Source organism: Idiomarina aquatica (genome assembly GCF_004362895.1).
Lineage (GTDB): Bacteria > Pseudomonadota > Gammaproteobacteria > Enterobacterales > Alteromonadaceae > Idiomarina.
The window spans coordinates 1-57671 of the sequence record NZ_SNXI01000015.1 but is presented as its reverse complement, the minus strand read 5'-3'; the positions used below and the strand labels follow the sequence as shown (position 1 = coordinate 57671).

Here is a 57671-nt window from a genome sequence, read left to right as displayed (position 1 = left end):
ATTTTGATTTTTTTGAAGCACTTCAAACAGCACCTGATGATTGGGAGCGTAATGTCGAATTCCTTACGGGTTTAGACGGCGGGCATTTTCGAAAATCGTCGCTCCTCAAGCGTTATCTGGACTCCCTCGGTATCAATTGTGACCCTTCTACCCTAAAAGCAGCCATGGACTTGCGGACTATCCATAAGAACATCAGTACAGTGTTAACACTATGCCCATTAGGTCACCAGTTTATAATCACTGAGTTTTTTAATGAGCGCATAGCGGGGTATAAGAAGCACCGCATCAAACTGCAAACCATAAGAGTCGAATCGTCTTCGATAAAGCGGCTTTATGAGCACTGGGCTCAATCCAATGACCTAAACACTGCAATCCGGCAGCTCGCCGCTGAAACACCCGGGACCAGATGCAGCCTGACTAAATATATCAATTTTGCCACACCAACGATTCAACTCACTTGGCCGTCTGTTGAAGCCAGCACAGAGTATCGACTGGCTTATTTAACTAATAAATACCGATATGGCGGGTTAACTAACGCCGAGCTGCAAGACTATGTGAAGTGCTTTTTGTTTCATTTTTATGGGGTCTCTGTCACTACTGGGGCGTTTTCAATAGCGAGTTCAAACAGTGACATAACAGCACTCTTCAACCATCAAAAGCTCTGGATTGCTAAACCTTAAACAGAGAAAGTATTTTACTCATTTTCGACTAATAGCGACTCCGGCTTTCCCGGCGAGTGACATGAGGCCTAACATTTTGCATGGAGTACTTTCGTTAGCAGTAATTGCGGCAATCTGATACGCCAATAAAATTTCACACACTCTCTCTGCAGAAGAGCTGCGCTATCTGTATGCTCGCATTCTACTTAGGTTTGCTTTTTCGTTGATTGAAAAATAAACTGCATGAAAGCCTGACCATTCTGGCGAATTACTATGTTGAGTGCAGACCCTTCTGGAAAGTTAATGGAAACGCAAAAGTAAAAATAGAAAAGGAATTTCTATGAGTATTATCGTGGCTCTTGAGTCAGGAAAACACACGATAACCTCAATTGAGGATGTACCCAGCGGACTTGCTTGTAATTGCATTTGCCCGTCTTGTCATGCGGTCCTGGTTGCTAAAAAAGGCTCCGAAAAACGGCACCACTTTGCACATCATGAAGCCGATGAATATACCCACTGCCGGGAAACAGCTCTTCATCTGGCTGCTAAACAGTTTTTCCTTAACAATGATTCTACATATCTCCCGCCTGTTGAGTGTCAGTCCACTTCGTTGAAAACGATATTAAATGAGCCCTACACGTATGAGTATTCATTTTTTAACGATATGAGAGATATTCAGATCGTCGAAGAAGAGGTTTGGCTAAATGAATATGTTTACCGCCCAGACATACGATGTGAAGTCGATATTTATGGCTTATGGGAGCCTTTGCTTATAGAAATTGCGGTGACTCATAAGGTTGACGATGACAAGATGGAGAAAATAAAGTCAAGTGACTATTCTGCCATAGAAATTGATTTAGCCAGTCTGCTAAAGCAACCGAAAGTGAGTGTTGATGAACTTAAACAAGCTTTATATCAACCCGAACGCATCAAGTGGTTAAACAAGAGCTCACGCCTATTGGACTATCTAAACTCAATTGTCTGCAGTAAAAACTCTGCCTTGGTCGACGAACGTAACGATATAATACGGAACTGGCATAAGCAGATTTCGAATCAACTCTTATCCAGCGGTAAAGTGAACCTACCCCGGTACAAGTTCCCTCAGCATATTTTGGCTACAACCATTAAATTAAAAGATGGTAACGATTACCCAATAGATAAGCCACAAGCGCCGATTATCGGTGGCGAGTTCGACTTGCATGGAGTCAGTGAAATAGCGGATAGTCGATTCGACCTGGTGCTCGGCTACAATGGGAAGACTTATAGACTTCCAGTCGCGTTGCAGATTGGCGAGGGACCTGTAAAAGATTTAGGAAAGTCATACCTCGCTCTTAATGATGTGTCATTACCTGATCCTCGTGTATTCGTCGCAAGATTGCGCTGGGGTCGTTCTGAACGAGCGGAACAACACATAAAAGAGGTAAAGAACGCGCAAGAACTTGTACGTTTCACAAAAGGCGCGCAAATCAAACGTGATATAACGAATAAGCTGAAGCGGTTTGAGCAATTGCAGATAAACCCGGACATGGCAAGATCCCCAAACTTGGCTACCATTGAAAAATACTATGATCAATTCGTTGAGGAGTTAGGTTGGCTAAATATTGATGCGCTTCGATACACCTGCGAAATAAATGGTGGTTGGATCTTTGGTTGTCCACAACGGTACTGGCAAGTTATCGCCTTACGAAGCATTTGTTATTTGAGTGGTAAAGGTATTGCCGTGCCAATTTTGAGTCAACAGTTAAAGCGCAGCTTCGGTATTGATGTCATTGAACCAGTGAGAAGCCTTCAATTTATGGATACAGGTAAAGCGGTGCCAAACGGCTGGGGGGTTCTCAATTCGTATTTAAAGTTCCTAGATCGATGCAACGTACTGAGACGCGGATATAAAGAATTCGAAAAGATCATTATTCATGGCTCAGATTACCAAGACAAAGTATTTGAGCTGAAAAACGAAAGCTGAAATCAAGCCTCAGGTCAGCAAGCGCTATTGACTCCAATACCAATGATAAGGTTCACCCTTTTCTGCTGACACAGCAAGCACTAGCGTTACTTTTGATGAATAGTCTGCGAACACTGCTCAACCTACTGAATATTCCCATTTGACCATCCTAAAAATCATTTCAGAATCGGGAACACAGCGAAGATGACGATACTAGCATCCGCAACTCAGAATACCTTTTCTCCTGTCTGCACAATGCAGCTCTCTTTTATCTCATGATATGTCCCCCTCACCAAGTTTCAAACTTAATCCTAATTTTCTACATATTTGTTTTGCTACAGTGACGGACTCAGCTCCATGAGACACCGTGCTGAACAGGAAAGGGGCGTTAATGTTTCGCCATACTCCTTTCTTGTCAATTAGGGCTTTTTCGATTAAAGGCAGTTTTTCTAATAGTTCTTGGTCTGAGCTAAAACTTAATATTCCTGTTCTGAACCGGTTGTTCTTAAATCGCTCTAACGCAACGAAATAAAACACCATGCCCTTAGCTCTTAAACGCAAAACCACATACTTCCGTTTTGGGCACTTATGTGGCTCGTCGTGTCTATCAGCCAACCGTTTGTTTAAGCACCAGTTATTTACACCCTGAAAGTGATGAAATGACAAGTCTAGGAGGTCGTGTTGGGTCCAACCAAGAGAATCATTTAACGTGTGAACTTGCGCATTGACGCTTTGTTCTCGCTGGATCATAGCTAACGCTTTAGAAATCAGGTTTATTGCGTACAGCGCCTCGCGGCTTTCCTCTTCTGATAATTGCTTGTTTGGGTTGTCTTGCTGTTTATCGCGGTCAACATCAACTTTTCCGGCGTTAGATTTAGCGGAGTTCATATCACTAGGAGATACAGTGTTTAGTTCTTTTGGCTCAGTTTTTCCAGAGCCTTTATCATTTTCAGTTTTCTTTGGCCGTGGTTTCTCTATATCTGGTTCGCCCCACATTTCAGCACTACCGGAGAAAAGCTTTGTCGAGCGAGAACGTGAATTTGACTTTCCTTTGCCGGAGGTTTTCGGTTTCTTATCGGTATTGTATAAGGGCAGATTTACTGTTCCAGAGCCGCTTTCTGGCTCCTGGGCTTGCGCGTTTCGATTTTCTCTCACTAAGTAAAAACTTGGAAGTTGAGGGTATTTAAATTTGTTAATTCGTAACGCCAAAAAGCGCTTTCCAGGCTCTAGCCATAGGCCTGTAACGTGCCATTGGTGATTTCCTTCGAACCAAGGCCGGATTGATAGGTATCTATCACCGCCTTCGGCTTTCCTGGTAAGCTGACTAGATAAGTAATTTACTGACTTTTGAAGCGATTCGAATTCCTTCAAGCCGAACACTAACGGAACGTCAGCATCAAGGACTTTTGTTTTTACACCAATTTGATACTGCTCAGCCCGCGGCGGATTCTCGAATTCATTGATGTCGTAATCTTTAAACTCAAGCAGTTTTAATGCCTTGTCGCTATAGTAGTTAAACAATGTCTTCCGCATGAACTGTCCGTGACCGTATAGCGCGTCAAATACTGTAAGACAGTTTACTATCAACTCAACCCCTTGATTTGTGCGCACAGGAAAGTATTTTGTTCTTTTTAGTTGCGAGGGGATTGGGTACTGTTTGGGAGAAATTGCATATAATGGATCGTCGTGAATTGCGCCAGAACTTCTATTCAATGCTCGTTTAAGCTCAATATCTTTGCTATGCGCAGTAATGTAGTGAATGTCTTTTAGTTGATGAAGATCGAAATCCAGAGTCATATCAACCAGGTCATCCCGTTCGCCTACTAAAAGACCATTTTTCCAAACACTGCCGCGCAAAAGATAAGCTGTATAGGACTTAGCTATTTGCCTAATAGCTACCTTGTCCGAACCAAGTTCACGAAATGCTATATCCACTAAGGGTTCGTCTTGAGCATCGTTATTCCAACGAACAGCTCCGTGTTCAATTACAACCCAATGGTTACCGTCGTCCGGTAGTTCACTAAAACGTATTTCGTCTAAAGCGTTAGTCATTTTTAATCATCTAATTATCTGGCATAAGAATACCGGGCAGTGCTTTTTTGGCAGCCACTGATTGAGTTGCGCACGGAGCTAGGACTAACTCACACAGACAACAATGGGAGACTGGATCCGCCCAATTCTTTCTAGACAATTTTACGAAAGAAGTTCAATCAATTTATGCACACCTGAACACGCGTCCCGGAATGTCTGACTTATAAAGTTGAGAAGAGGCTCTGTTTTAGAGCCTCACATTTGAGTACTAAGTCAAATCGATAATCGGAGCAACAGGACCATTCGCTTTAACCGATGCGATCCCTTTGTCTCTGGCTTGGACTGTCGTGTACATTTGACTCATGCCTATAATTTCCCAGTTACCACTTTTGAGAACAAAATAGTACTTGTCATTTGATGAGATCCGTTTCTCATAACGATTGTCATGCGGGCTATTGGCTCTGACCGAACTTATACCGTTCTCAGCTCCTTGCTTGGCAACATAACCTTCGCTACGAAGAATGGTTTCGCCGTTTGCGGCGATGAGTCGAAAATAAAACTGTTCATCAATGCCTTCAAATAATTCATACCGTGCTGCCATGTTATTTCTCCTTTCTCACGCCTTTAAAAGGCGTTCCATCAGACTTAACATCCATGAAGCGACCGGTAACGGCATCTCGCTTAACCCAATGACCGCTTGGGGTTTCTGTTTGAGAACGTTGGCGCACTGCGCCGCGACGTTGGTTATCACCAACAGGGGGATTGGTAGCCATAGTAGGCCTCCTCAACTAGTTCAAATGTAAAAAAATTTGACACTAACCAGGAGTTAATAGAAACTTATGTCGCCAAACAGTAGTTCCATTAGCTCTGGTTAATGAACTCAGAAAAGAAGCTGCCGCTCAAACATAGTGGTGGCTTTTTTTCTGCAATTACGATAATACTAGTCAATCTGATGACGTCAAGCATTTTGATCTGTTTTTTAGATCTTTTTTGATCGCACTGATCGACTATATAGATTGGAGCACTTATGGCTACTAAGATTACCGGATATCAAACAGAATTATTAGCTCACATTGAGTTTATCGGTCGATTCTATGGAGTCGTATCTCGAGCTGATCTAATGCAGAGGTTCGATATAAGTGAGGCAAGCGCCACTCGCACATTCCAGCGTTACAATTCGATAGCTCCTGATAATTTGATTTACAAACCGAATATCAGACGCTATGAGTGGCAGGACAATGCATCGCCTGTTATCGAAGTATCTATCAATAAATGTCTGAGCACACTAACAGATGGTTTCGGCGACAGTTTTGCACGCACAACAGATAAACCATTTGCGGTCAAAAACAGTTTATTTCATGTAAATCTGGATATTTTAGCCGGCATTACACGAGCTATAAAACGAAAATACCCAATAGCCATTAACTATCTATCCAAGTCATCCCCACAAGGCGCTAAAAGACAAATTGTTCCTCATTCGATTGCAGATAGCGGACTCCGTTGGCACGTGAGAGGCTTCGATCGTAAACACAACGAATTTCGTGATTTCGTCATTAACCGAGTGAACTCATTGGATCCTTGCAAGGGTGATGGAATTTTTCCTCATGAGCAACGAGCAGCTGATGATGCATGGAACACCATAGTCGAACTTGAGATACAACCGCACCCTCGGTTGAGCAATATTGCCCCTATGATTGAGTTCGAGTACCAAATGAACTCTGGTATCCTTAAGAAACAAGTGAGAGCAGCTTTAGCCGGATATTTATTAGATAGCTGGAATATTGATGCCTCGACGGATGCGTCACTTTTAGGTGACCATATAATGCTGCACCTAAAGAATACCGAAAACGTTCAGTTTCCAGGTAAACGGTTGGCGCCCGGTATATGTGACGATAGTATTTAATTGGCAGTTCCCTAACAGTGAGGAGTCCAGTGAGTTCATTGCCATCTAATCCCAACGACTCCATCGATGGATGAAATACTTAGGCAGCTACGAATTTAGTAAGCATCAGTAAACCGCAAAAACTTTGCTTACTCCTCACCTTTGCCAGTATTGCCTTATAAAGCCACTGACTTCGTCACTAAGGTTATACCAGTTTGCGTTGTTATTAGTAGTATCAATCACTATCAGTTGGTCATTCCTATCCATCTTTCCCCATACCAAGTCGGCCGCCTGAGCTGCCGAATAATTGGAGTTCACATACCATAACGATTTATGGACCTTTGCCCAATTTCCCAAGCTTTGAATTCTGCTAATCACCGCATCGTAATCTTGTCCTGGGCTATTTAAGTCATACGAAATCATCAAGTTATTTGCCATAACCAATTTTCCTTCTTAACAGTTAATAATCTTCATCAATAAGTGATAGCTTTTCGACTTCGGGGCTCGCAACGCCAAAGCTTAAACTTAATGGAAAGGTCCTTAATTTGTCAGTTCGGTACAAACCATGTGCACCTTGTTCATCATGTGCATTGGATTTGTGTAATTCGATATTATGCTTAGTGACCGTCTTTAAGACTTGCCTTGCACCGCGTTCGCGGACCGGGAGCAATTAGCCGGTCGAGAGTAAATGATTGGATAAAAACACTTAGCCGTCTGAAGTACTAACACCTAGGTCGTTGGCTAACGGGACTAGCAACTGCCTATCCAGTGGCCAGTTGTTAAGTAGCGTTCGTCTCTTACGCTTAAGCATCCAATAAATAAATAGGACCGTACTTTGTTTATAAACTGCACTTTCTGTGTATTTTGATTGAATAATTTCAGGAACGATAGGGTTACTCTTAACAAAGTACTCAATTTTTTCTATGAGTTCATCATCAACTAACTCTTGGAACTCATCCAGAATCGTCAAAATTGACTTTTGGGTTTCCGCCTTTATGCCGGTAAAACTGTAGTACAACGCGTCAAGTTTAGAAATAATATCTAATTTATCTATTGGACCTTGGTTTAGCTGTTGAGTTACTTCACTGAAAAAATCATCAGTAGTTTCAATAAGAGCCATGCTCTTAGCGACTGTACGATGCACCCTAGGCTCTATCGCAGTTTTTGCCTTGTAAATTGCATCATGAGTTAGTTCAGCGTGAGCATGCTGGAGAAGCGTTCTAATTTGAACTTCGCACGGAACATCTTTTGGTATAACAATTTCATCATATGTGAATCGCTTTTGGGGACGTAAAACAAAGTGAACTGACTGATAAGTGAACAACAACGGGGACCTTTCCTTGTCCTCATGAAAGTGTTTGCACGCATCAAACGTCCATAGCGGTGATGACTTTATTATGTCGCAGATAAGCTCAATGTCTTCAATGACAAGAACTACGAATCGGGCACCTACTTTATCTTCAATATCGTTGTAGGGATCTTTATAATCTTTACCAGCTCGGTAAAATGCCTTATCAATTAGCGACTTCCGATCTTTCAAACGGTGCTTAGCTGGCAGCTTTAGGAAAGTGCTTAAATTTTTCCTGTTTTCCTCAATACTTTTGCAGATCTCCTGAACAACAAAGCGTCCCCAAGCATCATAAACAGGCTTATCTTCCACCCACTTTGCTTCGAACTCTGCTTCCGTCATTCCTGCGTCACTATTTTATCTTTGATAATTACTTTGGTCCATTCCGTTGCCATCCCCGACTCATCTGAGTCTCCCTCGATTGTTGAAATATTTATGAGCTCTTTAAAAGAGTCTGAAGGCGCGGAAATTTTGACATTTTTGCTGAAGCGTACCTTTCTAAATTTCAGGTTGCTCGAGATGTGCTCAATGTCCTTAGTAAATGACGTCGTCGGTATACCGGCACTTTCCATATGTTCAGAAAACGCATCCTGAATTTCAGTTTCAAAATACTTCTCAGCAAAGTCATCGGTACTAATGGACGACGAGGTATCAACCTTCAGATATGTTGTAAGAGCATTGATGTAATCACTTTTTTTTGACTCTGGAGCATCAAGGCCAGAAATAAAGTCTTTAGCAGACTCATAGAACTGCTTAGTGGTTCTAGCACTTGTTTGTGGGTACCCACAACCAAGGAAGTCAGCATAAAAATACCTAGCAGCAGCTTTACCGCCTGCTTTGTTAATCTGTGAGTCTGACACCATCACAGTCCATTTTTCATTTAAATCGCTACATGGCGAACTATATGAGGCTTTCTCAAAAAAGCCCGCAGTTTTATAAAGCTTTGAGCTAGGTGTTAACAGGACCTCTTCAACGTACTTCAGCGAGATTTCACCTGTAGAGTCATCAATTTCTTTTTCGTACGCACTATGAGTTTCAGCTTTGATTATACCTAAGAATTTTTTCGCCGGATGACCTTGAGTTCCAGTAAATACCACAACAATTCCACCAGGTATCGACTTCATCTGCTGGGCGTCAGTAAGCAATGTCGCAAAGTCGTAGGATGAAACTGCGAAAGTGTCATCGCTCTCGTCTATAACTCTATCCACAATCTGAGGTAGATTAGCAGGTTCTTGGTGCACAATTTCCATTTGCACGGCACGTGAACCTTCACCTAATGCTTCAATCACTCGTTGCTTAAATGTTTCCATTGCATCGCTTGAGAACCTGGTAAACTCATGGCTACGCATTGCAGCTTTTTTCTGTCCTTCAGTGTCTCTTTGATAAACCTGATGGATGATTATTCGGTCAATATTGAGGTTTAATAGCTGCATTACGCCACCTTATTAAAGTTTTCCCTGTAAATTAAGAAGAAAGCATTTGATAATGTCTTCAAAATCCGTACCGAGTGTAGTGGTCAACTTGTTTTTTTTAGTGAACTTAGTGTAAATAACTATTATGAAATGTCCATGCTTTGGCGGCTGTCGACAAGGTCAGTGATCGTAGTTGAGCCATTCCCACATTATGGCGACACTCCTTTACTGCTTCCATCTCTTGGAACGGTGCTCTGTGACATCCAAGCAATAGTTACCAACTCAGATAATACTAAAACGACTTAGCCGCTAAGCGCTTGAGAGGCTAATCAAGCAAGCCTAACAATTGTTCTGCAAAGTTGTATCGTGAATAGACTTCTGGTGAATCGTCGGTAAACACAACATAGTGCTCGTCAGTGCCTCGAATATTTTTAACTTCGTACAAATATTCTTTCTCGGGTCTCGGCTTTATGAAAACAAACTTTTCACTTGGCTCGGCATAATGCAAAACTATCCAAACATTTTCTTCGGGATGATGCTGACAATATGATAACTTGTCTGGGCGTACCCAGTAGTCACTGCCTCGCATCACTTTTGTTCCAGAAACCTCTACCAACATTATCACGTTGCTATTAAACGTAACTTCTAGATCTGGCTTTCCTTGCTCTTCGGGGTGCTCCCGAATTAATTCATTACTATCCGCTCCAAATCCTGTCACTGTAACTTTAATCTCAGGCGAAATATCGTGTAGTAAATCTGTGACAGCCTTTAAGCGAACCTTTTCTTCTTCCCAAGAATTCTGATACTGATTCTTAAAGTGAAAGCTTTCCATTTCTTTCAGTTTGTCGCAACTAATTTCCATTCCTTCCCTCAAGTTCATTCCTTTGAAGGTTCTCTCCCGAATAGAAACACAAAACTCTCCATCAACGTACACCCAATACTTCTCTCTATCTTGCTTGTGCAATATTTTCGAAATTTGTGCCATGAGTAGCTATCTTCCTTTTAATTACTCTTTTTGCATTAACATCGAGGGAGCCATACTCATTTCCCCAACCGTCAAAACCTTCCCTTATTTGTCTTGCAAATACATCTAGTTTATCACCAGAGAATAACTGATTTACTTTCTGATAAAAAGAGTCAGGCTTGGCTGAATGAATAGTCGGCGACTCAGTAAAACACGTTTTCATTTTACCAAGACTACTTTTTTCAAACTCTGCCTTTCCTCGGTAGCCAAAAAGAACATGTTCCGTAGTTATTTGGTATGGTCCAAAAGGACAAGGTCCTGTCTTTTTATCCCACGTCACCATGGTGTAAAAAGTGAACCCCCAAGATTCCATGAGATCGAAGGCCATTTTTAAAATCGGCTCTTTAGTCTTCCGATCTTTGCTGTTGGTCGCCCAAAGCCACAGAAAACTCTGATCTTCAGCCCAATCCGATATAGGTAGTTGCATCAATTCATCCTTAGACATCGTCGCGTAGTCTAGCTTCGTTTGTTGATTCGGACGAACCGCACGTTTACCCGTTTTGCCTTGATTCCAAGGTGGATCAACCACCAATACTTTGTATTTCTTACTCGGGTGTTCCATCTTCTACTCCACTAATCGCTACAATTTAATATTAGAGGCTACTGCCGAACCGTTCAGACCCGACTTTTCCCCTTACTTTATTAGGTCTACAGCCAACTTTCTCTATTACAGACGTATAATCCAAGCCATGTTCCGCCATTTCTCCAATTAAGGCAGCAACAATTGCCCAGTGATCAGGCACAACCCCACCTTTCGCGTAATTTGATAGCGAGTTGGGATGCAGCTTCACGAGTTGGGAGAACTCTCGACCCGTTATTCCAGCTTTGCCTAGTTGGCGTTTGAATTCGCGGTAAATCATTAAACTATAATAACACATAAATTTATGTGTTAACATCATTAATTTATGTGTTATAAATTGAATTATGGAGTCTGTATACCCTAGGGGAAAAGGCCGACGGTCCCAAATTATTTAGGCTGGACAGAAACGATTACCAACGCAAAAACTGAAATGATAGGGGGCTTTTTGAATCTTTGGTTTGAGCTAAAACGCTTCTTTGAAGATGATTTGCAATTGCTAATCGAGTGGCTGGAAACGCCAATCCCCGTGCTTGACGGTGAGGCACCGGTAACGTTCATCAATACGTTTATTGGACGTAACAAAATCAGGGAAATCGCGCTAGAAATGCAATACGGTGAATTTTGTTAGCTTGCTGTTTAAGTGACACTGTACGTTACACTTTGATTCAGATGTTCCCTTCAATAATCTTAGGGTTAGCTGATTCATAAGAGCAACCATTCGTATTATGACTAAACGTATACAGCGCTTTACTGTCTAAAGCTGTGCTTTATACCCTTTAGTTTTTATGCCGTGAGGGCATTTATTCAGCCAGATCGTTCATGCGTTAGGTGCTGAACACTCTTTAACGAAATGGATAATTGTCATAGCAACCGGAGCCCTTCGGAATTGTTGTTTCCGCAGGCCTGGCTAGGCAACCAGTGTAGCCGGAGCCTTTCAGCTATGCAGCATCATGCCTCGTTCGGAATGAATAATTCCATGAGTCATAGACAGTGTTGATAAAAGCTTGTGAAACAAGAAGTGAAACCCGATAACAAGTGCAAACTGTTCATTTTTCTGATAATGCTCCCGCATACACGATACTGCAGACAAATAATCAACTTTCTCTGAGTGCGGCAACCGATTGAATTGTTCCAGTGACGTTTGCTGTTTTTGGAAAACAGATTTTGCGAACTCAATTGCTTGCTCAACTTCTACCCGCTCAGCATCATCAAGAGCATGTATTTTACTAGTGATTTCGTCTATCGATAGCGTCTCTGCGTATACCTCGTCACTCAAATCCTTGAGCATACAACCTCCTTTTATTTAGCGTCCTTTCCACCATAACCATTAGGCCTGAGTATTCCGGCAATAGGTGTCAGCTTGTTAATACTCAGTTTGCATTAGTTTTTGTGTGCCATTGCAAAAGGGTGGCGAAGCCACCCTCATGAAACTCAGCAATTTGGTAAGTTATCCAAGTTATTACCGCTGTTGCTATCCGCTTCAGTGGTTAAATACTTTTTCCCGCCACGAGATTTTACTTTAACCGCGACTTCCTGGGTGCCGACTTCTTTCACATAATATTCATGAATGCCACGTTCTATGTCATTAATGGCATCAACTTTTTTCGAGGAGACCATGTTTGCCACTCATTACATAGTGCCGTGATATCACCGTCATCGTCTTTCCTTGTCGCCTTAACTTATCGTTTTGCCATTTTCTTCTCCTTATTGAGTTGGTCAAAACTTAAGCTAGTATTTAATTGGACTTAATCAACCAGGCAACAAGTTTTTTGGAAATAACGTTGTTTTTAACACGTATCGGCGCTACTTGACGTCAATTAATGTGTTCATCACTCCGCAATAATATCAGGATGTGACTAAGCCTGACTTTTCTCCGTAAAGTGGAATTCCTCAAGAATAATGTTAACCTAAAAATAACATAATTTGATTATTTACATTATACCTATGTCAGCTCCAATAATAAAAACCAGTACAGAGCTTAACCAAGCTAAAACGCTTCTAGGCAAAAGTGTTCCAATGCACCGAAAAGCATATAGTGACCGAACCGCATGGTTAATGGCCTGTTTTGCCGAATTGGCGTACATGAAGTTTAACCCACCCATTATAAATCCCCGCCTGGGAAACTCGATCGAAAGAATGCTGGACAAGAGCATTCAGGATACGCGGAAGCTGAAAACGGTAGTTCAGTTAGCTATTGATAACTTTGCGTATGACCATGAAGAGGAAAAACGGCTGCTCGAGGAGCAATTAGCGATGCTCGAAGCTGAGCTCATAAAGACATTTAATGCCGGTGAAAGCCAGGCAGTACTTATCAAAACCAATCAATTTCTGGTTCTATCCTTCAGAGGTACAGAGCCGACCCAGCTAAAAGACATAAAAACCGATGCTCGAGCAAACTTAACCAAATGCGTTACCGAGGGAAAGGCCCACTCCGGCTTTCACGATGCCTTTAATTTAATCGAGCTGGACATCAATCAATCACTTAGCGAGTTCCCTGAGCTGCCTTTGTTCATTACCGGTCACTCTCTTGGCGGTGCGTTGGCAACAATCGCAGCAAAAAGAATAACCCATACCGGCGGTAATGCAGCCTGTTACACCTACGGTGCACCCCGAGTGTCCGACGACCACTGGTTAATGACGATGAAGACGCCCATATACCGTGTTGTAAACTCTTCTGATGGAGTAACCATGGTTCCACCGCCAGGCTTTACTATCACTGCAATATCCTGGCTAGTTGGATTTATTCCAGCTGTGGGTGATAAGTGGAAATCCTTTTTACGCGAAAAGTTCGGCGGTTACCTGCATGGCGGTGACATGCGATTTTTAACAGACGTTAAAAGCGGCGAGTACTCAAAGGCAAGATTACTGACTCACGTTGATATTTTTTATCGTTTAAAAGGTTGGTTCAGAAAACAATTTACGTTTAAGAAATTTGGCTCTGACCACAGCATGTCAGTTTATCGGGCTAAGCTGGCTTTTATTGCACTTCGACGGAATTAATTTTTAGATCTCTATCCCGTTTATGCTAAGTTGAGAATAGTGTTATTAAGCGTTTCTAAAATCCTTGGTAAGGACGTCGCATGAAAAAACGAAATAGTGAACACGTTATTAATTACAACCTCGGAATCACTGGAACGTCGACTGTGGTTGCATTGTTTAAGTCCCTAACTCAGTCAAAAGCTCTAGTTACAATGTTCGCTCTAGGCTTGATCGCCGTAATTAGCTTCCTATCTTTTCTTATGAACAGTTAGAAAAGGGGCTTCCCAAGGTCTTCGTTTACTTTCGCGCGATTGGCTTTTTACTGCCTCAGCCTATGGAAAGTCACTGTCAGATGCGGGCGATAAGCAGAGTGTTTATTATTTTGAATTTTTGTATGCTAGTCATTCACGGTAGACTCCAAATTAATAGGTAAAGTAAGGGCTGGACTTCGCTGAAGCTAGGTCTGCACCGGATTTAAAATACTATGTACTTCCACATTGACGAATCTGGCAACACTGGAAACAATCTTTTCGACGCTAATCAGCCTGTGCTGAGCTATGGAGTGCTTTCATGCCGGACAAATGTGGACGCGTTGTGTTACGCACTTCACAAACAGATTTTGGAACTGATCGATGACGATCAGATCCATGCGAATGTCCTGGGGGTAGGTGGGCTCGTGCGTATTGCCCCACTGCTAATGCAAATCCAAAGTAAGATGAAGTTTGATTTTGACTACTATTTCATTCATAAGCCTACGTTTGCGCTCGTAACATTCTTCGACGCGGTATTCGATGCCGGTTTAAATGAAGCTGTTAAGTGGGAATGGTATTGGACTCCGCTTCGGTATCTTCTGATCCGGAACTTGACTCAACTAATTGATGCGAAGTTACTCATGGAGTCGTGGCGACTCTGTACAGTTAAAAAAGTCGAGAAGCACGACCAAGATATCGTGGCCTTGTTTGTGGCAATCAGAGAGACCGCGACACAGGTAGCGATAGACGAACGAGCGAAAGAAGTTATCATTGATGCCCTAGATTACGGTATCGAAAACCCACTAAAACTTGACTTCGGGTGTCCTGACGAGAAAATGCTTTCACCAAATGCTATTGCATTTCAATTCGTCGCATCTTCAATTGCAAGAAGAGTGCGTAAGAAAAAACGAAAGCGTGCTTCTTCGATTCTCGTCGACAGACAGTCCCAGTTCAATAAGGCGCAAGCTGAAACTCACAAGATTCAGGGCTTGATAACCGAAGGTATCCGCAAAGCTCCTCAAAGAGAGAGAGAGCGATATCTAAGACAGCCACTGTTTGCGACCTTTGACCACGACCAAATTGTTCAAAGAGGATTGGTTGACAACGAACTCACTATCTCGAGTAGTGCTGAGTCTATCGGGCTGCAAATCGTTGATGTTTATCTGTGGATGACGAACAAGGTTTTGAACGGTGAGGAATTGCCAGATGAGTTAAAGGCACTATCTTCGATGTTTCTGGGAAGAACCTCAATCGACGGAATATTTATGGAAGGCATGTGGAAACGGTTGCGTCAATTTGAAAGCTTATTACCCGAGTTTGGCGAACTAACCGAAGAGCAGCACAGAATGAATAGAGAGCAAGTCGATGCGCATCGTGAAAAAGTTCGCAAACTCAAACAGAACCCGGCGCATAAAAAGTCATTATAACGGAAATGTACTCCATTACCCGCTTTTTGTTACTTCAAAATTAGGGGGAACGTCACTGTGAGCGAGCAGCGGACCGTTCTCATTTTCAGCCTACTTCAACTCCTGACTCGCCCTTCCGTTATTCGTAAGAGTAAATAATGATAGCGGTGCGCAGCTGATTCTTATCTGCATCAATGCGCGTTTTATTGTTGTATTGTGTATTTGACTTGCATAACCTCAGTAAGGTTACAAAAATCAAACATTAGATTTTGAATATTAGATACGTTATAAAGATTATGCTCTAACTATGCGAACAAATTCCGAGTCTTCCAACCTCGAAATGTTCTATAAATCAGCAACCTAAGAATTTAGGACTATCAATTGAACGAATTTTGAAGAGCGCATGCTCAGTACACAATTGTTATAACTTCATGAGGCTCTAGAAATGAAAATTAGTAATGCAATCATTTTTTTATCATCTGTAATAACTATCATTGTTACAACCACCATGTTTCAGATATTTGTGCCAATGATAAATGATGGTGGTGAGTGCGGCCCATCCGAATATTACCCTTACATGGAGGTTTGCGATAGTCTTATAGGCTTCCATATACCGACTTGGTGGAGTATAACTTCTGAAACCCATATGCCAGTATCTATTTTTTTTGGGCTCTTGTGTGGTTCGATTGTAGCTGTCTATTTGCTTTTAAAGTCTCAGAAACCTAGTCAACTTAACAAAGATAATAGTTAAACTACTGACGGTCCCCAAGAAAAAGATCCACAAGGGCGATGAATTTGGGCATGATAAAGATCTTGAGAGGGTCATGCCATGAAATCAAAACGTTTTTCTGTTGAGCAGATTGTATCTGCTATAAAAAAACACGAAGCTGGATTATCTATTGCTGAAATCGCTCACAAAATGGGGATTGCCGAGGGTACCTTCTACGCTTGGAAAAAGAAATACTCAGGGCTTGAGTCTGGCCAGGTCCGTGAGCTCAAGCAGCTACGAGAAGAGAACGAGAAGCTCTAACGGATTGTTGCCAATCTAACCCTCGATAAGGTTATGTTGCAGGACCTTAATACCCGAAAGTGGTAAGCGTACCGCAGCGTCGTAAGGCGGTGCGCCATTTAATAACTCTATACAGTATTAGCGAGCGAAGAGCATGTGCATTAACAGGTCTAAGCCGCACGGCCTGTCGTTACAAGCCACGCTCGGAGCCCCAGGAAGCGTTTCGGCAGAAGATCGTAGCGATAGCCAGAACCCGCGTGCGATACGGTTATATGCGCATTCATGTAATGCTAAAACGTGAAGGCATTCACGTGAATAAGAAGCGTGTCCATCGTTTGTACTGTTTGGAAAGACTCCAACTGCGTCCTAAACGTCCGCGGCGCAATGTCAGTGGAGCACACCGAAAACGCGACTACATTCGAAGTACAAGGCCGAATGAGGCTTGGGCGATGGACTTTGTAGCCGACCAGCTTTCTAGCGGGAACAAGTTTCGTATTTTGACGGTTGTTGATACCTTCACACGCGAGTGTTTAGCAGCGGATATTGGCATTCTGATATCCTTCTTCGATATTGCTAAGAATGCCATTTACACAGATATTTTTACACTCTCTGGATTGGAGGTAGCGCTTTCAGCGCCACCTCTTATTCATATTCAGTCGTTTCACTCTGTCATTTCCAGCCTCGTCCGCAGCCCCTGTTGTTAAAGGATTAAAACCACACGATATGGCTGAACGCTTGCCATTGAAAATTCTAATCTATTGTGGGGATTTGACATTTGGGGCGTCATTCTTTGCTAATGGTCAAAGTCAGTTCACAATCGAGAGAAAACTTGCGCTCAATCATTATATCTTCACCGCTCCACGGCTGACTAATACGGACATTGCCACAACTAGGTGAACTCCATACACCCCAAACGCGATCCTCTTGCGTAATGTAGAGCGCGAAACTGAGGTTGTTTGCAGTACCGGCCGAAGACATACTAAATTTGATAGGCACCTTCTTGCCGTCAATAGTAGCGCTGGCTTTCTTCCGTCTCGCTTCGCCAGGCACCCAATCGGCTTGACTCGCCTCTACAGTTCCGCTTTTTGACGTTACTAAATACTTAATGTTGTATCGGTTTATATCTGAGGCTGAAGCCCCAAGAGACGCGATTAGAGCAACACTAACGATGGATAGTGATTTCATTACTTTCATATTAAAGTCCTTTTTAAAGTTATCTCTTCGAAAACCTATTATTTGGCATCACAACGTCATTATAGAGAACAAATCTTGTTTTATCTTCTCCCGCTGAGAAGCGGCCCCAAAAAGGGTTTAAAGCAAGAATCATTAAATCAATTATTCCCTTTAAAAAATTCTCATCTATTGTGGGAATTTCTCATTAATTATGGGAATTGACAGAGCCTCCTCCCACAAGCGCAGCTGCAGAACACGAATGATGAGGGGCACGAAATTCACGTACCCGCCAATCTTCGACGCTACCCGCTCGTTGCGCAATAGAGCGAATTGATGCGAGTTCGAGCGCCTGCTGTTCTGTTAAGCCGGGCATTAGGCTCATCAACCGTTGTGCCAACATTGTTTTGCCTGTACCGGGCGGCCCCACAAAAAGAATATGATGACGGCCCGCGGCGGCCAGCAACAGTGCGCGTTTAGCCTGCTCCTGCCCCATAACTTCAGCTATGTCACCATAGTGCGTTGTCTCCGTTTTTTGCCAATCAACGGGACACGCTTTTCGTAGTTCATTATGTTGGTGCAGGTGCTCAAAAATACTGACTAAATCAGGAACTAAGAACGAGGTTTGGTTTTTTATTAGCGACGCATCAGGTTCATTTTTTAACGGTATCACAGCGGTTCGCTTAGCAGTGCGGCAAGCCAATAACGACGGTACCAGACCCGCTACGGGCAGAAGCTCGGCATTTAACGCCAACTCACCATAAAACTCGGTGTCTCGAATGGCGCTATCGGGGATTTGGCCTGACGCAACTAAAATACCAATTGCGATAGCGAGTTCATAGCGAGCTCCCTGTTTCGGAATATCCGCCGGTGATAAGTTGACCGTGATTTTTGTTGCCGCCGGGAACTCCAGACCTGCGTTCAACAAGGCGGCTTTTACCCTATCTTTAGCCTCCCGAATAGTAGCGGTTGGCAAACCCACAATTGCAAACCCGGGTAACCCACGCGCTAAATCGACTTCCACCCTTATTTCCGGTGCATCAATGCCGAGGCTTGCCCGGGTAAACACCGTTGCTAAGGCCATAATCATCTCCCAAAACAGCGGAGTATAGTCATCATCCTTATTTAGCCCAGAGTAAAACCACTGATCCTGATGTAATCAGGTATAGACCACAAAGGTTGCAACCATTAACAAATAACTGTAAAAATAAACAGTATTATGCCACCGACGAGGAATAACCATGCCTGTAGTAACTCAGTACGTTGTTGTGCGAGACGGAGAAGAGAAAATGACCTTTAATAGTAAAGCGGAAGCAGATGCCCACGACAAAATGCTGGATATGGTGGACGAGTTGGTACCCTTACTAAAACGCAGCGACACCATTGACGATGAGCAAAAGCTAGAAGATTTGGCATTTTTTCTGGCGCGTGAGCGTGAACAGGTTGTTATCGCTCTGGGGGCCAAAAGACCGGCTAAGAAAAAATCTCCTAAGCCGGCCAGTAAAAAAGCTGACGAGGATCCATCCACTGCTTAATTGACGCTTTTACCAGTAGTTTTCTGAGGTCACATTACCTGGTTTACGGCGCGTATTCTTTTGCAAGCCTTTATCGGCGAGAACCTGTCGACACTCGCTGATCATGTCAGGGTTACCACACAACATAACCTGACTATTAATCGATAATTGCGTTGCTAATGCCGCTTCCAGCGCCCCGCTTTCCAATAGCTGTGGTATGCGTTCGGTTAGAGCACCGGGGATAGTTTCCCGGGTAACCACCGGCTGATAACGTAATTGTTCAGGATATTGACGCTGCCATTGCTGAATTTGGTCTTGATAGACTAAGTCTTCCGCTACTCTTACACCATGAACCAAGTTAATCTGCTTAAATCGCTGCCATGGCTTTTCAGTATGCAGCATCGACAAAAACGGCCCGATACCTGTGCCGGTAGACAATAACCATAAATCATCCCCATCAGGGACTTCATCTAGAGTAAAAAAGCCACTTGCAGGCTGGGTAATATTAATCGAGTCACCCGGCTTTAATGCGTTTAGTTGAGGGCTCACCATGCCGCCATCAACGTGTGCTATGACAAAGTCAGTAACGGTCGCGCCCGGCGCACTAGCGAGTGAATAGGCTCGCAGTGACTTTAAGTCAGCGCCCGGCAGACCGATACGCACGAACTGACCCGCTTTAAAGTCAAAAGGCTCAGCGATCACGCGTAAACTGAACACACTCTCGCTCCAGCGGTAGTTCTCCACCACTTTTGCACTAATAAACTGCACCACGCAAACTAGTCCTTATGGTTCGATGAATTTTGCTCTGCTAGCTGTGCTTCTAGCTGCTCGACCCGCTCCCGCAGGCGTAAAAGCATCTGCTGTTGCACGTCCATCTCTTCGCGCGTGACTAAATCGAGCTTAGATAATTGTTGCTGCAGCGTTTGTTTTACGCGCTGCTCAACATTACCCGCCATTTCTTTTACGCCTGCCGGCATACTCTCACTAATTTGCTTTGCAATGTTTTCGATGGTTTTATTGTCCATTGTCTTTTCCTTTCGGTAAAATCCGTTGCTTCATTAGTCTACCACTCCTTTAAGGGTCTGTTTAATGTTAAACGAGCGCCAGCAACAAGCAGTTCACTATATCCAGGGGCCTTTATTGGTTCTGGCTGGTGCCGGCAGTGGTAAAACACGCGTCATTACCGAAAAAATCGCCTACTTAATACGCAATAATATCTATAAAGCTCGTCACATTGCCGCCGTTACCTTTACCAATAAAGCGGCTCGAGAAATGAAAGAGCGTGTTGCACAGACCATGGGCAAACAAAACACTCGCGGTCTGACCGTTTCAACATTTCACACCCTTGGCCTTAATATCATTCGTCGAGAGCTATCCGCGCTTGGATTAAAACCCGGCTTTTCACTGTTCGATGATCAAGATAGCTTTGCGTTGATAAAAGCGCTTACTGAAGATAGCTGGGATGGCGACAAGCAACTTATTCAACAGTGTGTTCACCAAATCAGCAACTGGAAGAATGATATGCTGACGCCGGAACTTGCCGCTCAGCGCGCAGTGTCTGAGTCAGAGCGCGAGTTCGCCACGGTATACACCGATTACCAACGCAACCTTACCGCCTGTAACGCGGTTGATTTTGATGACCTTATTCGTTTACCAACAATGTTATTGGCGACTAACGAAGCGAGCCTTAAGCGCTGGCAAACTAAGTTCCAATATTTACTGGTAGACGAATACCAGGACACCAATACCAGTCAATACCAACTGGTAAAATTACTTGTCGGTGAACGTTCACGATTTACCGTCGTCGGCGACGATGATCAATCGATTTATTCATGGCGCGGCGCCCAGCCGCAAAACCTGGCTTTGCTTCAAAAAGACTTTCCGCAACTCAAGGTCGTTAAGCTGGAGCAAAACTATCGTTCTCACGGGAGGATCTTAAAAGCGGCGAATATATTAATAGAGAATAACCCGCACGTGTTCGATAAAAAGCTGTTTTCTGACATGGAATACGGTTTACCCATGCGGGTGATTTACGGCCGCAACGAAGAGCATGAAGCTGAACGTGTGGTGGCTGAAATTGTAAAGCAGCGCTTCTTAAAAAAGACACACTATCACGAGTTCGCCATTTTATACCGCGGTAACCACCAAGCGCGCTTATTCGAAAAGGCGCTGATGAATAACCGCATCCCATACAAAATAACAGGTGGTCAGTCATTTTTTGCACGTGCTGAGGTCAAAGACATCATGGCCTACCTGCGATTGCTGGTAAATCCAACTGACGATACTGCATTTTTACGCATTATCAACGTGCCACGACGTGGTATTGGTCCGCAAACCACAGAACGGATTGGCCAACTGTCTAAAGAGCTAGGATGTAGTTTATTTGAAGCCGCGCAATCCCCTCATGTTAAAACGCTACTGGGCACCAGTGTGTTTAATGCCCTGGATACCTTTGTCAGCATGATGTCGACCCTGGCGCGCCAGGCTGACCATCAGGCCGACGCAAAACATGCGGTACGCCAGTTATTAAGCGATATTGGCTATGAAGATTGGTTATTTGAACAAAGCCCAAGCGCCAAAGCCGCTGAGATGCGAATAAAAAATATCTATGAGCTACATCGTTGGGTAAGCGAGATGATCGAAGGCAACGACGAGAATGAGCCCATGTCGTTAGATCAGGTCGTTAGCCGGCTATGTTTGCGTGACATGATGTCACGTAATGAAGAAGACGAAAGCTTTGACCAGGTTCAGTTAATGACACTGCATGCTTCTAAGGGGCTGGAATTTCCGCAAGTGTTTTTAGTCGGTATGGAAGAGGGATTATTACCTCATCAAAGTAGTATCGATCTCGATGACGTCGAGGAAGAACGCCGTCTTGCCTATGTCGGGATTACCCGCGCTCAGCATCAGTTAATTTTTACTATGGCCCGTGAGCGCCGTCAGTTTGGCGAGGTAACACAACCGCAAGCAAGTCGCTTCCTGCATGAGTTACCACAAGATGATCTGGAGTGGGAGCACCAGAAAAAACAAAGGTCGGAGGCCGAACACGAAGAACAACGTAGTCGGGGTCTGGAAATGCTTAAGAATGCGTTAAAAAAGTAAATTTTTAACTTGCTGATTGTTGGCTAACACGCGTATCGCTATGCTCATCTAAATACCGACCTTGCGCAAAATCAACGCCAAGGCGGGTAATATGGGCATATTCTTCTTCAGTGTTAATACCCGCCGCAAACAGCGCGATATTAAGTTCGTCACAGAGCGTTACAACGTGTTTAAGCATTGCCCTGGCACGTTCGTTACTTTTTAACCGTGCAACATAATTATGATCGAGTTTTAAAATCGAAAACGGATAATTATATAGGTACTGCAACGGACCTGCACCACGGCCAAAGTGATCAATGACTAAGGTAAAGCCAAGTTCAGACAGCCGACGTAAACTGGCTAACGAACGCCGGTCATTCTGTGTTAACGCGGTCTCGGAGAATTCCAGCGCGATAGCAGAGGGGTCTACATTATAGCGTTCGACAAGCTCAATCAGCTGATTAATGTAACCCGCTTTAAGTAAGTGTCTGGCCGACAAGTTAACATGCTGCCTGGGCATGGACTTTCCGCGAGATTCTTTAATCCGCTCGCAACAGCGCTTAAGCACATAACGGTCTAGTTTTATGATTAAACCTGTCTTTTCGGCTAACGGCAAAAACTCATCTGCGGACAAAGTTTGTCGTGGATCATTCCAACGAATCTGCAACTCGACACCAATAACGCAATTCGACGCCAACTCGACAATATCCTGATACTCTACATCAAAGTCTTCTTCGATTTTTGCATGTCGCAAGGCAGTTTCACGTTTTACTGAATCAACCAGCGACTGATGCATCTGTTCGTCAAACAGCACATAACGGCCACGACCCTGACTTTTCGCCTGATACATAGCCGCATCCGCATCACGCAATAGGCGTTCAACCGAGTCACTGTCTTCTCTGCATAGCGCGATACCGACACTGGCACCCGAGTAATGCTCCTGTCCGTTCAGCATAAACGGTTCGCTCAGGCTACGAATCATCCGTTTTGCAACGTCTTTAGCATCCTCTATAGACGTCATCGTATCGAGCAACACGACAAATTCATCGCCGCCTAAGCGCGCGACCATGTCGTTATCTCTAACGCAGTCGCTAATACGCATAGAGACATCGAGTAAGAACTCATCACCGGCTGAATGGCCTAACGTATCATTGATATTTTTGAAGCGATCAAGGTCTAAAAACAACACCGCAAAATGATGCTCCGGGTGGCGGCGCTTATGCGCTACTGCCTGTTGCAGCCTTTCCGTGAAAAGAGCCCGGTTTGGCAGCCCCGTCAGGCTGTCATGATGAGCGTCATGAAATAGTCGTGCTTCGATTTTTTTACGGCGCTCTATCTCCGACACAAGTTCTTCGGTGCGTTCGGTGACCTTTTTCTCCAGGAACGAGTTTACCCGTTGAATCTCTTCTGCCGAACGTTTCCGGTCGATAGCTACAGCGACGTGTTGCGAAACAAAGTTAAGTAGTTCAAGGTCATCATTGCGATACAAAAACTCACTATCGTAAGTTTGCACCGCGATCACACCAAAAACCTCACCTTTAAGCATCAACGGCGAACCAAGCCATTGTTTGGCTAACTTGCCGCCACCAGTGCCTGGCGTAACTTCGCCATCTTCGATCAGTTGTTGTCGATGGCGGCCATTAATAAATACCGGCCGCTGCTGCCTTATCACATACTCCGTTAAACCTCGGCTTACGCGACGACGTTCTGCAGCCGTACCGGTTTCGTCCACATGATACGGAAAATGCAAAAACTTTTTATCGGGCGAGAGCAATGCGACGTAAAAGTTATCCGCATGAATAAGCGTTCCGATCTCGTTATGTAGGCTTTTATAAAAGGTTGCCATATTATCCGAGGTGTTGGTCAACTCAGATATCGCAAACAACACGGCGGTTTGTTGTTCAGCTTTTTCGCGCTCGGTAATTTCGCGCATCAAGCTCTCGTTTGCATGGCGCAGTTCCGCCGTCTGATGCTCAATTTCATTCTGCATCAATTCTCGTTGCTTCAGACGTTCGAGTGCGTTAACCACATGCTGAGATACGAAGGTTAGCAGATCCTCGTCCTTTTCGTCATAGCGAAAAGACTCATCATAACTCTGCACCACCATTACACCGATCACCGAGTCCTGGCTTTTTAAAGGAACACCTAACCAGTCGACATGAGTCGCGCCCATTTCTTTTACTTCGCCCTCTTCAATAAGCCTTTGATAGACTTCAGGCGGACACAGAAGTGGTTTTCCGGTTCGCAATATATAGCCGGTTAAACCAGAGCTAAGTTTTTCGACCGGCAATTGCTCAAAAAGGGTGTCTTGATCGACTTCGTCCACAAAATAGACAAACTTGACGACTTCCTGCTGCGCGTCATAAAGGCAGATGTAGAAGTTTTTGGCAAACATGAGTTTGCCAATAATCTCGTGTACTGAACAATAAAAATTGTCCATATCACGCACTTGAGCGGCTAACTCGGAAATTTGGAAAAGTGCATTCTGAATAACTTCAGCGGAGCGATATTTATGCGTTAATTGCTTGAGCCGGGACACGACTTTCCTGAGCTTGAGGTTTTCGACCTCAAGCTTTGCGGATTCGTTATTAATATCAGACCCTTGCACTCGCTTACACTTCCCTAAAGCTTATCTAATATAGGCATCATAGATACTTTTATCTTTATGTTATGATTTGTAACAAACGTAAAGTATAAACACCTGTTTAAAAGAAGCAAGATCTGTGATGAAGATTTATTCAAGTCGCTTATTATGACGTCAATAAAACTAAAAAAGCCACCCGTAGGTGGCTTCTCTAAGTAATCGTAATGCTGCTTGAATTAGATGTCTGCAATCATGTAATCAATCGCAGCCTGAATCTCATCATCCGAGCAATCTGAACAGGTACCTTTTGGCGGCATCGCGTTGTAACCTTCAATAGCATGCTTCAATACGGTATCCATACCTTGAGCTAAGCGAGGCTCCCAATCTTCCGCATTGTTTATTTTCGGTGCGCCCATCACGCCCGAGGTATGACACGCAGCACAGAAGGTATTGTAAACTTGCTCACCCGAACGCGCACCGCCGCCTGATGATGCTTGTTGATCGCTTTGCTCTCCAGCCACATAATGTTGTGCAGCAGGCTCGATACGCTTTTCGATCGCTTCTTTCGACATTTTGTCCTGTACCGACGCGGCACCGGCAGCTACTGCAAATACTGCAGCGATTGAGGCAATAAGGCCTTTAGATGCTAGAGATTTAATACGTTTCACTGGTTTCTCCTAAAGTGGCTGGTGATCATCTTACCCAGTTTGTGGTCTGATTATAACCACAAATGTGCACAGGATAAACACTTGGCTGAGGTAACCCGAAAAATAGCACTACTTGATTTAGATGCGTTCTTTGCTTCTGTCGAAGTGTTACGTGATCCCAGTCTCAGGCACAAGCCTTTTGCGGTGGGCGGAGGCGGCGATCGCGGGGTCGTTGCGACCGCGAACTACCTGGCCCGGCGCTATGGTGTTAGCAGCGCCATGCCCGGCAGCCAGGCGCGCCGTCTATGCCCGCAACTGATTTTTGTAAAGCCCGATCATGCCCGCTATCGCGACGTATCACGGCAAGTTTTACAGTTGCTTACTGAAGTCACAGATATTATTGAGCCCGCTTCTATTGATGAGTTTTATCTGGACTTAACCGAAAATACCTTGTTTAAAGGCAGCGCCTCGCTAACCATGCAAGCCTTGCGACAAAAAATTAGTCAGTTAGGTATTACCGGCTCGGCGGGTATATCAAATCAAAAAATGGTCGCCAAAATTGCCAGTGACGAACGCAAACCTGACGGTCAGTTTTTGGTCACGCCGGAGCAGATATACGAGTACATTTCTCAACTTGATCTGAAACGAATTCCCGGCGTTGGCCCCAAAAGCCAAAAGCTGTTAGCCCAGCATGGCTTAATTAAGGGTTTGGATATACAAGCAGTGACCGTAGCGCGGCTACAAGAAATTATCGGCGAAAAAGCGGGTTATTTATTACATCAACGCTGTCAGGGTATCGATAAACGCGAGGTCGTCACCGAACGAGTGCGGAAAAGTGTGGGGGTTGAGCAGACGCTCTCGGCTGACATGACGCACCTGGTGACTGCACAGGATTACTGCCAGCAACAATTGCTGCCCAAGCTGAAAAAGCGTCTACAGATTACGCACTGGCGTGAACAGCCCATTCGCTCACAAACCGTAAAATTAAAGTTTTCGGACTTTACCCAAACGACAGTCTCTAGAGCGACTCAACGCGTCTCGCCAAGCGCCTTTTATCAATTATTGGAACAAGCCTGGAGTCGTGGTAATAACAAAGGGGTTCGTTTGGTTGGTGTAAGTGTTGCGCTGCCCGATCCCGAGCAGCAGCAACAGCTAGAACTTGATTTAGATTAGTCTTCTTTTACCGTAATGGTAATCTTTTTAGACATCACTACAGGTTCATGTGGCACGTGATTTTTATCACCCAAAATAAGCTGTAGGGTATGCTCGCCGGGTTCCAGTGTAACGGTTGTTTCGGTCTGACCGCCGCCGAAATGAATTACATCTGAACCCATAGGCTGTCCTAGTGCGGGCATCTCGTCCTTATCAATTAACAGATGGTGGTGTCCGGTGTGTTTCATATCAACGCCAGCAGGCGCGACACCCATTCCCGTCAGGCCAAACTTAACCTTAAATGTCTTGCTAACCACTTCGCCGTCCTGCGGCGAAATAATGTATGCCTGCGCACCTTCAGCTGACGCTGAACGTGACATTTCCTGCGCTTCGGCGGTCGCTAATACCGGACCACCCAGCATGGCTAATGCGCCAACTAGTAATGCACCCTTCATATCAATCTCCTACATCAATTATTGTAATTTAAACTTACTGACTAAGGATTCTAAACGATCAAATTCTTTTTGTAACTGCTCGCACGCGTCGTTACTGCGGCGCAAGTTTTGCTGTGTTTTTTCGTTAAGTTGACTGATATCAGAGACGTCCTGATCTAACGACTTAATAACCGAGTTCTGCTGTTCAGTTGCTGACGCGACCGTGTGGTTTACGTCGTCGATCTGACCAATAATATGGTCGATTTCTGCCATATGGGTCGACGATTGCTCAGCTGACGTAACACAAGCATCGCTGGTCGCCTCGCTTTCTTTAATTACACCGACAACCGTTTGTGTGCCTTTGCGAACACGCTCAATCATCGCCTCAATTTCGCCGGCCGAGTCTGCCGTACGCTGCGCTAAGCTTCTTACCTCATCAGCAACTACAGCAAAGCCTCGGCCGGCCTCTCCTGCACGTGCAGCCTCTATCGCCGCATTCAGTGCCAAAAGGTTAGTTTGCTCGGTAATGCCTTTAATGACTTCCAGTATCTGGCCAATATTTTGCGTATTTTCATCCAGTTCATGGATTGCTTCAGCAGATTCCTGCATCCGTTGTGACAGGGTTTCAATTTGTTGGCGATTTTCGGTCAAAGCCTGCCGCGCCTCTGTCGATTTATGATTCGCTTCTGAGGCACGTTCCGAAGCTGTAGCCGCACTACCAGAAATATCATTAGCGCTGGCTCCCAATTGATTAATTGCGGTTGCAATGGTTTGTGTACGGCTGGCTTGCTCATCGCCTAAATTAACCGAGTCACGATTAGCTGCAGCCATTGCCGTTACGTTCTTCTCTAATTGCGAGGACGCCTGTTGAACATCGCTGATAGCACCGTGAATTTTGGCAATAAACTCATTCATGCGCTGTGACAAACGTCCAAATTCATCGTTAGATTCAACCGGCAGGCGTTGTGTCAGATCGCCCTCTCCCCGCGCCATATCGGTTACCGCGTGACGCAAACGCTGCAGCGGTTTTAGTAACAAATTCAATAGCCAGCTCAGCAACAACACCACCGCAATGATGCCGATAACCATATAAACCAGCGCCGTCCAGGCAAACGAGGAGACCCCCGCATACGCTTTCTCTTCGTCAATCGCAACCGCCAGGTACCAGTTAACTCCGTCAATACCGTCTATTTTCCTAAACGAAACCAAACGTGATATGCCGTCGACATCGTAGTTAACAAATTCGTTTTTTATCGCTGCATCATTACCCAGGTAATCCGTTAACGAGGAATCCACTCTGTCAGTATCTGGATGGCTGAGAATACTTCCTTGCTGGTCGACTAGAAAAGCAAATCCAAGCCCCATAAAGTCGACATCATTAACGATAGCAGAGATGGTATCCAGCATCATATCTCCGCCGGCGACGCCTAACAGACGCCCGTTTTCCTTCATCGGAACCACAGCCGAGATGGTTAGTTCATTGGTGGTGACGTCGATATAAGGCTTTGTATAGGTCGGCTGATCCTGCTCCAGTGCCAACTGATACCAGGGTCTGGAGCGAGCATCGTAATCGTCAGGCAGATTGATACTGGTGTCATCAAGGATAAATGTGCCATCAGTCAAGCCATAATAGACGTTTTTGAAGTCGCCAGCCGCCTTGCTTTGCTGTACTTTGCCCAAGGCATCGGCAAATGTGTCATCCGCTGAATACGCGCTGGCTGTCGCCCGCACAATGCGCATACGGTCGTTTAGCCACTGCGAAATGTTACTGGAAACGGAGCCGGACAGCGCCCGCATCTGCGCTTGTAAATCAGTACGTATCTGGCTCGACATTTGATAAAAGTTAGTCAAAGTAAAAATGCCAAGTACCAACACCAGTATCAACGATGCGGCCAGAATAACTTTTTGATTAAACCTTAGAGACTTCAACATAGTTATTGTTACTCATTATTATAATTTTAACGCGTTATCCCACCTGAATATCGGTATCGGGGTAGCGCACATGCCGCTTTTTCGGCGTCGCGACAAAATAACCAAGCGTCAACGGGCCAAGACGCCCGGCGAACATAAGAAAAATCAAAATCAGCTGACTGGTGCTGGTTATGTCGGCAGTGATACCCCGCGATAAACCCACCGTCGCCGATGCTGACAAAACTTCAAAGGCTATATCTATAAACGGCAGCGAATTCAAAATCATTAGCGCAAATATACCGACAAAGATTAACCCCAGGTAGACCACGGTGACCGCTAAGGCTTTCATCACAAGGTTTTGTGGTATCGTACGGTCAAACAAAGTGACTGCCTCTCGCCGGCGCAAAAAAGCGTAGGTGCCCAGAATCAAAATAATAAAGGTACCTAACTTTATTCCCCCCGCGGTACTCATTGAACCGCCGCCTATAAACATTAGCAATAAGGTAAATACCGCACTCGCCTCGGTCATAGCTCCGGTATCGACAGTGTTAAAGCCTGCCGAGCGTGGTGTGGTTGCCTGAAACCACGCATTAACCGCCTGATCGTACCACGGTAGGCTACCCAGGGTTGCCGGGTTATTACTCTCCAATAACCAAATGATTGCCATCGCCGCCGCGTTGATCAGTAACGTGGCAATTAAAATTGCTTTGGTATACACCGAAAACTTGTACCAGCGTCGCTGCTCATAGATATTATTAATGACAGAAAAGCCCAACCCGCCAATAACAAATAACACTGAAATGAGCAGCGTTACCGTGCGCTCTGCCTGGTAATCAACTAAACCATTTGGAGTTAACACAAACCCTGCACTGTTAAATGCTGAAATTGCGTAAAAAGTTGATTCTGCCAGCGCCGTAGCGAATCCTTTGTCTTGCAACCAATACAGCGTCATGATGACGACCGCGACCGCTTCCGCCAACAACGCCAGGGTGACAACCGCAATGGCCGTCTTCTTAATACTTGCCAGACTAGTCTGTTGCATGGCTTCTTTTGCCAGCATTTGTTGACGTAGGCCTACCTGACCACCCAATGAAATAGCCGCGAGCACCGCAAAGGTCATAAAGCCCAAGCCGCCGGCCTGGATCAATAATGCTATAACGGTAAGACCAAAGCCCGAGAAGGTAGCTCCGGTATCGACGACAACGAGCCCGGTAACTGTGACTGCCGACGTGGCAGTGAACAGGCTTTCCAACCAGCTAATATCATCAACGGTAGCTATCGGTAACTTTAATAACAACGTGCCGAACACAATTAACCCTAAAAAACCGCCGGCCAGAATCGCCGGTGGGCTTAAACTTATTGCACGTCGATTAGTTCGCGGCCGCTTACGGTATAAGAAGCTGAACGAAGGTAGCCATTGTTTCATTTAAATTCGTGAATCATTGTAGTTTTGGGGCCATCGATTTAAGGGCTTTAAGACTGCCGGCGATCACTAAGGTTTCATTGCCCTCTAGCTTTACCGATGTTGAAGGGTTTGCTGTTACCTCATCGCGGCGCTTTAACAACAACAAATGAAAGTGCTCTAAGTCATCCGGTAAAATGTCTTCTATGGATTTGCCATTGAGATCCTCATTTACATCAATCTCAACACAGTACCAATTGTGCCCTAACGACATATATTCATTGACCATAGGGTAATTTAACGCCTGCGCTACCCTAATTCCCATCTCTTCTTCGGGATGAATAATTCGTTTCACACCGAGCTTAGATAAAATTTGGTGATGCTCCTTTGATGTCGCTTTAGCCCAAATTTCCTTCACCCCAATACTTTTCAGGTGCAATACGCACAACAAACTGGCCTGTAAATCTTCACCGATAGCAACCAGAACCACGTCACATTCTTCTAAACTAAGTTCCTTTAAGGCCTTTTCATCAGTAACATCAGCTATCGCTGCGTGGGTAAGATATTCGGCCAATGCATCGACGCTTTTCTCATCCGAATCAACACCAATAACTTCATGGCCAAGATCCAACAGTTCTAATGAGGTACGCGCACCAAAGCGACCTAATCCAATAACTCCAAACTGCGCCATAATTGCCTCTTAGTCACTAACGACTTTGTTTCGTCCGGCTGCTTTAGCCTGATATAAACGCTGATCGGCACGTTCCAGCCAATCAGTCCAGTGTTCGTCATTTTTCAATTGTGCCACCCCGGCTGATAACGTCATCCGCGTTTCCGCACCCTTCAATTTAAAGTCCTGAGCCGCAAACTGGTGACGGAGCTTTTCCGCCGCAACAGCGGCTCCGGCGCGGTCAGTGTCTGACATCAACACCAGGAACTCTTCACCACCTACACGGTAAACTGTGTCAGTGTTTCGCACCGAATCTTGAATCAATTGCGCAGCCTGAACCAATAGCCGGTCGCCTTGCAAATGACCGAATTTATCATTTAACGGCTTAAACCAGTCAATATCACAGATAACCAAAGATACCGGCTGCTGGTTACGTCGATAACGTGCCAACGCAGAATCAAGCTCACTGGTTAGCCGTTTTCGGTTGTATAAACCTGTTAGCGTGTCTGTCGTAGCGAGCTGAGTAAAGCTCGTCTGCATGCGCTCCAGTAAAACCAGTAAAGTAAGCGTCAGTACCAGTACAGCGCCGAGTGATAAACTACCCCGCCACACTAAATCCAATGGCATCGCGATAACCGCCACGCCAGTTATTAGCGCATAAAAACAAAAAGCGGTAATAATAGCCAGCCTGCGGCGCAACAAAAACACGATCGACGCCATCACAGGAAACGACCAGACAAAACCATTGATACCGTTAATAAAGGTTGAATAGCACGCGGCTATTGCAAGTAAGGTGACAAATGCAAGCAACTGTATTTGTCTGAGGTTTCGATGTCTGGAAATTAAAGCAAGCGATAACGAATAACAGCAAAACGCCGTTAACCAGGCAGTCATGAGCCAGTTTTCCGCGTAGCCCTGCACGATGGCTAACGGAAGTACAACAGCAAACGCTCCCCATTGCGTGCGGTTTGCTACTTTGCGGGTAAACAAAGAGACGACATCCTCTGTCGTACTCTGTGCATTGATCGGCTGCTGTTTTTGCTTTTGCGTAGCGTCCATCTACGTTCCTGTCAGCATACTAACGGGTGGTAGCCGGCGCCAAAAACAGCGCGTTCATCAGGGCCGTATTTAACCCGTCCATATAAGCCCTATAGGTCGGTTCCTGGGTGAAGCTAATTACCATACCGTCACCGTTAGGCTGCCAAATAAGCAATGGCTTATAAGGCAGTTGCTCGGCAGTTTCACCCCACAAAAAGCCACTGGCGAGTAGTTCGTCTTTATTGCTAAACCAAGCAATATTGCGACCTTTATCAATATCTATCGGTGCTAGAATTGTATTGCCGTTAAACAGGCTAACCAACTTGTCTTTTAAGCCGGCAGCTAACCAATGATCCTGATCAACGTCGGCGTGGACTAAAGCACCAGAGACCCAGTCTGGATCGACACCATGAGCCTGAATTTCAGTCATGAACTGGTCGCGTGATACGATCGCCTGACCATCAATCTTTGTCTCCTCGGCAGGTTCCTCGACACCCTCTTTGGGAATTGCCCGTTCCACTTTGGTTGCCAATAAACCCGCTTCCACGGCCCAACCTGAGGCATTACCCAGAGTGACAAGCACACCACCGTCGTTAATCCAGTCTTTGAATTCAGCTACCGTCTGCTCACTGAATACGCGGTCATAGCCATAACTTGCCGGCAAAATAAAGACATCAAAACCGTCCAGATCACCAGCTCTCAGTTCGCCCGTACGGATAGCGGTAACGGGGTAGTTCATTTGACGTTCAATCACAAAGCGAGTGTGGCCGGCATTGTATTGACTCACCGGTTCATCCCAGGCCATAGCGATTTTCGGTGCAAACAACCCGTGCACATTCTCGGAGCCAAAGTTAGGTCCGTCAGTAATCCAGCTCGTATCAACTCCGTGAATGGTTGCTCCCGTCTGTTTTGCCAGCCGTACCAGGGTATTTGCAAGCTCTTTCTCCGCGTTGTCTGCGTGCGTGACAATCAGTGAACCACTTGGGAAACGGCCTGCTGTTTCGTGAGTAAATGCTAACTCACTTTGCTTAATAGTAAGCCCCTCACGCAACGCTGCCGTTAAAAATCGACCGCTGTTCATGTTGCCCCAGCGCACCAAATAACCAACCTTGGCAGCAGGATTAATGAGTTCGCCCGCTGCGATTCGTCCCTCATTGACTGCAATAGTGTCCACTCGTGGCAAATCGTCACAGCCATCGACATCAACATTAAACATCAGCGGTAAAGACCAGCCGGTTACGTCATAGATTTGATCAGGTAAATTATTACCGCGACGTTGCTCTTGTTCTTGCAAAAATTCAGGCGCCATATCGACCTGTTTATCCATCAGCGTTCGAATCATCCGATATGCTGGTTGCGCCTTATCGATAATAAAGCTCCCGGCAGCATAGTCATTACCACAAACACGAAATGACTGCTGCGCCTGCTGCACTTCAGCGCCTTGCTCTACCAATAACGACGCCAGTTTTCGTGCTCCAGCGGGATCATCTTTACCTGGAATAATCAGCGCACGCTGCTCGTCATCTTCGCCGGCTTCTATCGCCGATTTCCTATAACTCCAGAATTTTTCCAATAATGCCTCGCGGCGTTCCGATACGGTCTGAATGGTAGAGATTGATGCAACAAAATGCTGTTGTACACCGTCAGCATAGGTTAGAACGTCGCCATCGGTGCGCTCAAACTTATGTCCTCGCGCAGACGCCATCTCGTAGGTCATGGCTACCGCACCATGGTATAGCGGCCAGCTGGCTCCGTAACCAGGATAAAACGCATCAAAAATTTCACGGGTAAAGTAATCAAAGCCCTTGTCGTCAAACCACGAAGCATTGTTCTTCCCTATCCAGTTTAGCGTTTCGCGCTGTGAGTCAGTAATCAACGGGTTGTAGGGCCGCGCTTCAGGGGTAAAATAATAAGTAGAATCTCCGCCCATCTCGTGTAGGTCGACAAACACTAGCGGGTAGTATTTTAGTAGCGCGTCAACCTGACCTTTGATTTCAGGTTGTGTCAGCGCAATCCAATCACGGTTCATATCAAACATATAGTGATTAGTGCGGCCACTAGGCCAGGGCTCGTTATGCTCTGCACTGCGACGGTCAGCGGAGTGTTCCAGTCCTGCTGTCATGTAATAGCGCTGCACAAATCTTGCACGGCCGTCAGGATTCTGTAACGGATCGATAAAAATCACCGTATTCTCGAGCCATTGCTCGGTTTGTTCACGGTTATCGTTAAGCAAATGATACGCCGTCATCATTGCCGCTTCGGGAGATGATATTTCATTGCCATGCACGCCGTAAGAAAGCCAAATACTCGCCGGTGTTTCATTGATTAATCGCTCGGCATCGTCCTCATCCGTACTGCGCGGATCGGCAAGCTGCTGCATGTTCTGCACAAACTGATCAAAATTTTGTAGATTTTCAGGACTTGAGATAACCGCATAGTAAAGCGTACGACCTTCCCAACTTTTACCGTAATCCAAAAGTTTTACTTGATCGGGGAATGCTTCAGCCAATGCCTCGAAATACAAGCTCATCGCCTCAGGAGAGGTTATTTTCGTACCTATCGGGTAGCCGAGAACGTCCTCGACAGACGCTTTTTGGTTGCTATAGTTGGCTTCGGGTAGCAGGGACGCAGCCCCACTTAATGAATCCGCCATAGTCGCAGTCGAGGCTGTGGCAATACTCAGGCTTATTAAAAGTTTTTTTAGTGTGCGCATAAACGGCCTATTATTTTTTTAACAATATGCCTAATGTACGAGCAGTTTAACCCGATGTGAAGTCGTTAACGTCAAATAGACAAGGAATTGTCAATGAACTCAGATCCCTTATACCAAAGCAATCCGCTTGAAGATACCGCTACTTACACCATGCTAATGCATTTATCTCAGTTCGCAGCCTATGTAGTGCCGTTCATTGGTTGGTGTGCACCAATCATTATGTGGGCCATAAAACGTGAGCAAGCGATAGTCGATCAGCATGGGAAAATTATATTTAACTGGATGCTCAGTGCCATCATTTATAGCGTTGGCTTGCTGGTACTGACTATGCTAGTACCATTTTTAACCATCCCGTTACTCGTGCTGCTCGCGTTGGCATCGATCGTTTTTATCATACTCGCGGCCGTCAATGCTAAAAATGGGCAGGCCAATCAATACCCACTGGCCATTCCATTTTTTAAATAGAACAAAAGGCTACTTAACACGGTAGCCTTTTTCTTTCGATACCCTTTGTTATTACCAGGTAGTTATTGACAGGACCCGCAGCAAAAGTCTTTTCCGTGAGTTGGCACAGGCTGTTGCTCAACAAACAAAACGGTATTTTCTAATTCGATATGATCGTTTAAATCCTGGATGAGCTCAGCTAAGCCCCGGTAGAGCGCTTGCCAGCTGCCACAGGCGTCCTCTGGCAAAGTTAAGTCATTGGTTAGCATACGAATCTTTTGAATATCCTGATCGTGTTGCTCATGCTCCTCTTCCATGACCGAAATTGGTCCGCTGGGATAAATATCGCGAGCCAACATGGGGAATAATATTTGTTCCTCTTTCATCATGTGACTTTCTAATTCGTGCAACATGTTATCGAGGTGTTCACCCAGACCCTGCGGTGCTTGTGGATGGTCTCCGTGCACGTCTTCGATTTTTAATGCCAGTTGTTTCAGCTCTGGTAATTGTTGCCGGTGAACTTGATGAAACCGCTCAACAATAAACTCCACTAATTCAAGATTTGGTTTGTCTTGCCATTGCTCAATAATTGTATTGGTCATAACTGCCTCAAGCTTTTAATGAATAAACGTTGCTATCCATCTTCATTTGCACGATTTAAGCCAACTCCTACCCCCTTATGGATATTGAGCTTGCGAAGCGTAACGGTAAAATCAACCTATCGTTAGCGGGTATAAAAAACCCTAAAATCCGAACTGAGTGTAAAAATAACCATGCTTCAGCAGAGCTTATTAGCCGATCTGGTCACCGATGTGCCGGCACCGGTCAGGTTACAAAATCTGGTAAAAACATTACGCCAACACTTTCATTGTGGGGCTGTTGTATTGCTAAAACGCGACAGTGACGCGCTCCGCCCCATTGCCATGCATGGCTTAGTTGATGAGGCCTTAGGCCGGCGTTTTGTTGTCGCTGAACACCCGCGGCTGGCTACCTTGCTTGCTTCACGCAACCCGGTGTTGTTTGAACCCAGCTCGAGTTTACCCGACCCATACGATGGCTTGCTGTCGGATCAACCCGGGGACGCATTGCCGGTTCATGATTGTATGGGGATTAGCCTTTATATTGAGGGGCAGTGCTGGGGCGTGCTGACGTTGGATGCATTGCAACCGGGTACATTCAATGACCAGTCTACCATTGAACTGCAACGCTTTAGCCTTATCGTTGAAGCGGCAATTCGCGTTGGTTCGCTGGAGCAACAGGTTCGGGCTTTAAGGCAAAATCAACCGACTTCAGGTAGCGGCAATCCCTCGCCCAATAACCTGGACAATGAGATCATCGGCAAAAGCTCAGCATTGAGGCAGGTTATTTCTGAGCTCCATACTGTTGCCAAAGCTGAACTGCCGGTTCTGCTATTAGGCGAAACCGGTGTTGGTAAAGAGTTATTCGCACGCGAGCTACATCGTTATTCGAAACGTGCTGCTAAGCCGATGATATACGTTAACTGCGCCGCACTGCCGGAATCGCTGGCGGAGTCGGAACTGTTTGGTCATAGTAAGGGGGCATTCTCGGGGGCCACTAGCGAACGCGGCGGGCGTTTTGAAGCCGCCCACGGTGGTACCTTGTTTTTAGACGAAGTGGGTGAATTGCCTCTGTCGATTCAGGCGAAGCTCTTGCGTGTGCTGCAAAACGGTGAGGTACAACGCCTGGGTTCCGACAGGCACCGTAAAGTTGACGTGCGCATTGTTGCCGCAACCAACCGCAACCTGCAACAACAAGTTCGCGACGAACAGTTCCGTGCCGATCTTTATCATCGCCTTTCAGTTTATCCGCTCCCCATTCCGCCACTGCGGGATAGAGAAGACGATATCCTGTTGCTGGCAGGCCATTTTTTAGAATTAAACCGCAGCCGGCTGGGCCTTCGAGCAATACGCTTATCGGCGACAGCAGAAATTGCGTTAAAACAGTATCGTTGGCCTGGCAATATTCGGGAATTGGAACACGTGATCAGCCGGGCTGCGATTAAGTTACTGAGTGCCGGAGTTGAACACAGCAGCATCGCCACCATTACCGAACAGGAACTCGACCTAAACCTGCCAAGTCATGCCAGCGCCGAGCGACAGGTGCTTGAACAAACAGCCATACCGGCAAGTGAAGCAATAAGCTTACGCGATGCTGTCGACTTTACTCAAAAGCAAATGATACAGCGAGCATTGGCGTTAGAAGACGGTAAATGGAGTCGAGCCGCCAAGCGTTTGGGTGTAGACTCGAGTAACTTACATAAATTAGCGGGTCGATTAGGTATCAAGTAGTCATGGAGTTAATGACCACCATGTTTTGGCGCTGCTTAGCGCTTGTATTTGTCGCCGTAGGATTTGTCGGCTTATTACTGCCGGTTATGCCGACGGTACCATTTTTAATCGCCGCGTTGTGGGCGGCCAGTAAGGGCTGGCCATCATTGGAAGAAAAGTTATTAAACCACCCCAAATACGGCCCTGATATTCGTGCCTGGCGCGAAACACGCAGTATTCGACGCAACGCCAAGTGGGCCGCTAGCCTGATGATGCTCGGCGGCTATATTATTCTGTGGTTTATTCCCACCCCGCCGGTATGGGCTAAGTTAACCGTTGGCGCTGTTTTACTCATTGTCGGCGTATTTATCTGGACCCGCCCTGAACTCTTTAACGAAACAAGTCTGAATAATGAAAACTCTGACTCGTGAACAACTCATTCGCTACAATCGCCATATCGTGCTCCCCGCTATCGATTTAGAGGGCCAGGAGCAATTACTCGACAGCCACGTATTGGTTATTGGTGCAGGTGGCCTCGGCTGCGCCGCTCTGCCTTACCTGGTCAGTTCCGGTGTGGGCAAAATCACGGTTATAGATGCTGATATTATCGAAGCCAGTAATTTACAGCGCCAGCCCCTGTTTACTGAGCAAGACATAGGTAACAACAAGGCGGAAGTTGCCGTCAAACGTCTTAAACAATTGAACAGTGAATGTCAGTTAACGGCCCTCAACCAATGGGCTGATGAAGCCGTGTTAGCTAAACACGTCGATGCTTGTAATTTAGTCGTCGACTGTTGTGATAACCTCGCTACCCGCAATTTAATCAACCAGCAATGCCTTGCTGCGGTAACGCCTTTGGTATCAGGATCCGCCATCCGTTTTGAGGGACAAGTGGCCGCCTTTAAAATGGATGGCAAATCGCCGTGTTATCAGTGTTTAAGTAGTTTGTTTGGCGAGCAAACGTTAAGTTGTGCTGAGTCCGGCGTAGCTGCTCCCTTAGTCGGTACTATAGGGAGTATGCAGGCATTAGAGGTGATTAAAATTCTCAGCGGTGCCGGTGCACCGCTGTATGGTCAACTATTAATGTTTGACGGGCTCAGTGCGGACTGGCAGCGCTTTAAAATTGCCCGGCATCCACACTGTCCTGCATGTTCGGCAATCCATCCTTAACCAGGGTTGCCGTCTGCTCGCGGTGTTAAAAATACTTTCAAATAAATCGCAATAAAGATAACCAGCGCAAACGTCCAGGCTAATGTGCTAATAAGAATCCAGTCTGTAATCCATTGCGGAAATAAACTAACGCCGACGACCCGCATTAATGCAGAAATAAACATTAATGCAAACGCCACTGACATTATTGGTTTTGGCTTTAGCGGTCGGCCGCTATGGCCTAGCGAAACCCGCGCCATCATTGCCAGGATCATGTTACCCATTGCGCCAGCGGTTAACGCATGCATTGCCGTGCTGCGCGTGATTTCGACACCCCAATAATGTGCCGCGAGCAGTGCCAAACCAAGAGGAATGAACCAATAAGCCAAGTGAATAGACCAGAGCAGAGGAACTTTAAAAGTAATCCATGTCTTCCAGCGCAACACTCTTAGGGTGTGAGCAAGCGCCGTTAACGCAAATAGAGCGCCAAGCCAAACATCGGCTATATACAGCGTCAGGTTAAAAAAGTGAACCGCAAACAGAACCCAAAGTAGCCCCAGGGCGGTCTTTTCCAGCCAGGCAATAGGCATGACTTTTTTAGTCATCGTGCCATTGGCTGTAAACATCGGCATTACACGCCCACCAATGATCGCCATCAATAAGGTGACCAAAAACACGCCATTGTAAGCACCAATGGTTTGCCATTCGTACTGATTAAAGGCATAACCCACGTGCATTAGCCCGCTTGATACGGCGAGCAATAGCAAAATAGGAATAAAGAATAGGTTTCGTGTTTGATTAACCGCTAATACCAGACGCGCAAATAAAATCGCAGCCACAGGCAATAACGCTACGTCTACAGCAGCAACCAGCCACCAAGGCAGGCCTTGCCCGAACAACATCAGCAACCTACCCGCACTCCATAATAGCGCTAAAATCAATAACGTCGGCCCGTGTGTTGCCCGCATCCCGGTCCAGTTTTGCACTGCTGTTAGCAAAAAGCCCAGAACGATAGCGACGACAAACCCATAAAGCATTTCGTGGCTGTGCCAAAATAGCACATTACCGTATACCGGCAACTGGATAGCGCCAATAAGCACCAGCCCCCACAATAAAATAGCTAACGCACTAAAAATCGCGCCCAACAAAAACATCGGCCGATAGGCTTGCCGTAGGATGGGCGCCATCGCCATTTCTTTTTCGTGCTGTGTTACTTGCATAGTCAACGCTCTGATTATTTAATCTTGCTTTATGGTACATTTATAATGCATATTATTGAAAGAGCATACTAGCAAATATAGTGAAGTACCCCAAAGTTTATGCCTCCTTGGCTTTGTTTTTTAAAAATACCCACAAAGAGTTAAGAAAACGCCAAAATTCGCGGCTTGTATCCATAACCCCGACACCCTTTTTTAGGTACTGTTGATTATCCGTGACCTGTCTATAGCTATTTGATAATAAAGTATTTTATTTAAAAACCTCGTAAAGTAATGCCATCGAATATAGGGCTATTTAGGAGGTTTCTTTATGAACCAGTCCGTCACCACGTCCCCGGGCCAACGCAACTATGCGCTAATGCTTTCGACGTTAGCATTTACGTTGTGTTTTGCCGTATGGACAATTTTTTCCATTATCGGTATTCAGATAAAAGAAGACTTTAACCTGACCGATACTCAACTTGGTTTGCTCATGGCCACCCCAGTACTGACCGGCTCTATTAGCCGCATGTTCCTGGGGATATGGACTGACCGTTTGGGCGGTAAAAAAGTCTTTGCCGTTTTAATGCTGCTAACCTCAGCATGTGTTTACTTGCTGACCTTTGCCAACAGCTACATTATGTTGCTAATCGCGGCACTCGGTGTCGGTTTAGCCGGTGGCTCGTTTATTGTCGGTGTGACGTACACCGCCGCCTGGTTTAACGACGTCAAAGAGAAGCAAGGCACTGCGCTGGGTATTTTTGGTGCGGGCAACGTGGGTTCGGCGGTAACCAACTTCGGCGCGCCGTTTTTATTGATTGCATTGGGTTGGCAAGGTACAGCGCAAATTTATGCGACCGTATTGGCTATTGCCGGTATCTCATTCTTCGTCCTCGCCAAAGAAGACCCGCTTAAGAACGACCGAGCTGCCAAGCAACAACAAGGCTTCTGGGAGCAGTTATCGCCGTTAAGCGATTTGCGTGTTTGGCGCTTCTCGCTTTACTACTTCTTCGTATTCGGTGCGTTTGTAGCATTGGCCTTATGGCTGCCGCATTACCTGATTGGTGTGTATGAACTGGACGTAAAAACCGCCGGTATGATTGCGGCACTGTACACCATTCCGGCGTCACTGTTCCGTATTTTGGGCGGTTGGATGTCAGACAAGTACGGTGCCCGTCGAGTCATGTACTGGACCTTTATTGCCTCCATTATTTGTACGTTCCTGCTGAGCTACCCCAGCACTGAGTACGCGGTTAAAGGTATCGACCAGACTTACAATTTCCAGTTTGAAATTACCTTAGTCGGTTTTGTGTTTTTAACCTTCGTGCTTGGCTTCTTTATGTCACTGGGTAAAGCGGCAGTGTTTAAGCACATTCCGGTTTACTATCCGAAAAGCGTCGGTGCCGTCGGTGGTGTTGTCGGCATGATCGGTGGTTTAGGCGGTTTCTTGCTGCCACTGACCTTCGGTATGCTCAATGACGTTATTGGTGTATGGCAAAGTAGCTTTATGTTGCTGTTTGTGATTGCGACCGTTTCGCTGCTGTGGATGAATGCTGCCATTGTTAAAGCCGAACGCGTTGAGTACAAAGAAGATCGCGAAGAACGTGATCTGCCGGAACTTTCCACACCAAACTCGATGGTACTGGATGACTGGCGCCCGGAAGATAAAACATTCTGGGAAGAAAAAGGGAAACGAATTGCCAGCCGTAACCTATGGATTTCCATACCCAACCTATTTTTAGCGTTCGCGGTGTGGACCATCTGGAGTATTCTGGTGGTTAAAATGCCTGCGCTGGGCTTCCCGTATAGTCAAAACGAACTGTTCTGGTTAGCCGCCCTGCCCGCGCTTTCCGGTGCGACTCTGCGGATATTCTATAGCTTCATGGTGCCGATATTCGGTGGGCGACGCTGGACCGCGATATCCACCGCGTCTTTATTGCTACCGTGTATTTGGATTGGCTTCGCCGTTCAAGACACCGATACCCCGTACATGATCATGCTGATTTTAGCCTTATTGTGTGGCTTCGGTGGCGGTAACTTTTCATCCAGTATGTCGAACATCAGCTTTTTCTATCCACAAAAAGAAAAAGGCGGTGCATTAGGCATGAACGCCGGCTTGGGTAACCTGGGTGTATCCGGTATGCAGTTACTGGCGCCATTAGTTATTGCTGCGAGCGTATTCGGTGGTATTGAAGGCGACCCGCTGGTCATTCAGGAGGGCGCCAATGCTGGTCAGGAAATCTGGCTGCAAAACGCAGCTTTCTTATGGGTGCCTTTGATCATTATCGGTTCTATTGCGGCCTGGTTCGGCATGAACGACATTTCGTCTGCGAAAGCCTCATTCAGCGACCAGGCGGTCATCTTCAAACGCTTCCACAACTGGATAATGTGTATCTTGTACCTGGGAACTTTCGGTAGCTTTATCGGCTTTGCCGCTGGCTTCCCTCTGTTATCCGGTATGCTGTTCCCGGAAGTTGACCCAACCGCTTATGCCTTCTTAGGACCACTAGTGGGTGCGCTAGCACGACCTGCCGGGGGCATTATTGCTGACAAGCTGGGCGGTGCTCGCGTTACTTTCTGGAACTTCCTGTTGATGATTGTCGGTGTTATCGGTGTTATTTACTTCTTGCCGATAGCGGGTACCGAAGGTAATTTCTGGGGCTTCTTCTCCGCCTTTATGGTGTTGTTTATTGCCACTGGTATTGGTAACGGTTCCACTTTCCGTATGGTACCGGTCATCTTCCTGAACCAGCGCAAACGTGAGTTAGGTGATACTGACGAGGCCATTAAGCAGGGTAATAAAGAGTCCGCAGCCGTTATCGGATTTATATCGGCATTTGCAGCCTATGGCGGCTTCTTTATCCCGAAGTCCTATGGTACTTCAATAAGCCTTACCGGCGGAGTTTCTGCCGCTTTGGTGAGCTTTATCATCTTTTACGCAATATGTGGTGTGATAACTTGGTGGTTCTACTCTCGTAAAAATGCACCTGATCCTTGCTAAGTGAAGCAAGGCTCAGGCGGAGACGTTATGAGCCTACTTGATAAATCAAAAGACTTGTCACCAGCCTACTTTGGGCTGGTGATGGCCACAGGAATTATCGCCATTGCTGCACACCAGCAGCAATGGCCTTTTATTGCCAAACTTCTTTTTTTCGTTTCTACACTCAGCTGGGCAATTTTAACTTTTCTATACAGCTACCGCGCCATCCGTTTTTCCAACGAGTTCTTCAGTGATTTAGTCAGTCACAACAAAGGCCCAGCATTTTTTACTGCCGTTGCCGGAACCACCTTGGTCGGCAGTCAGTTGCTTATTCTTTATGACAATTACTGGCTAGCTTTTAGCGCCTGGGTAATCGCATTACTGCTCTGGATTATTCTAACCTATACAGTTTTTACCGCATTGACGATTCGCCGTAACAAACCGTCACTAGACAAAGGCATTAGCGGTGCTTGGTTATTGGCTGTAGTTGCAACACAGGCAGTTGCCGTACTCAGCGCTTATTTAGCGACACAAACTGCACAACCCTGGAAACTCGAACTTAACTTTCTGGCACTTTCTATGTGGCTTTGGGGTGGCATGCTGTACATCTGGATGATGTCGCTGATTTTTTATCGCTATACGTTTTTCCAATTCGTGCCCAGTGATCTGGCGCCACCGTATTGGATAAACATGGGTGCAATGGCTATTTCAACGTTAGCGGGTTCCTTGCTAATTATTAACTCACCGAAAGCCCCCTTTCTGGAAAGTCTGGTCCCCTTCATTAAAGGCTTTACCATTTTCTATTGGGCGACTGGCAGTTGGTGGATACCCATGCTGCTTATTTTGGGTGTGTGGCGACACGTCATTCGGCGTTTCCCGTTTGCCTATGACCCACTTTATTGGGGAGCTGTGTTCCCATTAGGTATGTATTCAGCTTGCACTTATGTCATGTTAAAAGCCATGCAATTTTCGTTTTTGGACGCCTTACCGACAACCTTCTTCTATATAGCTTTATGTGCCTGGACGGTAACCTTTATCGGATTATGCCGAAGCCTGCTACGACTCCGGCATGGCACATAACTACTTATTCTTAGGACGGAAGGGTTTAATCACCGTTTCATCGCACTCCAGATAAGGGCCTTCCATCAAATCTATACAATAAGGCACTGCCGGGAATACCGCGTCTAAGCACTGACGAATGGCTTTAGGTTTACCGGGTAAATTAATAATCAATGAAGACCCTCTTAAGCCCGCAGTTTGGCGTGAGAGAATTGCGGTTGGTACGTATTTTAACGATTCTTGTCGCATTAGCTCGCCAAAGCCCGGCATCATGCGGTCGCAAACCGCTTCAGTTGCCTCGGGAGTTACATCGCGTTTAGCCGGGCCAGTACCACCGGTAGTCACCACCAGACAACAACCTTCTTTGTCCACCAGCTCTTTTATAGTTTGCGCAATAAGCGATTGTTCATCTTCAATAACCCGGTACACCGGCTTCCACGAAGACGTTAAATAGTCGTTTAGTGTCGCCTCAATTGCCGGACCTGAGATATCCTCATATTGACCCCGACTGGCGCGGTCACTGACTGTAATAATTCCAATCCGTGTTGTTTGCATAAGCTCCCTTATCGTTAACGCTGATTAGCCTGCTTTTACCATACCAGCAAGCTGTAACCAATAGCCATTGCTCTCACCCTGTGTTAGCGCAATCGGGTTGTCGCCGCTCATATTCGCTTTAAAACGGTCTACCCATTGCAGCGTACCCTCGGGTTGCGGGCTAATACGAATGCGGTCGACTAATCCTTTCATGGTGGGCAGTTGATTAATTAAGTTGTAACGCGAACCTGATTGCGTTTGAATACCATTCAATACAAACACTTGTTTACCGTCCTGGCTTTTAACGGTGCGACCTTGCGGGTATTTAATACAACAAAGTTCACACTGATCCTTCGGACGATTTTCAGAACGAGCGGTAAAACACCGTCCTGACCAAGCCAAGGGCATATGTCCAAACGCAAAAACTTCAGTTTGGAACAAACTGCGCACACTGCTTATCCGGGGCTGCTTTAAAATATCTGTCAGCCACTGTTGTGATAATTCATAGGGCGTTACCCAATGATTCATTCCCATATCCACAAAACGCCTCAGCGCCTCGTGATTGTATATATTAATCGCTGAGCCAACAGTAAAGTTGACTCCGTGTTCGCGTAAGTAAGGAATGGCGCCAACGTCATTGGCCTCTACCTCGAACTCACCGTTGTCACAATACTTTGTCATTTGCGCCAGCTCCGCCGGCGCTTCTAATAGCGTCATCGTAGACAGACAGACTTGTTTACCTGACTCACGCAGTTCATGTGCTATTTGCAGGTAATCTTCCAAGCCCAACTCTCGACGCTTACTACAGACAGTTTCGCCCAGATATACACGGTCGATAGTATCCGACTCGGCAACCTGGCGGTAGAACGCTTTGACCTTTGCCTTTGGCCAAAAGTATAAAATAGGTCCTAATGCGATTTGCATAATTTATTTCCACTTCCGGTGATAAGCGCCAAGGGTGGTTTGGCTTCCTTCAGATAACGAGGCCAGCACTCGATCCCACTCTTGTTCAACGCTAAAGTTTTCGGGCTCCTGCATGACGCGATCGATCGCCTGGCGCCAAACTTTAGTAATCTGCGCTACGTAGGCGGGGCTTCGCTGTCGCCCTTCAATTTTTAAAGATGCGATACCTTCTTTATACAGTTGCGGTAGCAGGCTAAGGGTATTTAAGCTGGTGGGCTCCTCTAGCACGTTGTAGAGTTCATCATCGACGCTAAAACGCCCCTTACACAAGGTTGGATACCCGGCATTTTCGCCGTCGCCAAAACGGTCAATAACAACGCCATTTAAACGGCTTTCTAAACGGCTACCCTGATGCTCCCATTCAACATAGGCTGCGGGCGAACACGCACCCGCCGTGTTAGGTGATTCACCGGTCATATAAGAACTCAGGTAGCAACGTCCCTCAGCCATGATGCACAAACTACCAAACGCAAACACTTCCAGTTCGATGTCGGTAGTTCTTGCCAATGCTCTGACTTGTTGCATCGACAGAACCCTGGGCAACACCACTCTCGAAATGCCATATTGTCGGTAAAACTCTATCGCGCCGGCGTTAGTCGCCGAGGCCTGAACACTAAGGTGACGTTCGATCCGGGGATAACGCTCAGCGGCATAGCCCAGTACCGCGATATCCGATATAATCAGCACATCCGCACCGGCAGCAACGGCGCCATCAACGGCATCCCGCCATTTATGCCATTGGTTGGCATGCGCAAATGTGTTAATCGCGACATGCATCTTTTTGCCATGGCGATGAACATAATCGGCTGCCTCGGCAAGCTTCATCGCGTTCAAGTTTAGCCCGGCAAAATGGCGCGCGTTGGTTTCGTCTTTTAAGCCGACATAAACGGCATCAGCACCGTTTTCTATCGCCGCTTTTAATGCCGGAATACTGCCCGCTGGGCACAATAGCTCCATAATCGCCTCAATTTTTTGCTGTGTTTTTTACTTAAGTTAAGAATTACTCATTCGATAGCGATTATTATAAAGGCACATTTTAAATATTTATTTAAAAGGGAGAGATTTTAATGGATACCAACAACGGGGTAATGCGCTTACTTAACCAATGCGCTAAGGCACATCGCTGGCTACCTGAAAACGCTAAATTCAAACCCTTTGAGCAGCTGTTAAACCGTTTGTTCAGACAAGAAGTCATCGATGATGAACTGGCGTTTTTAACCGACAAAAACGTACTCATCACGTTTTCTGATATCGATTTAAGCTTTGCAATAAGCCTTGAAAATAAACGCATTAAGGTGAATCCACCCCGGCAAAGTAGCGATGCCAGCATGAGCGCAAAAAGCACCGACTTCTTGTTGTTAATCCACAATAAGGTCGATCCGGACACACTATTTTTCCGACGCCAACTACGGGTTGAAGGTGATACAGAGCTGGGCTTATCACTTAAGAATTTTCTTGACACTATTGAGGTAGATCAAAAGCTACCACAGCCAATTTTCAAACTCGATGATAAACTGGCGTCCTATTTACAGCGCCGAAAAGATGGAATAATAACGGCATCTTAAAACGCGTTAGTTGACACCCGTCAAGAGGTCGATATGTCAGTCATTCAATGGGATAAAAAACTAATCGATAAGTACAATATTAACGGCCCCCGTTATACGTCTTATCCAACCGCATTGATGCTCACTGAACAGTTTGACCATCAACGCATTAATCAGGCACTTAGAACTGCGGGCGATGAGCTGTGCTTATACCTGCACCTGCCTTTTTGCCACAAGCTCTGCTACTACTGTGGCTGTAATAAAGTCATCACCCGCCACCAGCACAAAGCCGACAAATACCTGGACTATTTGGCAAAAGAAATGGCGATGTATCAGCCAATGGTTGCAGACAAACGAATCCGGCAAATTCATTTAGGCGGCGGCACGCCGACCTTCTTGACGGAGCAACAACTAACTCGCTTGATGGGGCTGGTACATCAACATTTCAGTTTTGTTGACAACGCTGAAGTCAGTATCGAGATTGACCCGCGCAGTTGCAGTGACGATAAGTTACGACACCTGCGCACGCTGGGTTTCAATCGCGTTAGTTATGGCGTACAAGACTTTGATACCAAGGTACAAATTGCAATAAATCGAGTGCAAGATGTCGACTTAATTCGCCATCAGCTTAAGCTCAGTAAAGAGCTGGGCTTTGATTCAATCAACCTCGATTTAATTTATGGCTTGCCTTACCAGCAACCGGAGACCTTTAAAAAGTCGATTGAGCAAGTTATCGAGATGGATCCGGATCGTATTTCGGTATTCAGTTATGCGCATTTACCGCAACGTTTTGCCGGCCAGCGTAAAATTCCGGAAGAGTCTATTCCGCAACCGTCCGTTAAGCTCAGCTTATTAGAACAGGCGATTACCCAATTAAGCGAAGCGGGTTATCAGTTTATTGGCATGGACCACTTTGCCAAGCAAGACGATGGCCTGGCTGTTGCGCAACGCGAAGGACGTTTACAACGTAACTTCCAGGGCTATACCACAGACGGTCAGGACGCTTTACTGGGCTTGGGTGTGTCATCCATCAGCCAGGTTAACGGGGTACTTTGGCAACACGAAAAAGAGCTGCCAGCTTACTATAAAATGATTGATGAAGGTCACCGCCCCATCATTAAAGGCATGGCACTAACTGATGAAGATAAAATGCGTGCGGCGCTGATTTCGCAAGTGATTTGCCACTTCGAACTGGATGTCGAAGCCTTCAAAGAACAATGGGACATCGACGATTTCTGGGCTCACTTTGCCGAGGCCATACCGCTATTAAAACCGTTCATTGAAGATGGTTTAGTCGACGTATCCGACAAAAAACTTCGTGTTACCGAATTAGGTCGCCTTTGGGTGCGTAGCATCTGCGCTTGTTTCGACGAATACCTGGATCACGGCCAAAACCGCTACTCAAAAGTGGTTTAGCGGGCAGAGTTGGGCTGTGAAATACCCAACCCATCAACGCCTTTCCCAGCCCGCCTTGTCAGATTAATTAGGAGGTTGTATGAAAGATTGTCGTTGGGAGTCTGCCGAACAGCAGGATCAGGTTGCGTCACTTGATGAGCTTAGGCAAAAGTGTCCTGTTGCCCAAAGTAAGATGCTAGGTCATGCGGTACTAACGCATAATGATGTCCGCTCGGTTATCGAAAATCATGAAACGTTCAGCAATGCCGCAGGCTCCCACTTGTCGGTTCCAAACGGGATGGATCCGCCGGAGCATGGTATTTTTCGAGAAGTGATTGAGCCGTACTTTAAGGCTGATCACTTACGGGATTTTGAACCCACTTGTCGGCAAATTGCTCAGGATATTATTAGCAGAATTACACCGAATACATCATTTGATGTTGTCAGTCATGTCGCAAAGCCTTTTGCATTACATATTCAGTGCGCCTTTCTCGGTTGGTCTGAATCACTAACAGGAACATTAGGCGAGTGGCTTGAAGCCAACCAGCAGGCCATTGTGAATAACGATAGAGCAACGTTAAAGCAAAAGGCAGATGAGTTTGAAGCATTGATTCATGAACAGCTCGACGTTCGCAGACAATCAGGCTCAGCCAAAGACGACAATACATGCCGCCTAATGCATGAAACAGTCACAGTGAATGGCGAAACGCGCCACCTTCACGAAGCGGAAATTGTCAGCATTTTACGCAACTGGACCGCTGGCGAAGTTGGCACCATTGCTGCAGCCATTAGCAGTATTTTCTACTTCTTCGCAGAAAATCCACTTGTTGTAGAGCAAATACTCAACGGCAACTTAAGTACCGACGACGCCATAGACGAAATACTACGCATTGACCCTCCACTTATTTCAAACCGCCGTCGCGCAGTCAAAGACACAGAAATATCCGGCTGCCCTGTCAAAAAGGGCGAAAAAGTGACAGTGCTCTGGGCCTCAGCCAACCGTGATGAGTCTGTATTCGGCAAAGCCAATACATTTAACCCCGAACAAAACAAAGCCCACAACCTACTTTACGGAAGAGGTGTACACGTATGTCCCGGTGCACCGCTAGCCAGAATGGAACTGCGTATATTCACTGAAGAATTACTAAAACACTTTGGGGAGTTCGAGGTTACCGACGCACCTATACGAGCTAATTACCCTTCCGGTGGGTTTCGCAATTTATTGATGAAATTGGGCTGATAGGTAAAATGCTCCTCAGGGCAGCAGTTCTGCCCTGAGTGAGCCACTTTCGCCTAAATATGAAATGTTACCTCGTTCAGCCACAGATGCAGCAGTATGCTTGCTATGTAGCCTAGTGCAATAACCGGTGTCCATTTTAGATGTGAAGCAAAGGTGTAGTAGCCGCGCGCCTGGCCCATTAAGGCAACGCCTGCTGCTGAGCCGATGGAAAGCAAGCTACCGCCGGTGCCGGCTGTCAGCGTAATCAGCAACCATTGACCATGAGACATTTCAGGTTCCATCGACAATACCGCAAACATCACCGGGATGTTATCAATCACCGCTGATACGATACCCAGAATACTGTTCGCCATAGTATGGCTGAAATCACCATACAGGGTTTCGGACAGTAAGCTCAGGTAGCCCATAAAGCCGAGCCCGCCGACGCACAATACAATGCCGTAGAAGAACAGCAAAGTATCCCACTCGGCGCGAGAGACCCGACTGAAAACGTCGAAAGGTACGATGCCACCGAGCTGCTCGAGGCGCTTCTGATCGCCGGCACGTTCGGCCATTGCGCGTTTACGTGCAAGCGATCCCGGCAGGGTCATACGCAGGAAGTAACCAAAGAACTGTAAATAGCCCAAACCCATCATCATGCCCAATACCGGCGGCAGGTGCAGCCAAATATGGCAGGCGACAGCGGTGGCAACGGTTAATAAAAACAATGAGGTGATACGCAATGCACCACGCTTTAACTCCACTTCGGTATGCAAGGTACTGGGCTTTTTGTTCTCGATAAACAAGCTCATGATTAGCGCCGGTACCAGGTAGTTGACGACCGATGGCAGGAATAGCCGCAGGAACTCGGTAAAGGTGACTTGCCCGGCTTGCCAAACCATTAGCGTGGTAATATCACCGAACGGACTAAACGCGCCCCCCGCGTTGGCCGCAATCACAATGCTGGTACAGCAAAGTGCCACAAACTTTTTGTCATCTTCGGCAACCTTCATGATCACTGCACACATCAACAATGCGGTAGTTAGATTGTCGGCAACCGGTGATATAAAAAAGGCCAGCCCGCCAGTTATCCAGAATAATTTGCGGTAGCTAAAGCCTTTTTTCAATAACCAGGCACGTAGCGCATCAAATAGCCGCCGCTCTTCCATCGCATTGATGTACGTCATCGCCACCAACAGGAACAGCATCAACTCAGCAAATTCAAGCAAATTGTGCCGGAAAGCCTCTTCTGCCATCGGGGCTTTCTCGCCCGTGTAAACAAAGCCAATGAGAATCCAGATAACACCCGCAGCGACCAGCACGGGCTTAGACTTTCTCATGTGTAACTTTTCTTCACCCATCACCAGAATGTAGGCAAGGATAAACACAACAATTGCGGCGAAACCAATGTTAGTCGAGGTGAGATCGATACGGTCAGCAGAGGGCTCTGCTGCCAGTACTGATACCGAGAATAGCAACGAAATAACGGTAAGCAGTAATTTAGTCATGGCGCTATTTAAGGCGCAGGCGGTAACACTACATCACCTGCACCAACTCTCCTTGTTTGTTAACGGTTAAAAAGTGTTTGATCATGCCCGCTTGGATCTGCTGCACCATCATTTCCAGAGGTTGTGTGGCTTCGTCACTGGACACCGGATGTCCGCCACGGCCATCCATTGCACTGATAAAAGCAATATCCCAGTCAATATCGGTGCGCTTGGATTCTTCAACCAGCGTTTGAAAGTCCTCAATCTCTTCGGGTAGTTTGTCGACACACAAAACTGGCTCTAAATTACCACCTGCCTGTTGCTCAAACTGTGCTTTTTGCGCCTCTGTAGGCTGATCCGGCATTTGTGCCTTTGCCAATACAAATAAAAGACGTTGCGGTTCCGGCTGTTGTTTAGCCATTTGAATAAATTCTTGGTAGCTGTTGATTTCCATTGGCTCACCTCGGGTTTTGAAATGCGCGCGAATAGTAGCACAAACAACTGCCATAAAGGCCAGGAAAAAGAGGGACATGATGTCCCCCCTTGGTGGTAGCTAGTCATTAGCCTGCCTGCCGCATACCTTGGTTAGCTTGTGCTGCGCCCACCGCCACCTCGGATGGTTGATTACGGTGATAATGGCGTAAGGCATGTTCTTGACGACGCCCCGAGCTAAAGGCTGACACCCGTTTAAGATAGCCGATCACCCGGGTGCCATAGTCGATGTCGCCAGAACCGCAGCTGGAGCATTCTGCCAGGGTACGCTTGTCGATATGTTCGCAATCATTACAAATGGTAATTTTTACGTTGATGCAAAAATAGTTACAGCCCGATTTTGCTGCGAGATTTATTAACGACAAATAGCCATCCATGGTTAACTTTTCGTCCAGGTTAAGGTGCAATGCCGATCCACCGTCTAGATAGTCGATAAGTTCGCGTCCATGCAGGATGAACTTATCTAAGGCATTAGTCTGTTCGTCTTCAACCACATAAAAATAGGAGTTATAACACTCGCGCGGGACTTTATAGCCATCGGCCTTATCCCACTTGGCATTTTTAACACCGAGGTTCTCAGCCGGCACGAACTCGGTATTAAACAAGTAACCATATTCCTTTTTACCGGCTTTGTTTGCGTCATAGATAGTTTTCAAATGCGTTTGCACAAAGGCTTTGTACTCAGCATTGTTACCTACCGTAATGCCTTGTGACTCGGCTGCCTCAGCCATACCATTAATACCAATAGTCAGAAATTGTTTATCCAGACTGATAAAACCAGCGTCATAAACCGTCAACAACCCCGCCTCTTTGTATTCATCCATCATTTTTCGATAAGCCACCTGGTACTTATGAATTTTTTGCACCTCTTCTTCTAGATCGCGACCATCTTGAATTAAGCGATTCATATTTAACGTGATCACGTTTATCGAGCCTGTCGCAACACCACCGGCTCCTAACGTATAACTAAAGGTGTTATCACTGATCTCGTTACGTAAACGACAGCATGAAGCAAGTGAGTCGGCGTTATCCGAGAGATAGATGAAAAAAGAATTGCCCTGCGCTAACTCTGCCGCCATTTTTTTAGCAAAGGCTTGGTCTTTGCACTGTCCGTCATCTGTTAGCATCGCAACGGTTACTACCGGAAAGGTGAGGATGGTTTTCTCGCGCTCTTTGTTAAACCAATCCAGGAAGAAGTCCTGCAAGGCACTGACGGAATGCCACTGCGGTTTAGTAAAGTCAGCCGGAAAGACGAAATCGCCAAACATTGACTCAAAATAGTGCTGGTCATAAATCGAAATATTCCAGAAGACACTTTGGTAACCGCGCGCAGCGGCCGGTTGATTTAGTGCGTACACCACGTGTTGCAGGTGGTTTTCGATTTCGTGGCGATGCGTGGTTAGATAATCATCGCCGTAATCTTTGCGCGCAAAATAATCAAAATACGTTAAGAACTCAACGGTAGCCACCGCACCGGCAAACTGCGAACTCACGGCAAAGACGAAGTTTACAAAGGTACCGCAGAATGACTCTAAATGCTGAGGCGCTAACGACTCCCCGCCAAGTTTGGTCAACCCGTCTCGTAAAAACGGGTACATTGTTACCGAAACACAGTAGGGTTTAAGGCTGGTTTCGTCGTGCACATAAATCTCATGGTCTTCAATCTGGCGGACGTACTCGTTAGCCAGGTCATCATCAAATAGCTCTGCGATCTTGTTGCTGACTTGCTTCCGGTTTACCTGGACAAAAAAGTCTTTCATCAATTCAGCTTCTAACGTGGCTATATTTTTTTGCGTGACATTGGCATTAGCGTCCATCTTTGAGCCATCGGCTGCATTTTGTGCCTGCAAATACTCTTTAATGTAGTTAACTTTGCCACTGACTTGTTGTTCGGTTAAGCGCAACATGGTTGTTCTCCTTATTGGAATTTTACGTTCAGCAAGGTTTCAGAGCGCAAGTCATAAAACCGTTGGTTAGTCCTAGGACTGTCCAGGCCGCCTAACGCCTTTTTCCAGGGGCCCGTTTTTAAATAATCCAGGTGTTTGCGGATAGCTAAGTCAACCTCTTCGTAACCGCTATAAAGGCAGGTTTTTACGCCTTCCTGTTGTGCCAGTTTCAGCATCGCTATCAACATGCCGGGGCGCCATTCGCCGCCCATAAATGCCAAGCAAGTAATGTAGCCACGATAGCGTTCAAGCTGTTGAGCCAGATAATCTAAGGTCAACTCCAACCCGGTACCGACTGCCCAGGTATCAGCACTATGACATCCTTTGCAGCCAACCGGGCAACCGGTCATGGTATAAGCCAAAGAGACTTCACCCGGCACTTCCTGGAATACCACCTCTTCGCTGCAATAACGAAATAGCCCATCACGCATAAAACACCATATATAGTTAATTTTTGTTATCCGAACACTAGATATTGTGTATTAGACTAGACTCTCGTCAGCCGTTTGCGTTGATTCATGTCAAATTTTTATGAAGCTGACGTTTAGTCGCTGAGTTCCCAATACTTTTTAAATTTGGGTTGATTTTACCCTCGGGGTGTTTATCACCCTTACGGGTTTGGTTTTTTTTACCCATAAAAAATAAAGATTAAATATTTCAATGGTTTATGTTCAGGCACGTTTATTGCTCTACCCAACTGCTAGTAACCAAACATTCAAGTTAATCAAAAAGAAGCAATTGAGGGAGTCGTAGATGGCTGGGTATCGCAAACTTTGGTGGACGCTGATTGCAGTGCTTGCAATTACCTTTGGTGTCCTGGGGTACTTTGGTACCGAAGTGTACCGGGAGGCACCGCCTATTCCGGATAAGTTCATGAGTACCGACGGTAATGTCATTGCAACCAATGAGTCTGTTCTTGACGGACAAACCGCATGGCAGTCGGTCGGTGGCATGCAGTTAGGCTCGATTTGGGGCCATGGTGCGTATCAAGCACCGGACTGGACAGCTGACTGGCTGCACCGTGAGCTGCTGGCCTGGTTAGACATTCGGGCGCAGGAAGTTTTCGGTAAATCATATGACGAACTTGACGGTGTTCAACAAAATCAACTCGAGTATGAGTTGAAACAAGAGTACCGTACCAATACGTATGACAAAGCTTCTGACACGGTCATTTTAAGCGAACGTCGTATTCAGGCGATTGAACAAACCGGCGAGTACTACTCAAAGCTGTTCAGTGACGACCCTGAGCTACGCCCTACCCGCGTTAGCTATGCCATGAAGGAAAATACACTGCCTTCGGCTGAACGTCGTGCGCAAATGAATGACTTCTTCTTCTGGACCGCATGGGCAGCTGCGACTGAACGTCCTGATGCCGATATCACTTATACCAACAACTGGCCACACGAAACACTGATCGACAACGTGCCGAGTGCGGAAAACATCATTTGGTCTATTGTCAGCGTCATTCTCTTAATCGCTGGTATTGGCTTCCTGATTTGGGCGTGGGCATTCTTACGCGACAAAGAGGAAGAAGAGCTGGTGGCGCCAGAGCATGATCCGATTTCTAAGGTTAAGTTAACTCCATCACAAAAATCCCTGGGCAAATACCTGTTCATTGTGGTGGCGCTATTTACTCTGCAGGTTTTATTAGGAGGCGTAACCGCCCACTACACCGTCGAAGGGCAAGAGTTCTACGGTATTAACCTGTCTGAATGGTTCCCTTATTCACTGACTCGTACCTGGCACATTCAGGCGGCCATGTTCTGGATTGCTACCGGGTTCTTAGCCGCAGGTTTATTCCTGGCGCCGATTATTAACGGCGGTAAAGATCCTAAGTACCAAAAACTTGGCGTAGACGTCTTGTTCTGGGCGCTGGTGCTGGTCGTCGCAGGTACCTTTATCGGTAACTGGTTAGCCATTGCGCAAATCATGCCTGAACACCTGAACTTCTGGTTAGGTCACCAGGGTTATGAATACGTCGACTTAGGTCGCTTATGGCAAATTGGTAAGTTCCTCGGCATCGTCTTCTGGCTGGTGCTGATGATGCGCTGTGTCGTTGGCGCCTTCAAAGAGAAAGGCGACAAGAACTTACTGGCATTATTCACCGCCTCAGTCGTTGCCATTGGCCTGTTCTACGGTGCCGGCTTCTTCTACGGCGAACGCACTCACATTTCTATCATGGAATACTGGCGCTGGTGGATTGTTCACCTTTGGGTAGAAGGCTTCTTTGAAGTATTTGCTACTGCCTCACTGGCGTTCATTTTCCATAGCATGGGCTTGGTTTCTCGCCGCATGGCAACCGTTGCAGCGCTAGCGTCAGCGTCATTGTTCATGCTTGGTGGTGTACCGGGTACCTTCCACCACTTGTACTTTGCCGGTACAACCACACCGGTTATGGCCGTGGGCGCTACTTTCTCAGCATTAGAAGTGGTACCGCTAATTGTGCTGGGCTATGAAGCCTGGGAAAACTACAGCCTGCAAAAACGTGCAGACTGGATGCAACGCCTTAAGTGGCCACTACTGTGCTTCGTAGCCGTTGCGTTCTGGAACATGTTAGGCGCCGGCGTATTAGGCTTCATGATCAACCCGCCTATCTCGCTGTACTATGTACAAGGTCTGAACACCACGCCGACTCACGCCCACGCAGCACTATTCGGGGTGTACGGATTCCTGGCACTGGGCTTTGTATTGTTGATACTGCGCTACATTCGCCCTAACCTGCAGTTCGACGAAAAACTGATGAAAATGGCTTTCTGGACCATGAACATTGGCTTAGCGCTCATGCTCTTCACCAGCTTGCTGCCAGTCGGTTTCATCCAGTTCTACGCAGCTGCAACTGAAGGTTTATGGTACGCACGCAGCGAAGCCTTCATGCAACAACCACTGCTGCAGAACCTACGTTGGTTCCGTACTGTCGGTGACATGGTCTTCATCGTCGGCGCGCTAGGCATCAGCTGGCAAGTCGTAAAAGGCTTAAAGCATAAATCTGCTTAACCCTTAATAAACCAGGCTTCTGCAAGTTTGTGGAAGCCTGGTTTTTCTTTTTTGGACGCGTTTACTGGAGGATGTATGAGCCGCAAACCCGATACCAAAACTACAATGTATCAGTTACTGGACGTTATTCGCGAACACATTCCTTTTGGCTTAAAAGAAGCGGATATGTGCCAGGGTATTTGCCGCGGCTGTTCGAAAAAGATGATGGAAATGCTGGATGCGGAAGTTAGCCAGTGGCAGGCCGATTTAGATAACGACCTTGCTGACCCGACGCTGGCAGACTTAGTTTTTATGGAAAAGCTGGCACGCCGCACTGAGAAGATCTTACGGCGCAACAGCTTAATGTAACTCGTTTTAACTGAGCTGATAAACCTGCTCTGTGACAGGATTATCATCAGGCTGTTCGCCGTTCACTATGCCTTCGTCAGCCTCTAACTGCTCAATACTAAAGCGCTGACCAAAACCGGATTCCACTTCGCCTTCGCTAACAGAGAACGGCGGACCGTCACGATAACCGACGGGATACTGCAAGGTAATCAGTAAACCTTGAGCTCGTTCCGGCAGAAGCTCACTGAGTTGTCTCACATAGCGGGTTCGCATTTCCGGTGGTAACGCAACCATGGCAGCGCGGTCATACCAAGCGTCGACATCGGTCAGGTCGTTACCGGTAAGGTCAAAAAAGTCACCGACCCAAATGACTAACTCATCCAGTGCGTATCGCTTAAATTTGCCCTTTTGCGTCACGGTTGGCGTTAACTCGTTGTCACTAAAAAACTGCTGTACCGCAATTTCGCTCAGCTCTATACCAAACACACGATAACCGTTGTCTAATAACCACAACATATCGTTTGATTTACCACACAGCGGCACAAATACCGTCGTACCCGGCTTGGCTACTTTCTTAAAATAGCGCCGCAGCATCTCGTGGGCTTCCGGGCGGTGAAAACCAATCTGCTGATTTTCCCATCGTTCATGCCAAAAGCTGGCTTCCATGGTGACTCCTTAAATCAAAACGATTACGACCAATAAAAAAGCACCCACGAAGGGTAATGCTTGTCAGTTAAGCTAATGGCTAGCCGCTTTATAAGGCGACCGCATCGGATAACGTTGCGGTCGCCTTTTTATTGCCCGAGGATAATGCC

The 57671-nt window shown here is 46.2% G+C and carries 54 protein-coding genes and 1 pseudogene (1 of these 55 running past the window's edge); 23 read left to right on the top strand and 32 right to left on the bottom strand.

All coding sequences use genetic code 11. The features are described from left to right. Both DEU29_RS10560 and DEU29_RS10555 read left to right on the top strand, forming a co-directional pair. On the top strand, positions 1 to 680 hold the 3' portion of the coding sequence (locus DEU29_RS10560) for a hypothetical protein (protein WP_133540322.1). The gene continues 265 nt to the left of window position 1, outside the view; the window shows 680 of its 945 coding nt (coding positions 266-945); its start codon lies beyond the left edge, outside the window; it ends in the stop codon at positions 678 to 680. 319 nt (positions 681 to 999) lie between these two features. Then, positions 1000 to 2622: a hypothetical protein gene (locus DEU29_RS10555; protein ID WP_133540321.1), complete on the top strand. Its 1623-nt coding sequence runs from the start codon at positions 1000 to 1002 to the stop codon at positions 2620 to 2622. 252 nt (positions 2623 to 2874) lie between these two features. On the opposite strand, the gene DEU29_RS10550 is transcribed toward DEU29_RS10555, so the two are convergent. The 3 genes from DEU29_RS10550 to DEU29_RS14000 all read right to left on the bottom strand — a co-directional run bounded on the left by DEU29_RS10550 (position 2875) and on the right by DEU29_RS14000 (position 5405). Next, complete coding sequence (locus DEU29_RS10550; RefSeq protein ID WP_133540320.1) at positions 2875 to 4653, bottom strand: hypothetical protein; 1779 nt, start codon at positions 4651 to 4653, stop codon at positions 2875 to 2877. A 247-nt stretch (positions 4654 to 4900) separates the two neighbouring features. Further along, a complete protein-coding gene (locus DEU29_RS10545; RefSeq protein ID WP_133540319.1) occupies positions 4901 to 5233 on the bottom strand; it encodes a YegP family protein in 333 nt (110 codons plus the stop codon). A 1-nt stretch (position 5234) separates the two neighbouring features. Beyond that, positions 5235 to 5405: a hypothetical protein gene (locus DEU29_RS14000; protein WP_006953910.1), complete on the bottom strand. Its 171-nt coding sequence runs from the start codon at positions 5403 to 5405 to the stop codon at positions 5235 to 5237. A 254-nt stretch (positions 5406 to 5659) separates the two neighbouring features. Between DEU29_RS14000 and DEU29_RS10540 the strand changes: the two genes are divergently transcribed. After that, positions 5660 to 6535 carry a WYL domain-containing protein gene (locus tag DEU29_RS10540; protein WP_133540318.1) on the top strand — a complete coding sequence of 292 codons (876 nt, stop codon included), beginning with the start codon at positions 5660 to 5662 and terminating at the stop codon, positions 6533 to 6535. A 135-nt stretch (positions 6536 to 6670) separates the two neighbouring features. Here DEU29_RS10540 and DEU29_RS10535 read toward each other — a convergent pair whose 3' ends face one another. From DEU29_RS10535 to DEU29_RS10515, 5 genes are all read right to left on the bottom strand, one after another. Then, positions 6671 to 6952, bottom strand: coding sequence for a hypothetical protein (locus DEU29_RS10535; protein ID WP_133540317.1), 282 nt, complete (start codon positions 6950 to 6952; stop codon positions 6671 to 6673). Positions 6953 to 7220: 268 nt separating this feature from the next. Further along, entirely contained in the window at positions 7221 to 8204 is a 984-nt protein-coding gene (locus DEU29_RS10530) for a GTP pyrophosphokinase (RefSeq protein WP_133540316.1), read from the bottom strand. Continuing rightward, on the bottom strand, positions 8201 to 9295 hold the full coding sequence (locus DEU29_RS10525) for a nucleoid-associated protein (RefSeq protein WP_133540315.1): 1095 nt from the start codon (positions 9293 to 9295) through the stop codon (positions 8201 to 8203). The genes DEU29_RS10530 and DEU29_RS10525 overlap by 4 nt, the downstream gene beginning before the upstream one ends. Before the next feature lie 304 nt (positions 9296 to 9599). Further along, positions 9600 to 10259: a hypothetical protein gene (locus DEU29_RS10520; protein WP_133540314.1), complete on the bottom strand. Its 660-nt coding sequence runs from the start codon at positions 10257 to 10259 to the stop codon at positions 9600 to 9602. Further along, positions 10222 to 10860 carry an MT-A70 family methyltransferase gene (locus DEU29_RS10515; protein WP_133540313.1) on the bottom strand — a complete coding sequence of 213 codons (639 nt, stop codon included), beginning with the start codon at positions 10858 to 10860 and terminating at the stop codon, positions 10222 to 10224. Before DEU29_RS10515 ends, DEU29_RS10520 begins: the two co-directional genes overlap by 38 nt. A 463-nt stretch (positions 10861 to 11323) precedes the next feature. Between DEU29_RS10515 and DEU29_RS10505 the strand changes: the two genes are divergently transcribed. Further along, positions 11324 to 11506, top strand: a complete 183-nt coding sequence (locus DEU29_RS10505; RefSeq protein ID WP_166635904.1) for an antitoxin Xre/MbcA/ParS toxin-binding domain-containing protein — start codon at positions 11324 to 11326, stop codon at positions 11504 to 11506. Between the two features lie 306 nt (positions 11507 to 11812). On the opposite strand, the gene DEU29_RS10500 is transcribed toward DEU29_RS10505, so the two are convergent. Both DEU29_RS10500 and DEU29_RS10495 read right to left on the bottom strand, forming a co-directional pair. Then, positions 11813 to 12166, bottom strand: coding sequence for a hypothetical protein (locus DEU29_RS10500; protein ID WP_133540311.1), 354 nt, complete (start codon positions 12164 to 12166; stop codon positions 11813 to 11815). Positions 12167 to 12309: 143 nt separating this feature from the next. After that, positions 12310 to 12495: a DUF3892 domain-containing protein gene (locus DEU29_RS10495; protein WP_208107634.1), complete on the bottom strand. Its 186-nt coding sequence runs from the start codon at positions 12493 to 12495 to the stop codon at positions 12310 to 12312. A 399-nt stretch (positions 12496 to 12894) separates the two neighbouring features. On the opposite strand from DEU29_RS10495, the gene DEU29_RS10490 reads away from it, so the two are divergent. The 5 genes and pseudogenes from DEU29_RS10490 (at position 12895) to DEU29_RS14125 (ending at position 17227) form a co-directional block, all read left to right on the top strand. Next, entirely contained in the window at positions 12895 to 13878 is a 984-nt protein-coding gene (locus DEU29_RS10490; RefSeq protein ID WP_208107633.1) for a lipase family protein, read from the top strand. Positions 13879 to 14341: 463 nt separating this feature from the next. Then, positions 14342 to 15535, top strand: coding sequence for a DUF3800 domain-containing protein (locus DEU29_RS10485; RefSeq protein WP_133540309.1), 1194 nt, complete (start codon positions 14342 to 14344; stop codon positions 15533 to 15535). 808 nt (positions 15536 to 16343) lie between these two features. Continuing rightward, positions 16344 to 16544, top strand: coding sequence for a transposase (locus DEU29_RS10480; RefSeq protein WP_133540308.1), 201 nt, complete (start codon positions 16344 to 16346; stop codon positions 16542 to 16544). 59 nt (positions 16545 to 16603) lie between these two features. Continuing rightward, positions 16604 to 16891 (top strand): annotated as a pseudogene (locus tag DEU29_RS14280) (IS3 family transposase); the annotation flags it as partial. A gap of 81 nt (positions 16892 to 16972) precedes the next feature. After that, complete coding sequence (locus DEU29_RS14125) at positions 16973 to 17227, top strand: hypothetical protein (RefSeq protein WP_243734564.1); 255 nt, start codon at positions 16973 to 16975, stop codon at positions 17225 to 17227. Between the two features lie 79 nt (positions 17228 to 17306). Here the strand turns inward: DEU29_RS14125 and DEU29_RS10470 are convergent, their stop codons facing one another. Then, entirely contained in the window at positions 17307 to 17717 is a 411-nt protein-coding gene (locus DEU29_RS10470) for a hypothetical protein (RefSeq protein WP_133540306.1), read from the bottom strand. A 184-nt stretch (positions 17718 to 17901) separates the two neighbouring features. Next, positions 17902 to 18777, bottom strand: a complete 876-nt coding sequence (locus DEU29_RS10465) for an ATP-binding protein (RefSeq protein WP_133540305.1) — start codon at positions 18775 to 18777, stop codon at positions 17902 to 17904. 157 nt (positions 18778 to 18934) lie between these two features. Between DEU29_RS10465 and DEU29_RS10460 the strand changes: the two genes are divergently transcribed. Then, positions 18935 to 19228, top strand: coding sequence for a YebG family protein (locus tag DEU29_RS10460; protein WP_133540304.1), 294 nt, complete (start codon positions 18935 to 18937; stop codon positions 19226 to 19228). Positions 19229 to 19237: 9 nt separating this feature from the next. Here DEU29_RS10460 and DEU29_RS10455 read toward each other — a convergent pair whose 3' ends face one another. Beyond that, positions 19238 to 19978 (bottom strand): ferredoxin--NADP reductase, encoded by a 741-nt coding sequence (locus tag DEU29_RS10455; protein WP_133540303.1) that lies wholly within the window; start codon positions 19976 to 19978, stop codon positions 19238 to 19240. Between the two features lie 5 nt (positions 19979 to 19983). After that, positions 19984 to 20232, bottom strand: a complete 249-nt coding sequence (gene ubiK / locus DEU29_RS10450) for a ubiquinone biosynthesis accessory factor UbiK (RefSeq protein WP_133540302.1) — start codon at positions 20230 to 20232, stop codon at positions 19984 to 19986. A 64-nt stretch (positions 20233 to 20296) separates the two neighbouring features. On the opposite strand from ubiK, the gene rep reads away from it, so the two are divergent. Then, positions 20297 to 22309 carry a DNA helicase Rep gene (rep, locus tag DEU29_RS10445; RefSeq protein ID WP_133540301.1) on the top strand — a complete coding sequence of 671 codons (2013 nt, stop codon included), beginning with the start codon at positions 20297 to 20299 and terminating at the stop codon, positions 22307 to 22309. A 4-nt stretch (positions 22310 to 22313) separates the two neighbouring features. Here rep and DEU29_RS10440 read toward each other — a convergent pair whose 3' ends face one another. Together DEU29_RS10440 and DEU29_RS10435 are read right to left on the bottom strand one after the other, a co-directional pair. Beyond that, a complete protein-coding gene (locus DEU29_RS10440; RefSeq protein ID WP_133540300.1) occupies positions 22314 to 24896 on the bottom strand; it encodes a bifunctional diguanylate cyclase/phosphodiesterase in 2583 nt (860 codons plus the stop codon). Between the two features lie 212 nt (positions 24897 to 25108). Further along, on the bottom strand, positions 25109 to 25531 hold the full coding sequence (locus DEU29_RS10435) for a c-type cytochrome (RefSeq protein WP_432206882.1): 423 nt from the start codon (positions 25529 to 25531) through the stop codon (positions 25109 to 25111). A gap of 90 nt (positions 25532 to 25621) precedes the next feature. Between DEU29_RS10435 and dinB the strand changes: the two genes are divergently transcribed. After that, on the top strand, positions 25622 to 26692 hold the full coding sequence (dinB, locus tag DEU29_RS10430; RefSeq protein ID WP_133540299.1) for a DNA polymerase IV: 1071 nt from the start codon (positions 25622 to 25624) through the stop codon (positions 26690 to 26692). On the opposite strand, the gene DEU29_RS10425 is transcribed toward dinB, so the two are convergent. Genes DEU29_RS10425 through DEU29_RS10400 form a run of 6 tightly spaced genes read right to left on the bottom strand, consistent with a single transcriptional unit; the run spans position 26689 to position 34779 of the window. After that, positions 26689 to 27126 (bottom strand): DUF4399 domain-containing protein, encoded by a 438-nt coding sequence (locus DEU29_RS10425; protein WP_133540298.1) that lies wholly within the window; start codon positions 27124 to 27126, stop codon positions 26689 to 26691. The two genes, dinB and DEU29_RS10425, sit on opposite strands and share 4 nt — an antisense overlap. Positions 27127 to 27144: 18 nt before the next feature. Next, positions 27145 to 29037: a methyl-accepting chemotaxis protein gene (locus DEU29_RS10420; protein ID WP_133540297.1), complete on the bottom strand. Its 1893-nt coding sequence runs from the start codon at positions 29035 to 29037 to the stop codon at positions 27145 to 27147. Between the two features lie 34 nt (positions 29038 to 29071). Next, entirely contained in the window at positions 29072 to 30442 is a 1371-nt protein-coding gene (locus tag DEU29_RS10415) for a TrkH family potassium uptake protein (protein WP_133540296.1), read from the bottom strand. 13 nt (positions 30443 to 30455) lie between these two features. Further along, complete coding sequence (locus DEU29_RS10410; RefSeq protein ID WP_133540295.1) at positions 30456 to 31109, bottom strand: potassium channel family protein; 654 nt, start codon at positions 31107 to 31109, stop codon at positions 30456 to 30458. 9 nt (positions 31110 to 31118) lie between these two features. Then, a complete protein-coding gene (locus DEU29_RS10405; protein WP_133540294.1) occupies positions 31119 to 32147 on the bottom strand; it encodes a GGDEF domain-containing protein in 1029 nt (342 codons plus the stop codon). A 19-nt stretch (positions 32148 to 32166) separates the two neighbouring features. Continuing rightward, positions 32167 to 34779 (bottom strand): M14 metallopeptidase family protein, encoded by a 2613-nt coding sequence (locus DEU29_RS10400; RefSeq protein WP_243734562.1) that lies wholly within the window; start codon positions 34777 to 34779, stop codon positions 32167 to 32169. A 153-nt stretch (positions 34780 to 34932) separates the two neighbouring features. On the opposite strand from DEU29_RS10400, the gene DEU29_RS10395 reads away from it, so the two are divergent. Next, complete coding sequence (locus tag DEU29_RS10395; protein ID WP_133540292.1) at positions 34933 to 35304, top strand: DUF4870 domain-containing protein; 372 nt, start codon at positions 34933 to 34935, stop codon at positions 35302 to 35304. A 62-nt stretch (positions 35305 to 35366) separates the two neighbouring features. Here the strand turns inward: DEU29_RS10395 and DEU29_RS10390 are convergent, their stop codons facing one another. Next, entirely contained in the window at positions 35367 to 35885 is a 519-nt protein-coding gene (locus tag DEU29_RS10390) for a hemerythrin domain-containing protein (RefSeq protein WP_133540291.1), read from the bottom strand. 171 nt (positions 35886 to 36056) lie between these two features. Here DEU29_RS10390 and norR point away from each other — a divergent pair, with 171 nt between their 5' ends. Genes norR through DEU29_RS10375 form a run of 3 tightly spaced genes read left to right on the top strand, consistent with a single transcriptional unit; the run spans position 36057 to position 38741 of the window. Further along, complete coding sequence (gene norR / locus DEU29_RS10385) at positions 36057 to 37592, top strand: nitric oxide reductase transcriptional regulator NorR (protein ID WP_133540290.1); 1536 nt, start codon at positions 36057 to 36059, stop codon at positions 37590 to 37592. Between the two features lie 11 nt (positions 37593 to 37603). Then, on the top strand, positions 37604 to 38002 hold the full coding sequence (locus DEU29_RS10380) for a YbaN family protein (protein WP_133540289.1): 399 nt from the start codon (positions 37604 to 37606) through the stop codon (positions 38000 to 38002). Further along, positions 37983 to 38741, top strand: a complete 759-nt coding sequence (locus DEU29_RS10375) for a HesA/MoeB/ThiF family protein (RefSeq protein ID WP_133540288.1) — start codon at positions 37983 to 37985, stop codon at positions 38739 to 38741. Before DEU29_RS10380 ends, DEU29_RS10375 begins: the two co-directional genes overlap by 20 nt. Here the strand turns inward: DEU29_RS10375 and DEU29_RS10370 are convergent. Next, positions 38738 to 39940 carry an NnrS family protein gene (locus tag DEU29_RS10370; protein ID WP_133540287.1) on the bottom strand — a complete coding sequence of 401 codons (1203 nt, stop codon included), beginning with the start codon at positions 39938 to 39940 and terminating at the stop codon, positions 38738 to 38740. The genes DEU29_RS10375 and DEU29_RS10370 overlap by 4 nt on opposite strands. A gap of 307 nt (positions 39941 to 40247) precedes the next feature. Here DEU29_RS10370 and DEU29_RS10365 point away from each other — a divergent pair, with 307 nt between their 5' ends. Beyond that, positions 40248 to 42917, top strand: a complete 2670-nt coding sequence (locus DEU29_RS10365; RefSeq protein ID WP_133540286.1) for a nitrate/nitrite transporter — start codon at positions 40248 to 40250, stop codon at positions 42915 to 42917. A gap of 27 nt (positions 42918 to 42944) precedes the next feature. Continuing rightward, the gene (locus DEU29_RS10360) at positions 42945 to 43976 is read left to right on the top strand and encodes a tellurite resistance/C4-dicarboxylate transporter family protein (RefSeq protein WP_133540285.1); all 1032 of its coding nucleotides are present in this window, start codon (positions 42945 to 42947) and stop codon (positions 43974 to 43976) included. Here the strand turns inward: DEU29_RS10360 and mog are convergent, their stop codons facing one another. From mog to ubiU, 3 genes are read right to left on the bottom strand one after another with little or no spacing between them, the layout of a single operon-like run. Next, positions 43977 to 44510 carry a molybdopterin adenylyltransferase gene (mog, locus tag DEU29_RS10355; RefSeq protein ID WP_133540284.1) on the bottom strand — a complete coding sequence of 178 codons (534 nt, stop codon included), beginning with the start codon at positions 44508 to 44510 and terminating at the stop codon, positions 43977 to 43979. 24 nt (positions 44511 to 44534) lie between these two features. Further along, positions 44535 to 45413 carry a U32 family peptidase gene (locus DEU29_RS10350; RefSeq protein ID WP_133540283.1) on the bottom strand — a complete coding sequence of 293 codons (879 nt, stop codon included), beginning with the start codon at positions 45411 to 45413 and terminating at the stop codon, positions 44535 to 44537. Positions 45414 to 45416: 3 nt separating this feature from the next. Beyond that, the gene (gene ubiU / locus DEU29_RS10345) at positions 45417 to 46409 is read right to left on the bottom strand and encodes a ubiquinone anaerobic biosynthesis protein UbiU (RefSeq protein WP_133540282.1); all 993 of its coding nucleotides are present in this window, start codon (positions 46407 to 46409) and stop codon (positions 45417 to 45419) included. 110 nt (positions 46410 to 46519) lie between these two features. On the opposite strand from ubiU, the gene ubiT reads away from it, so the two are divergent. The 3 genes from ubiT (at position 46520) to DEU29_RS10330 (ending at position 49631) form a co-directional block, all read left to right on the top strand. Then, a complete protein-coding gene (gene ubiT / locus DEU29_RS10340; RefSeq protein ID WP_133540281.1) occupies positions 46520 to 47017 on the top strand; it encodes a ubiquinone anaerobic biosynthesis accessory factor UbiT in 498 nt (165 codons plus the stop codon). 33 nt (positions 47018 to 47050) lie between these two features. Next, positions 47051 to 48412, top strand: coding sequence for an oxygen-independent coproporphyrinogen III oxidase (gene hemN, locus DEU29_RS10335; RefSeq protein ID WP_133540280.1), 1362 nt, complete (start codon positions 47051 to 47053; stop codon positions 48410 to 48412). Positions 48413 to 48491: 79 nt separating this feature from the next. After that, complete coding sequence (locus tag DEU29_RS10330) at positions 48492 to 49631, top strand: cytochrome P450 (protein WP_133540279.1); 1140 nt, start codon at positions 48492 to 48494, stop codon at positions 49629 to 49631. Between the two features lie 53 nt (positions 49632 to 49684). On the opposite strand, the gene nhaD is transcribed toward DEU29_RS10330, so the two are convergent. From nhaD to nrdG, 4 genes are read right to left on the bottom strand one after another with little or no spacing between them, the layout of a single operon-like run. Further along, positions 49685 to 51118 (bottom strand): sodium:proton antiporter NhaD, encoded by a 1434-nt coding sequence (gene nhaD, locus DEU29_RS10325; RefSeq protein ID WP_133540278.1) that lies wholly within the window; start codon positions 51116 to 51118, stop codon positions 49685 to 49687. 28 nt (positions 51119 to 51146) lie between these two features. Then, a complete protein-coding gene (locus tag DEU29_RS10320; RefSeq protein WP_243734561.1) occupies positions 51147 to 51629 on the bottom strand; it encodes a ribonucleotide reductase subunit alpha in 483 nt (160 codons plus the stop codon). 28 nt (positions 51630 to 51657) lie between these two features. Then, positions 51658 to 53496: an anaerobic ribonucleoside-triphosphate reductase gene (gene nrdD / locus DEU29_RS10315; RefSeq protein WP_133540277.1), complete on the bottom strand. Its 1839-nt coding sequence runs from the start codon at positions 53494 to 53496 to the stop codon at positions 51658 to 51660. An 11-nt stretch (positions 53497 to 53507) separates the two neighbouring features. After that, entirely contained in the window at positions 53508 to 53966 is a 459-nt protein-coding gene (gene nrdG, locus DEU29_RS10310; protein ID WP_133540276.1) for an anaerobic ribonucleoside-triphosphate reductase activating protein, read from the bottom strand. 322 nt (positions 53967 to 54288) lie between these two features. Between nrdG and DEU29_RS10305 the strand changes: the two genes are divergently transcribed. Next, positions 54289 to 56529, top strand: a complete 2241-nt coding sequence (locus DEU29_RS10305) for a nitric-oxide reductase large subunit (RefSeq protein WP_133540275.1) — start codon at positions 54289 to 54291, stop codon at positions 56527 to 56529. A 75-nt stretch (positions 56530 to 56604) separates the two neighbouring features. Beyond that, the gene (locus DEU29_RS10300) at positions 56605 to 56877 is read left to right on the top strand and encodes a hypothetical protein (RefSeq protein ID WP_133540274.1); all 273 of its coding nucleotides are present in this window, start codon (positions 56605 to 56607) and stop codon (positions 56875 to 56877) included. A gap of 6 nt (positions 56878 to 56883) precedes the next feature. Here DEU29_RS10300 and tmpT read toward each other — a convergent pair whose 3' ends face one another. After that, on the bottom strand, positions 56884 to 57522 hold the full coding sequence (gene tmpT, locus DEU29_RS10295) for a thiopurine S-methyltransferase (protein ID WP_243734560.1): 639 nt from the start codon (positions 57520 to 57522) through the stop codon (positions 56884 to 56886). Positions 57523 to 57671 lie beyond the last annotated feature (149 nt).

What these genes read in the sequence shown, in the direction of transcription:
- DEU29_RS10555 (WP_133540321.1), top strand. Translation starts at nt 1,000, where the DNA reads ATGAGTATTATCGTGGCTCTTGAGTCAGGAAAACACACGATAACCTCA.
- DEU29_RS10550 (WP_133540320.1), bottom strand. Translation starts at nt 4,653, where the DNA reads ATGACTAACGCTTTAGACGAAATACGTTTTAGTGAACTACCGGACGAC.
- DEU29_RS10545 (WP_133540319.1), bottom strand. Translation starts at nt 5,233, where the DNA reads ATGGCAGCACGGTATGAATTATTTGAAGGCATTGATGAACAGTTTTAT.
- DEU29_RS14000 (WP_006953910.1), bottom strand. Translation starts at nt 5,405, where the DNA reads ATGGCTACCAATCCCCCTGTTGGTGATAACCAACGTCGCGGCGCAGTG.
- DEU29_RS10540 (WP_133540318.1), top strand. Translation starts at nt 5,660, where the DNA reads ATGGCTACTAAGATTACCGGATATCAAACAGAATTATTAGCTCACATT.
- DEU29_RS10535 (WP_133540317.1), bottom strand. Translation starts at nt 6,952, where the DNA reads ATGGCAAATAACTTGATGATTTCGTATGACTTAAATAGCCCAGGACAA.
- DEU29_RS10530 (WP_133540316.1), bottom strand. Translation starts at nt 8,204, where the DNA reads ATGACGGAAGCAGAGTTCGAAGCAAAGTGGGTGGAAGATAAGCCTGTT.
- DEU29_RS10525 (WP_133540315.1), bottom strand. Translation starts at nt 9,295, where the DNA reads ATGCAGCTATTAAACCTCAATATTGACCGAATAATCATCCATCAGGTT.
- DEU29_RS10520 (WP_133540314.1), bottom strand. Translation starts at nt 10,259, where the DNA reads ATGGCACAAATTTCGAAAATATTGCACAAGCAAGATAGAGAGAAGTAT.
- DEU29_RS10515 (WP_133540313.1), bottom strand. Translation starts at nt 10,860, where the DNA reads ATGGAACACCCGAGTAAGAAATACAAAGTATTGGTGGTTGATCCACCT.
- DEU29_RS10500 (WP_133540311.1), bottom strand. Translation starts at nt 12,166, where the DNA reads ATGCTCAAGGATTTGAGTGACGAGGTATACGCAGAGACGCTATCGATA.
- DEU29_RS10495 (WP_208107634.1), bottom strand. Translation starts at nt 12,495, where the DNA reads ATGGTCTCCTCGAAAAAAGTTGATGCCATTAATGACATAGAACGTGGC.
- DEU29_RS10490 (WP_208107633.1), top strand. Translation starts at nt 12,895, where the DNA reads ATGCACCGAAAAGCATATAGTGACCGAACCGCATGGTTAATGGCCTGT.
- DEU29_RS10485 (WP_133540309.1), top strand. Translation starts at nt 14,342, where the DNA reads ATGTACTTCCACATTGACGAATCTGGCAACACTGGAAACAATCTTTTC.
- DEU29_RS10480 (WP_133540308.1), top strand. Translation starts at nt 16,344, where the DNA reads ATGAAATCAAAACGTTTTTCTGTTGAGCAGATTGTATCTGCTATAAAA.
- DEU29_RS14125 (WP_243734564.1), top strand. Translation starts at nt 16,973, where the DNA reads ATGGACTTTGTAGCCGACCAGCTTTCTAGCGGGAACAAGTTTCGTATT.
- DEU29_RS10470 (WP_133540306.1), bottom strand. Translation starts at nt 17,717, where the DNA reads ATGAAAGTAATGAAATCACTATCCATCGTTAGTGTTGCTCTAATCGCG.
- DEU29_RS10465 (WP_133540305.1), bottom strand. Translation starts at nt 18,777, where the DNA reads ATGGCCTTAGCAACGGTGTTTACCCGGGCAAGCCTCGGCATTGATGCA.
- DEU29_RS10460 (WP_133540304.1), top strand. Translation starts at nt 18,935, where the DNA reads ATGCCTGTAGTAACTCAGTACGTTGTTGTGCGAGACGGAGAAGAGAAA.
- ubiK (WP_133540302.1), bottom strand. Translation starts at nt 20,232, where the DNA reads ATGGACAATAAAACCATCGAAAACATTGCAAAGCAAATTAGTGAGAGT.
- rep (WP_133540301.1), top strand. Translation starts at nt 20,297, where the DNA reads ATGTTAAACGAGCGCCAGCAACAAGCAGTTCACTATATCCAGGGGCCT.
- DEU29_RS10425 (WP_133540298.1), bottom strand. Translation starts at nt 27,126, where the DNA reads ATGAAGGGTGCATTACTAGTTGGCGCATTAGCCATGCTGGGTGGTCCG.
- DEU29_RS10420 (WP_133540297.1), bottom strand. Translation starts at nt 29,037, where the DNA reads ATGTTGAAGTCTCTAAGGTTTAATCAAAAAGTTATTCTGGCCGCATCG.
- DEU29_RS10415 (WP_133540296.1), bottom strand. Translation starts at nt 30,442, where the DNA reads ATGAAACAATGGCTACCTTCGTTCAGCTTCTTATACCGTAAGCGGCCG.
- DEU29_RS10410 (WP_133540295.1), bottom strand. Translation starts at nt 31,109, where the DNA reads ATGGCGCAGTTTGGAGTTATTGGATTAGGTCGCTTTGGTGCGCGTACC.
- DEU29_RS10405 (WP_133540294.1), bottom strand. Translation starts at nt 32,147, where the DNA reads ATGGACGCTACGCAAAAGCAAAAACAGCAGCCGATCAATGCACAGAGT.
- DEU29_RS10400 (WP_243734562.1), bottom strand. Translation starts at nt 34,779, where the DNA reads ATGGCGGATTCATTAAGTGGGGCTGCGTCCCTGCTACCCGAAGCCAAC.
- DEU29_RS10395 (WP_133540292.1), top strand. Translation starts at nt 34,933, where the DNA reads ATGAACTCAGATCCCTTATACCAAAGCAATCCGCTTGAAGATACCGCT.
- DEU29_RS10390 (WP_133540291.1), bottom strand. Translation starts at nt 35,885, where the DNA reads ATGACCAATACAATTATTGAGCAATGGCAAGACAAACCAAATCTTGAA.
- norR (WP_133540290.1), top strand. Translation starts at nt 36,057, where the DNA reads ATGCTTCAGCAGAGCTTATTAGCCGATCTGGTCACCGATGTGCCGGCA.
- DEU29_RS10380 (WP_133540289.1), top strand. Translation starts at nt 37,604, where the DNA reads ATGACCACCATGTTTTGGCGCTGCTTAGCGCTTGTATTTGTCGCCGTA.
- DEU29_RS10375 (WP_133540288.1), top strand. Translation starts at nt 37,983, where the DNA reads ATGAAAACTCTGACTCGTGAACAACTCATTCGCTACAATCGCCATATC.
- DEU29_RS10370 (WP_133540287.1), bottom strand. Translation starts at nt 39,940, where the DNA reads ATGCAAGTAACACAGCACGAAAAAGAAATGGCGATGGCGCCCATCCTA.
- DEU29_RS10365 (WP_133540286.1), top strand. Translation starts at nt 40,248, where the DNA reads ATGAACCAGTCCGTCACCACGTCCCCGGGCCAACGCAACTATGCGCTA.
- DEU29_RS10360 (WP_133540285.1), top strand. Translation starts at nt 42,945, where the DNA reads ATGAGCCTACTTGATAAATCAAAAGACTTGTCACCAGCCTACTTTGGG.
- mog (WP_133540284.1), bottom strand. Translation starts at nt 44,510, where the DNA reads ATGCAAACAACACGGATTGGAATTATTACAGTCAGTGACCGCGCCAGT.
- DEU29_RS10350 (WP_133540283.1), bottom strand. Translation starts at nt 45,413, where the DNA reads ATGCAAATCGCATTAGGACCTATTTTATACTTTTGGCCAAAGGCAAAG.
- ubiU (WP_133540282.1), bottom strand. Translation starts at nt 46,409, where the DNA reads ATGGAGCTATTGTGCCCAGCGGGCAGTATTCCGGCATTAAAAGCGGCG.
- ubiT (WP_133540281.1), top strand. Translation starts at nt 46,520, where the DNA reads ATGGATACCAACAACGGGGTAATGCGCTTACTTAACCAATGCGCTAAG.
- hemN (WP_133540280.1), top strand. Translation starts at nt 47,051, where the DNA reads ATGTCAGTCATTCAATGGGATAAAAAACTAATCGATAAGTACAATATT.
- DEU29_RS10330 (WP_133540279.1), top strand. Translation starts at nt 48,492, where the DNA reads ATGAAAGATTGTCGTTGGGAGTCTGCCGAACAGCAGGATCAGGTTGCG.
- nhaD (WP_133540278.1), bottom strand. Translation starts at nt 51,118, where the DNA reads ATGACTAAATTACTGCTTACCGTTATTTCGTTGCTATTCTCGGTATCA.
- DEU29_RS10320 (WP_243734561.1), bottom strand. Translation starts at nt 51,629, where the DNA reads ATGTCCCTCTTTTTCCTGGCCTTTATGGCAGTTGTTTGTGCTACTATT.
- nrdD (WP_133540277.1), bottom strand. Translation starts at nt 53,496, where the DNA reads ATGTTGCGCTTAACCGAACAACAAGTCAGTGGCAAAGTTAACTACATT.
- nrdG (WP_133540276.1), bottom strand. Translation starts at nt 53,966, where the DNA reads ATGCGTGATGGGCTATTTCGTTATTGCAGCGAAGAGGTGGTATTCCAG.
- DEU29_RS10305 (WP_133540275.1), top strand. Translation starts at nt 54,289, where the DNA reads ATGGCTGGGTATCGCAAACTTTGGTGGACGCTGATTGCAGTGCTTGCA.
- DEU29_RS10300 (WP_133540274.1), top strand. Translation starts at nt 56,605, where the DNA reads ATGAGCCGCAAACCCGATACCAAAACTACAATGTATCAGTTACTGGAC.
- tmpT (WP_243734560.1), bottom strand. Translation starts at nt 57,522, where the DNA reads ATGGAAGCCAGCTTTTGGCATGAACGATGGGAAAATCAGCAGATTGGT.